A 55921-nucleotide genomic window follows, 5' to 3' on the forward strand; every position below is an offset into this window, starting at 1 on the left:
CGTAGGAGTCGCGGATCGACGCCGGGCTTTCCACCAGCACGCCGCCGGTGGGGAAATCGGGGCCGGGAATCACCGCCACCAGGTCGTCGATGGTGGCCGCCGGGTTGTCGAGCAGCAGCGTCAGGCCGTCCACCAGTTCGCCGACATTGTGCGGCGGCACCGAGGTCGCCATGCCCACCGCGATGCCGGCGGCGCCATTGGCCAGCAGGTTGGGGAAGCCGCCGGGGAACACCTCCGGCTCTTCCTCCTCGCCATCATAGGTCGGGCGGAACGCAACACATTCCTCGTCCAGCCCGGCCATCATCTCGGCGGCGAAGGCGGTCAGCCGGGCCTCGGTGTAGCGCATGGCGGCGGCGTTATCGCCGTCGACGTTGCCGAAATTGCCCTGGCCGTCGATCAGCGGGTAGCGCACCGAGAAGGTCTGCGCCAGCCGCACCAGCGCGTCATAGACCGACTGGTCGCCGTGCGGGTGGTATTTACCGATGACGTCGCCGACAACGCGGGCACACTTCTTGTAGCCGGTGTTGGGGTCAAGCTTGAGCAGCCGCATCGCCCACAGCAGCCGCCGGTGCACGGGTTTGAGGCCGTCGCGCACATCCGGCAGCGAGCGGGCCATGATGGTGGACAGGGCATAGGTGAGGTAGCGCGTCGACAGCGCGTCGCCAAACGGCGCGTCGTGGATGCGGTCGGTCTCGGGCGGGGGGGCGGTCTCGGTCATGGCGCGACTTATAGCGTGCCCCCTGACGCTGCGCCACAGGGTCTAGTGGGCCACAGGGTCTAGTGGGCCACGGGGTCTAGTGGGCCACGGGGTCTAGTGGGTCGGTGGCGGCGTCAGCGGGTTTCCGCCTCGATCCAGCGCAGCAGCCGCTGGCGCGCCTCCAGCGACTCGGCGACGCGGCCGTGCAGGATGTCGCGTTCGATGAAGTGGCCGGTCAGCCGCAGGCCGTCGGCGATCTCGGGCCACGGCGCGATGTGGGTGCCCGCCCGGGCCAGGAAGCCGGGCAGCGGCAGCATCCGGTCGGCCCAGGGCAGGCCGGCCGCCCGGCTGACCGCCTGCGACGACTTGGGGCTGACGAAGGCCAGATCGTCGGTGGCGCCGGTCGCCACGCAGCAGCTGAGATCGAGCCCGAAGCCCAGCTCGCTCATCAGGATCAGCTCGTAGCGCACCAGCGCCGCGCACCAGGCGCGTGGATCCTCGGTGGCGCCCATCACCGTCAGCAGACCGGCCAGCGCGTCGTACAGCGCCGGGTAGGGGTGGCGCTCGGGCAGGGCGTGGGCCGTCAGCGCCGTCGACCACGCCAGCACGGCGGTGGACAGCCGCGAGCCCAGCATCAGCGGGCCGGCCGACTGGTCCAGCTCCAGGGTGACGTGGCCGAGCTGCGATTCGACCCGGGCGTGCCAGCGGGCGGAGATGCGGTTGCCGGGAATCAGCGCCGGTCGGGTCCGCCTGCCGCCGCCACCGCGCACATAGCCGGCCAGCAGGCCGGCGTCGGGGGTGAGCAGGCGCACGATGGCGCCCGCCTCGCCATGGGGCAGGGTCGCGCAGACGATCGCCGGGCCGGACCAGTGCATGGCGCCTGTTGTGACGCCGATGCCCCGCGGCGGCAAGTCCGCAACCCGCCGTGGCGGGGGCGTCAGTGAACCCGGAATTCGCCGCCGACGTAGCGCAGCTCGGCGGGCTGGATCAGGCTCGAATGCGCCAGCCGTACCGAATGCAGTGTCGCTTCGATGTGCTGCACCCAATGATCAAGGAAACGGTGAATGCGCGGAAAACGCGGCGCAAGATCAAGTGTCTGCCAGGTGAAGGACTGGAGAAAGTCAGGGTGGTCCGGCATCCAGTAGAGAATTTCCGCTGTAGCCAATGAATACCCACGCAAACGCAGTTCCAGATCGGAAAGTTCAGTTGCACGCGAAGCCATGACCATACTCCCTGCTCGATGACTAGTAATCCCTCCCCGGGTTCGGCCTGATTGGTCACCATGACCACCATCAGACTTGCCTGTATTTGTGATGTTGGCAAGAGTTTATGGATATTTTCTTAATCTTTTCATGGGTATTCGCACTCCCTTTTGCCGAGTGCTGACAGGGGATTCGTCACGGGTGGCTGGTCGGGCCGCGCCGTCGGGTCGTGCGCTTGACCGCCGAAGGCGAGCGTGGGAGGAAACGCGCCTGTTCGTCATTCCTGTCCGGGGACGGTTTTCATGCGTGCTGCTTGTCTCGCCACCTTCTGTCTGTCGCTGTTCGTCGTGCCGCCGGTGCTCGCGGCCGACGCGCCCGTCATCACGCCCGCCGGGATTGCCCGCCATGTCGAGGTGCTGGCCTCCGACGCCTTCGAGGGGCGCGCGCCGGCGACCCCGGGCGAGGACAAGACGGTGGCCTATCTCGCCGAGCAGTTCGCCAGGGCCGGTGCCAAACCCGGCGCCAGCGGCGGCTGGTTCCAGGATGTGCCGATGGTCACCCAGACCGTCGACCCCAGGGTGGCGCTGACGATCTCTGGTGCTGCCGCGCCGATCACGCTCGCCTACGGGACCGACATGGTGGTGTGGTCGAAGCGGGTGCGGCCCAAGGTCACGGTCGAGAACGCCGGACTGGTGTTCGTCGGCTACGGCATCAGCGCACCGGAGTGGGGCTGGGATGACTATGCCGGGGTGGACGTGCGCGGCAAGACGGTGGTCATCCTGGTCAACGATCCCGGCTACGCCACCGGTGACACCGGGCTCTTCAACGGCAAGGCGATGACCTATTACGGCCGCTGGACCTACAAGTTCGAGGAAGCCGCCCGCCGCGGTGCCGCCGCCGCGCTGATTGTCCACCAGACCGCGCCGGCGGCCTACCCGTGGGGCGTGGTGACGACGAGCTGGACCGGACCGCAGCGCGATGTCGCCCGCGCCGACGATGGCATGGACCGGGTAGCGGCCGAGGGATGGCTGACCGAGGCGGCCAGCCGCCGGCTGTTCCAGGCGGCGGGGCTTGACTTCGACGCCCTGACAAAAGCTGCCGCAACGCGCGGCTTCAAGGCGGTGCCGATGGCGTCGCTGGCGCTGTCGACGACGCTCGACAACCAGATTGCCCGCGCCAACTCGCGCAACGTCGTGGCGCTGGTGCCGGGCCGCAAACACGCTGACGAGTATGTGCTCTATACCGCGCACTGGGATCATCTCGGCCGTTGCACGCCGGACGCGACCGGTGATGATATCTGCAATGGCGCCGTCGACAACGCGACCGGCACCGCGGCGCTGATTGAGCTGGCGGCAGCGTTCACGAAGGCGAAGCCGGAGCGGTCGGTGGTGCTGCTGGCGGTCACCGGCGAGGAATCCGGCCTGCTGGGCTCGACCTACTATGCCGCCAACCCGATCTACCCGCTGGCGCGTACGGTGGCCGGCATCAACATGGATGCCCTGAGTACCATCGGCCGGACCCATGATGTCGTCGTGGTGGGCCACGGCAAGTCGGAGCTTGAGAACATCCTGCAGCAGTGGGCGGCCCGTCAGGGCCGCGTGGTGGTGCCGGAAGCGACGCCGGAGAACGGGGCCTTCTACCGCTCCGACCACTTCCCGTTCGCCAAGGCGGGGGTGCCGATGCTTTATGCGGAAGGCGGCATCGATGTGGTTGGCAAGGGTATCGAGTGGGGCAAGGCGCAGGTCGACCGCTATGTCGCCGACCATTACCACCAGCCTTCGGACGAATATTCGCCTGACATGGACCTCAGCGGCGCCGCCGAGGATGTCCAGTTGCTGTTCAATGTCGGAGCCGCCATCGCCAGCTCGCGGGACTGGCCGACGTGGCTGCCTTCGGCGGAGTTCGCCGCCGCCCGCGCCGCCTCACGCGCCGCCGCCGCCGGGGAGCGGAAGCAATGATGCTACGCCAGCCCGCCGAATGGATGCGCCACGGTGCCCTATGGTCGGCCTGGCCGAGTGCCGCCGACCTCTGGCAGGAGGACCTCGACGCCGCGCGCGCGGAGGTGGCGGCACTGTATGCCGCCATTGCCGACGTCGACCCGGCGACCGGCCAGCCGCGTGGCGAGGCGCTGAACATCCTGGTCCATGGCGACGAGGCGCGCGACAGTGCCGCGGTGGCGCTGGCGGGGCTGGGCGCGACGCTGATCGACATTCCCTTCGGTGACATCTGGCTGCGGGACACGGCGCCGATTTTCGTCGTCGATGACGCGCACCGGCTGGCGGCGGCGAGCTTCGGCTTCAACGGCTGGGGCGGCAAGTACGACCTGCCGCACGACGCCGGTGTGTCGCGGGCGATCGCCGCCGCCTCGGGGTTGCCGACCCATCGCTTCGACTGGGTGCTGGAGGGCGGCTCGATTGACGTCGACGGCGCCGGGCGGGGGCTCACCACCGAACAGTGCCTGCTCAACCGCAACCGCAACCCCGACCTCGACCGGGCGACCATCGAACGGTACCTCGCCGAGCAGCTGGGCGTCAGCGTGCCGGTATGGCTGGGCGAGGGGCTCGCCAACGACCATACCGACGGCCACATCGACAACCTCGCCCGCTTCGTGGCGCCGGGCGTCGCGGTGGTGCCGGAAGCCCGCGACAGTGACGATCCCAACACCGAGGTTTATCGGGACGCCCGCCAGCGCCTGCGGGCGGCGGGCCTTGAGGTGGTGACGGTGCCGTCGGTCGGCCGGCTGGAGAACGAGGACGGCGACGTGGTGCCGGCCTCCTACATGAACTTCTACATCGCCAACACCACGGTGGTGGTGCCAACCTATGGCAGCCGCTGGGACGACGCGGCGGTCGAGGCGATCGGCCGGCTCTTCCCCGGCAGGCGCGCGGTGGGCTGCCGGGCCAACGCCATCCTCACCGGCGGCGGCTCCTTCCATTGCATCACCCAGCAGGTACCGAGCCTGCCGCTGGAGGAAATCTGACCATGACCCGGACCATCAACGTCGCCGCGCTTCAGCTCGCCTTGAGTGACGACATGGACGCCAACATCAAGGCCGTCAGCCATCTGGTGCGCGAGGCGGCGGCGCGCGGCGCCCAGGTGATCCTGCCGCCTGAGCTGTTCCAGGGTCATTATTTCTGCAAGGACCAGCGCGAGGAGTTTTTCGCCCGCGCCTACCCGATCGCCGAACATCCGGCGGTGCGCGCCATGCAGGCGCTGGCACATGAACTGAAGGTCTATATCCCGACCTCGGTCTATGAGCGCGACGGTCATCACTACTACAACTCGCTGGCGATGATCGGCGACGAGGGCGAGCTGATGGGCGTCTATCGCAAGAGCCACATTCCCGACGGGCCGGGGTATCAGGAGAAATTCTATTTCCGCCCCGGCAACACCGGCTTCAAGGTGTGGCCGACCCGCCATGGCGTGATCGGCGTCGGCGTCTGCTGGGACCAGTGGTACCCCGAATGTGCCCGCGCGATGATGCTGATGGGGGCGGAAGTCCTGCTCTACCCGACCGCCATCGGCGCCGAGCCGCACGACCCGACCCTCGACACCCGCGACCTGTGGCAGCGGGCGCAGATCGGCCATGCGGTGTCCAACGTGGTGCCGGTGATCGCCGCCAACCGCATCGGCACCGAGGACGGTCAGCGCTTCTACGGCTGCTCGTTCATCGCCAGCCATCGCGGCGACAAGGTGGCCGAGTTCGGCGACAGCGAGACCGGCGTCTTGTCGGCCAGCTTCGATCTCGACCTGATCCAGCGCCACCGCTTCGCCTTCGGCTTCTTCCGTGACCGGCGGCCGGACCTCTACGGCCGGCTGGCCGAGGATATCTGACAAGCGGCCGGAGAGCCGGCGCGACCGGCGGTGGGCTGGCGGCGGGGCGGCTGCGACATCGTGTCGGTGTCGTAAAAAATTCACACGCATGAGGCGAGCGGCCGCTGGTCGCAAACGCGCTGTTAACCCTTGTGCCGATAGGGTTCCCGCGCCGGTCGCAAAGCGTGGAGTCGATAATGCTGCTCAGGGTCAATCTGCAAATCCGACTGATCGTCTCGTTTGCCATTTTCGCCTTGAGCACCGTGCTCGTTGGCGCCATTGCCCACTTCCATCTGGCGGGTGATTCGCTGGCGGCGCATGCGCCATCGCTGCTCGCTCGCCTGCTGACCTCCGGCGTGCTGGGGGATGCCAGGACGCAGGTGCTGGTGGCGAGCCTGGGGTCGATCGTGCTCGCGGTGGTCGGCAGTTTCTGGTGCACCTGGTATATCACCCGACCGCTCAACCGGATCAGCAAGCAGCTGGTCGAGCTGGGCGCCGGCAACTACGCCATCGAGCCCGACGGCCTCGACCGGCATGACGAGATCGGCCACCTCGCGCAGGCCTTCCAGATGTTCAAGCGCAAGTTGCTGGAGCAGCAGGCGATGGAAGCCGAGCAGCGCCGGCTGACCGAGGAGCGGCTGGAGATGGAGCGTCGCGCCGCGGAGCATGAGGCGGCACTGGCCGCCGAGCGGCTGCGCCAGCAGGACGCCGACCTTGAGGCCGCACGTGCCAGCGAGGCCCGGGCCGCGCGACTGGCCGACCTGGTGGCGGATTTCGAAATCCATGTCGGTTCGGTGCTTGATGCGCTGCACGCCTCCGGTGGCACGCTCAAGCAGACCGCCGACACCATGAGCAGCACCGTCGATGCCACGCACGAACGGGCGTCGGCGGTATCGGCGGCGTCGCTGCAGGCGACCAACAATGTCCAGGCGGTCGCGGCCGCCGCGGAAGAGATGACGGCCTCGATCGGCGAAATCCACCGGCAGATTCTCACCTCCAAGACCATTGCCGACGAAGCGGCGGTGGAAGCCGGCGAGACCAACGCCCGCATGGGCGAACTGGCCCGTGTGGCCGCCCAGGTCGGCGAGATCGTCGAGCTGATCAATGCCATCGCCGAGCAGACCAACCTGCTGGCGCTCAACGCCACCATCGAGGCGGCGCGGGCCGGCGAGGCCGGCAAGGGCTTCGCGGTGGTTGCCAGCGAGGTCAAGGCGCTCGCCAACCAGACGGCGCATGCCACCGATCAGATTGGCGAGAAGATCGGCGCCATGCAGAGCGAGACCCAGGCGGCGGCGGCGACCATTGCCCGCGTCGTCGACACCATCCAGCGGATGACCGAGATCGCCAGCGACATCGCCGGCGCGATGGAGGAGCAGGACGCCACCACCCGCGAGATCGCGGCGTCGGTTTCACAGGCTGCCCAAGGCACCAACGAGGTGGCGACCAACATCGAGGGCGTCACCGACGCCGCGGTGCAGACCGCCATGGCGTCCGCCGATGTCGGCCAGGCGTCCGACACCGTGATCCGCCAGGCCGAGGACTTGCGCCAGAAGGTGGAAAGCTTCCTTGGTGGTGTCCGCGCCGCCTGAGCGCCGTCAGCCGCATTTGAATGTCTTGCGGCTCAGCCGCGGTCAAACTTTCGGCTGAGGATGATCGACGACATGGTTTCCCGCACGCCCTCGATGGCGCGCACCTGGTCCAGCGCGGCATCGAGATCCCGCGTCGTGGCGGCGGCCATCTCGGCGATCAGGTCGTAGGGGCCGCTGACCGACAGCAGCGAGGCCACGGCGTCGATCTTCTTCAGCCGGGCTTCCACCGCCGCCTGCGCCTGTGGCGCGATGCCGATCAGCACATGCGCGCGCACCCGGTTGTCGCTGGCGCCGACGCGCGCCGAATAGCCGGTGATGACGCCGCTCTGCTCCAGCCGTTCGAGGCGGGCCTGGACGGTGGACCGGGCGACACCCAGCTTGCGGGCGAGCTGGGCGGTGGGTGCCCGGGCGTTCTGCACCAGCAACTGGATCAGGCGGGCATCGAGGCTGTCTTCACTCATATCGCCGAAACACTGGTCAAAATGACTGGCAATGTCGAGCATTTTGTGCAGCATTCCACTCCACATCGGCCAGAAATTTCGGGAGATTGCAGGTCCATTCAGATTTTCGGAGAAGACCATGCGTGACATTCTGGTTGTGGGTGCCGGCAACATCGGCGACATGATCGCCGCCCTGCTGCTGCCGACCGGCGACTACCGGGTGACCATTGCCGATCGCGCCGAGGCGGCGCTGGATCGCATGACGCCACAGGAAGGCCTGAGCAAGCTGGTGCTGGACGCCACCGACCCGGTGGCGCTGGCCGCCGCGCTGAAGGACAAGTTCGCGGTCATTTCCGCTGCCCCCTACCACATCACGGCGCACATCGCCCGCGCGGCCTACGCGGCGGGCATCCACTACCTCGACCCCACCGAGGACGTTGCCTCGACCAAGATCGTCAAGGAACTGTCGGCCACCGCCAGGGCGGCGCTGATCCCGCAATGTGGCCTGGCGCCGGGCTTCATCGCCATTGTCGGCAAGCACCTCGCCGACACCTTCTCGGAGCTGGACACGCTGCGCCTGCGGGTCGGCGCGCTGCCGCGCTTCCCGACCAACAGCCTGACCTACAACCTCACCTGGTCGACAGAGGGTGTGATCAACGAATATTGCGAGCCGTGCGAGGCGATCGTCGAGGGGCGGCACATGCTGGTGCCGGCGCTGGAGAACATGGACCATTTCTCGCTCGACGGCGTGAACTTCGAGGCATTCAACACCTCCGGCGGCCTTGGTACGCTGGGCGAGACGCTGGACGGCAAGGTGCGCAACCTCAGCTACCAGACCATCCGCTACCCCGGCCACCGCGACATCATGAAGACGCTGATCCAGGATCTGCGGCTGGGCCAGAACCGCGCCCTGTTCAAGCAGGTGCTGGAAAACGCGGTGCCGGTGACCGAACAGGACGTGGTGGTGATCTTCGTCACCGCGACCGGCAAGCGGGCCGGCAAGCTGATGCAGGAAAGCTACGCCAACCGCATCTACCCGCGCACCATCGGCGGCAAGACCTGGGCGGCGATCCAGGTGACCACCGCCAGCGCCATCTGCGCGGTGCTCGACATGCTGGCCGACGGCGCGCTGCCGCAGAAGGGCTTTGTCCGCCAGGAGCAGATTCCGCTTGATGCCTTCCTCGCCAACCGCTTCGGCAAGGCATACGCCGCTTGAACGGCAATCTGCCCGGCGCCGCTTGAACGGCAATCTGCCCGGCGCCGCGTGAGCGGCAATCTTCCAGGCGCTGCCTGATCGATCTCCGTCCGGAAAACTGAAACGCCGGCGTCAGCGACGCCGGCGTTTTTTTACGCGGTCTCTGGCCCGGGCCGGTTACTTCAGGCCGAGCGCATCGACCACCGCCTGCCAGGAGACCAGCTTGAAGTTCTGCGGCTGGGGCGCGTTGTCGCCATCCTGGGCAACGAACAGGCCGCCGGGGAAGTCGGGGCCAAAATCGCCGGCCATCAGCGCGATGCCGTCGGTCTCGGACGTGCCATCGACGCCAGCGCCGTTGTCGACAATGCGGAAGCGGCCGACATAGGCGCCATCGGCAAGGCCGTAAAGGGTGTAGGCGTTGTCGCCCTGGCTGGAGACCACCAGATAGCCGCGGCCGTCGCTGCCGGGCGCCAGCGCCAGACCCTCGACATCGGCGACCAGTTGCGCGCCGTCGGCCTTGGCGAACAGACGGCCTTCGGTGGGAGCGTCGGCGCCGGTGCTGAACGCCCACACACCGACATTTTCCTCGCCAACGTAAAGCGTGCCTGACGCGGTGTCGACGACGCAGCCCTCCACCTGCGAGGGCACTTTCATGCTGCGGACGACCCGGCCCGTTGGCGTGGCGCCCCCGAGATCCAGCGCGATCTGGTTGATGGTGCCGTCCTTGATGGCGGCGAAGGCATGGACGGTGTCGCTGCCCGGCAGCTGCGCGAGGCACAGGCCGTAGGACTCGCCGTCACCGGCGGCGACGATCCCCAGCGGCGTCAATGCGGCGGTGGCGGGATCAAGCGTGTAGAGCGCCAGCTTGGCGTTCTTCTCGTCGTTGCGGTCGGACGCGACCACCAGGATGGCGCTCTGGCCCTTCACCATCACGCCATCGAGCAGGTCGACGTTGTTGACCCGCCCGGCCTGGATGAAGAACTTGTCGGCGCCATCAAGGCCATAGACATGCAGCCCGGCCTTCTTGTCGGTGGCGACGATCAGGCTGGCGGCGGGATTGGCGGCGTTGCGCCAGATCGCCGGATCATCGGCGGCGTCGTCCCTGGTGGCGACAGCGGCGGTCTCGCGCACCGCCTTGACCTCGGCGGTCGGCACGCTGGCGGCCGGCGTCGGGTTGCCGGAGCAGCCCGCCAGCAGCAGTGCCCCCAGGGCGGATGCCAGCAGCGTCGGGGCCAGTGGTGTCGAGGGGTGGCGGGGGGCAAGATGCGTCATGATCGGTTCCTGTCTGTTACGCCTGCGCTGCTAGCAATGGCGCATGACACTTACGTTGCATCACGATGACGAAATGGCGACAGGGGGAGTGTCCGCAGGAGGTTGCCCGGCGAGGAGCCCGGCCAGCATGTGTCTCGCCGTGGCCGCGACGATGGCTCGGCGTTGCCCGCTGAGGGCGTTCCACTCCAGGAAGGCCAGCGAGATCGGCGCTTCACGGGTGAACGCCGACAGCGCCGCCACCAGCATCAGCGCCCCGGTGCGCTCGTCCTCGCCGCCGGCCGGGGTGCCGCGCGCCACCGCCAGCAGGTCGGCGACCAGCCCGAGGCCCGGCCGCCACAGTTCATCGTAGAGCAGGGTGTAGCCCGGTCCCTGTTCGCTCATTTCGCGCAGTACGAAATCAGTGCTCAGTCGCTGCCCCGCATCGGCGGTGATCGCGCCAAGGAGGGCGTCGATGATGCGCTCCAGCCAGGCGCGGGCGTCATCCGGTGTCAGCGTCCCGGCATCGGCGGCGATACGGGCCCTGGCGACCAGCGGCAGCAGCAGGCGGCGATGCTGCTCGACGATTTCCCGGGCGCAGGCGCGGTGCAGCCCGTCCTTGTTGCCGAAATGATAGGCGATGACCGGCAGGGTGACCCCCGCCTCGGCCGCGATCATCCGCGTGGTGGCGCCGGTGAAGCCCTCGCGCGCGAAGCAGCGCATGCCGGCCTCCAGGATGCGGCCGGCGGTGGATTCGGGAGCAGTGGACTCGAGAGTCTTGAACTCGCGGGTCGTGGCTTCATGGGCCCTGTGAGGCGTGACAGGTTCGGCGGTCATGGCATCGCCATAGCAGCAAAGTCGGTTGCGGCGTACCCTATCACATGATAGCCACCCTATATCAAGCGATAGGGGGGTGCCGTCATGAACGTGCAGGTGGGCGACGCTGGCTCGGGTGAAGCAGGTTCGCCGCATGGCGGCTCGGGCGATGAAGGCCTGCGACAGGCCGCGCGCCGCGCCGCCGCGAAGGAGTGGATCGTCGATTATCGCCATCCGACGGGCGAGCCGGCGCTGCTGGCACCCGATTCCGTGCAGTGGCGGGTATTCCGCAACCCCATCGCCATGGCCGTGGGCGGGGTCGCCGCCGTGCTGCTGGAGTTCGCCGATGCTCGCATACGCTCGGGCGTGTGGGAGCACTCGGTCTATCCGGTCGACCCGATCGGCCGCTCGCGCCGCACCGGCATCGCCGCGATGGTGGGCGTTTATGGCCCGGAGTCGATGGCCCGCAAGGTGATCGCCGGCGTCACCCGGATGCACGCCAAGGTGGCCGGACGAACGCCCAGCGGCACGGCCTACCAGGCGCTTGACCCGGTGCTGCTCAACTGGGTCCATGCCACGGCGGCCTATGGCTTCCTCAAGGCCTATCACACCTTCGTCAAGCCGGTGTCGGCGGTGGACCAGCAGCGCTTCTTCGCCGAGGGCGAGCCGGTGGGGCGCCTTTACGGCGTCACCCGGTCGGCGCGCTCCGAGGCCGATTTCCTCGACATGATGAACGAACTGCTGCCCGACTTCGAGCCGCACCCGATCAATCTGGAATTTCTCGATATCATCGCCTCCGGCAAGGCGGCGCCCACCGTGCCGCGTTTCCTGCACCGGGCGCTGGCGCGCGGCGCGGTGTCGATCCTGCCGCCGGTTGTGCGCGCGCGGCTGGAACTGGGGCCGGAATGGTCACTGACCACGCTCGATCGGATCGCGCTCAAGGCGGCGGGCTGGCTGGCGGAGACTCGTCGTGACCGGCAGTCGCCGGCGTGGGCGGCGGCGGAACGGCTGGGCTTGCCGGGCGAGTTCTCCTGGCTGTCGCCGGCGGAGCAGGCGCGGGTGCTGAAAGCGCGTCGTCCGGTGCCGGCGGCGGCACAGGCGGCCTGAGCCCAGCGGGAATCGGGACAGGCCGGAACCGGCACAGGCGGGAAGGCGCGCGGATCAGTAGTGTTCGGGGACGTAATCGTCCTCGATCAGGTCCATGAACTTGGTGGTTTCCTTGCGGAACAGCACGTTGACGGTGCCGGTGGCGCCGTGGCGCTGCTTGGCCACCAGCACTTCGGCGCGGCCCCTGATGCGTTCGCCCTTTTCCATCCACTTGATGAACTTTTCCGAGCCTTCCTCCGGCTTCTTCTGGGCGTGGTAATATTCCTCGCGGAACACGAACAGCACGATGTCGGCGTCCTGCTCGATGGAGCCCGATTCACGCAGGTCGGAAAGCTGCGGCCGCTTGTCCTCGCGGGATTCGACGGCGCGGGACAGCTGGGACAGCGCGATCACCGGCACTTCCAGTTCTTTCGCCAGCATTTTCAGGCCACGGGTGATCTCCGAGAGCTCCTGCACGCGGTTGGCTTCCCCACCCTTGCCGGAGCCGGCGAGCAGCTGGAGATAGTCCACCACCACCATGCCGATCTGCTTCTGGCGTTTGAGCCGGCGGGCGCGGGTGCGCAGCGCGGCGATGGTCAGGCCGGCGGTGTCGTCGATGTACAGCGGCAGATCTTCCAGGTCCTGGGCGGCGCGGGCGAGCTTGAGGAACTCGTCATGGCTGATCTTGCCCATGCGCAGCAGTTCGCCGGAGATGCCGCTTTCCTCGGCCAGCAGACGGGTGGCGAGCTGGTCGGCCGACATTTCAAGGCTGAAGAAGGCCACCGCCGCGCCGGTCGACTGCTCCAGCGGGATGCCGGCGTCGCGGTCCTGCTTTGCCCGCAGCGCCGCCGCGAACGCGATGTTGGTGGCCAGCGCGGTCTTGCCCATGCCGGGGCGGCCGGCGAGGATGATGAGGTCGGACTTGTGCAGGCCACCCATCTTCTCGTTGAGGCTGGTGAGGCCGGTGGTGACGCCCGACAGCGAGCCGCCGGACTTGCGGGCGCGCTCGGCCATCTCCACCGCCAGCTGGGCGGCGCGGGCGAAATCCTTGACGCCGGACGACACCTCGCCCTGCTCGGCGACACGGTAAAGAGCGATTTCGGCTTCCTGGATTTGCCCTTGCGGGTCGATCTCCTGGCTGGTGTCGGTGGCCTGCTCGACCATGGTGCGGCCGACCCGGATCAGCTCGCGCAGGATGGCGAGGTCATAGATCTGGGTGGCGAAGTCGCGCGCGCCGAACAGGGCGGCGGTGTTGGCGGCGAGCTGGCCGAGATAGGCCGGGCCGCCCAGCTCCGCCATCGCCTCGTCGGCGGTGAACAGGGGTTTGAGCGTCACCGGGTTGGCGACCAGGTTGCGATCCACCGTGCGCAGGATGGCGGTGTAGATGCGCCCGTGCAGCGCCTCGTGGAAATGCTCCGGCCGCAGCTTGATCTGCACGTCCTCGACCAGCCGGTTGTCGATCAGCAGGGCGCCGAGCAGCGCCTGCTCGGCCTCCAGGTTGTGGGGCAGGGCGGTCGCCTCGATCGGCGATGATGACAGGGCAGGGACGGGTGCAAGGGCCATAGGGGGAGGGAGAATGATCGAGCCGGCCGCCGCGCGCAACGGCCCTTAGACGGCGCGGGGCACATCAGCGGGGGATGACCATGTGGATGGGGTGTGGATAAGTCGGCGCGTACCGGGCCGTCACGAGGGGGGTGGCGCCCGCAACGGAAAACGCCGCCCGAGTGGTCCCGGGCGGCGCTTTTCGTCGGTGCGACGGCTGTGGCTCACGCCTCGCTGTCGGCAGCCTCTTCGGCCTCGTCGGAAGCCTCGGCGGCGGGCGCCGCTTCCTCTTCTTCCTCGTCCTCGTCGACCAGCTTGGTGACGTCGACGCCCTTGGCCTGCAGCGCGGCCTCCTCATTGGAGCGGGCGACGTTGACGGTCACCGTCTCGGCGACTTCCGGGTGCAGGACAACGCGCACGGCGTGCAGCCCCAGCACCTTGATCGGCTTGTCGAGCACCACCTGCGACTTCACCACGGTGACGCCCTCGGTGGACAGCGCCTCGGCGATGTCGCGGCTGGCGACCGAACCGTACAGCTGGCCGCTGTCGCCGGCCTGGCGGATCAGAACGACGGTCTTGCCGGCGATCTTGCCCGCGTTGGCGCTGGCGGCCTCGCGCTTTTTCTGGTTGTCGGCCTCGATCTGCGCGCGCTGTGCCTCGAACAGCTTCTTGTTCTCCGCGCTGGCCCGCAGCGCCTTGCGCTTGGGCAGCAGGAAGTTGCGGGCATAGCCGGCCTTCACGGAGACGACGTCGCCGATGTTGCCGAGCTTCTCGACACGTTCCAGCAGGATGATATCCATGGGATGCTCTCCTTACTGCACGAGGTAGGGCAGGAGGCCGATGTGGCGCGCCCGCTTGATCGCCTGCGACAGCTCACGCTGCTTCTTGGCGGAGACGGCGGTGATGCGGCTCGGCACGATCTTGCCACGCTCGGAAATGAAGCCCTGGAGCAGGCGCACGTCCTTGTAGTCGATCTTCGGCGCATTCTTGGCCGAGAACGGGCAGCTCTTGCGGCGACGGAAAAATGGTTTGGCCATCGTTGAAGCCCTCCTTAGTGACGCGGGCCACGGCGTTCGCCGCGGTCACCACGATCTCCGCGATCCCCGCGCTCGCCCCGTTCCGGGCGATCGCCACGCTCGCCACGCTCACCGCGCTCGCCACGATCATGCTTGCGCATCATCGCCGACGGACCGGCGTCGAGTTCCTCCACGCGCACGGTCAGGAAACGCAGGATGTCCTCGCTCAGCGACACGTTGCGCTCCAGCTCGGCGACGGCCGGTGCCGGGGCGTCCACGTTCAGCATGACGTAGTGGGCCTTGCGGTTCTTCTTGATGCGGTAGGCGATCGACTTCAGACCCCAGTATTCGGTCTTGGTCACCTTGCCGCCCTGGGCTTCGATGATCTTGGTGAACTGGTCGGCAAGACCATCGACCTGGGCGGTCGCGAGATCCTGGCGTGCCAGAAACACATGCTCGTACAACGGCATGGGCTTATTTCTCCTCCATGGCCGATCGCTGACGACGGGCAATCCGTCGCCCCTCCGGCTTTGTGCGGGATGTTGCGCTTTACAAAAGCACGTGGCGGGAAACCGGCTGGTTCCCCGCCACGCGGCGCTTCCATGCCTCAGGCGAGGCGAAATTGCAAGCCGATTAGCGCTTGGTGCTGGCGTACAGCGACCACAGACCGGCGAGGTCCGCATAGGCGGTGCCGGCCGGAATCTTCTTGAAGGTCTCGCGGGCCGCCGGGGTGTTGCCGGCGCGAACCTGGGCGATGCCGAGGTTGATCAGCGCTTCCGGCTTGGTGCCGGCCTTGGCGAAGGCGCTGGCGGCGGCCTGGTGATTGGCCAGGCTGGTGTAGACCATGCCTGCCTTCATCAGGTCGGTCGGGTTGGCGGAGCTGGCCAGCTTGGTGACGCTGGTGGCGTTGGTCTGCGCCATGCCGGACATCCGGGTCATCAGGCTCTGGACGCGGGCGTCGTTGGGCAGGGCCTTGGCGGCGATGCCCTGTTCCAGCACCTTCTTGCCGAGACCCGGCGCGCCATTGATGGTGGCCAGCTGGGAGAACTCGTCATAGTCAGGGCCGGACTTGAGGTTGCCGGTTTCCATCATCAGCTGGAACAGCGCCAGCTTGGCCTGGCCGCCCATCGGTTCGTTCTTCAGGTTGTAGAGCAGCGAGCTCCAGTTGGCCGGCGACGGGTCGGCCTTGATCAGCCGCTCCAGCGTCTTCATGTACTCGTCCTTCTGGCCCATCTTGTACTGGGCGGCGGCGAGGCCTTCCAGCCACTCCTTGCGGGTGCCCTTGGCCAGCAGTTTCTTGTAGGCGTCGGCGGCCTTGGCCGGCTGGTTCATCTTCACATAGGACTGGGCGACGATCAGCTGCATGTCCGGGCTGCCGCTCTTGCTGGCGGCCTTGATCGCTGCCTGATAGTTGCCGGCCTGGTAATAGAGCGGCGCGACCTGGTTCGGGCCGGCGCCGATGCTTTCCAGTTCCTTGGCGGCGGCCCCGTAGTTGCGGCCGACGGTGTAGACATAGGCCGCGGCCTCGGCGACCTTCTTCTTCTCGAAGTCGCTCTTCACGGCGGCGCGGGCGGCCTGGATCTTGGCGCCAGCGGCGGCGGCATTCCCCTTCTTCGCCAGTGCAACCGCTTCCTGCAGCGGCTTGCCGACGGCCTGGCTCACGGTCTGTGCCGCGGCCGGGGCGGCGGAGAAGGCCAGGGGCGTCGCGGCGGCCAGGGCCAGGGACAGAACAAAACTGGAAACTCGGGACATTCAAACCTCGTCAGTCAGGCGGTTGTTCGCAGCAGAACCGATCAGCGATGCGCGCGGCTCCACCAGGCGGCTGGAATCGGGGACGAAACATAGCAGCAGAGCAAGCAAGGCAAAGTGAAATCTTCGATAAGCCGTGGCTTGTGCGGGGCCGGCCGACCATCATTTCGCGCCGGTTCCCACGGAGTGACATGCCGATGCCGCCTTGCGGGGCGGTGACTCGGCGCTATAACCCGCCGGGAGTTTTTCAAGGAGGCGGTTGATGGCGCGCGCATTCGTGTTTCCGGGGCAGGGCAGTCAGGCGGTGGGCATGGGCAAGGCCCTCCACGACGCCAGCGGTACGGCCCGCGAGGTGTTCCAGGAGGTCGATGACGCCCTGGGCTTCGCGCTGTCGCGGCTGATGTTCGAGGGGCCGGCCGAGACCCTGACGCTGACCGAGAACGCCCAGCCGGCGATCATGGCGGTGTCGGTCGCTGTTGTCCGGGTGCTGGAGATCGATGGCGGCATCAGGCTCGCCGACAAGGCTGATTATGTCGCTGGTCACAGCCTGGGCGAATATTCCGCCCTGTGCGCCGCCGGCAGCCTGCAGCTGGCGGACACCGCGCGGCTGCTGAAACTGCGCGGCCAGGCGATGCAGGCGGCGGTGCCGGTGGGCGAGGGCGCCATGGCGGCGCTGCTGGGCCTCGACCTCGCCGACGCCCGGGCGGTCGCCGCGGCAGCGGCACAGGGAGATGTCTGCGCCTGCGCCAATGACAACGCGCCCGGCCAGGTGGTGGTCTCGGGCGCCAGGGCGGCGGTCGAGCGGGCGATCGAGCTGGCCAAGGAAAAGGGTGCCAAGCGCTCGATCCTGCTGCCGGTGTCGGCCCCCTTCCATTGCCCGCTGATGCAGCCGGCGGCCGACAAGATGGCCGAGGCGCTGGCGACGGCGGCCATCCGCGCGCCGTTCGTGCCGGTGATCGCCAATGTCACCGCCGGGCCGGTGACGGCGCCGGACGACATCCGCCGACTGCTGGTGGAACAGGTGACCGGCATGGTGCGCTGGCGTGAAAGCGTCGAGGCGATGGTGGCGCTGGGCGTCGACAGCTTCGTCGAGTGCGGCGCCGGCAAGGTGCTGGCCGGCCTCATCAAGCGCATCAACCGCGACGCGACCACGCTTAACGCCGAGACGCTGGACGACATCGAGGCGCTCGCCAAGGTGCTCTGAGGTCGCGGCGCTCGGCCACCCCCGCCGGCCCCTGCCGGTGACCCGTCGCCCCGGTGCTGAATCGCCGCCGCTTGCCGCGCGGTGGCGGCTGGTCTATGGCCCGGCACAACGACGCGGTCTTGCCAGAACGTCCGCGACCCCTCGGGAATAATGGAGGAACCATGTTCGATCTCAGCGGTATGAAGGCACTGGTCACCGGTGCATCCGGCGGCCTGGGCAGCGCCATTGCCAGGGCTCTCGCGGCGCAGGGCGCGCGGGTCGCGGTGTCCGGCACCCGCATGGATGCCTTGACCGGCATTGCCGCCGAACTGGGCAACGAGCCGGTTATCCTGCCGTGCAATCTTGCCGACGCGGCGTCGGTGGAGGCGCTGGTGCCGGCGGCGGTCGAGCAGCTGGGTGGCCTCGACATTCTGGTCAACAACGCCGGCATCACCCGCGACACCCTGGCGCTGCGGATGAAGGACGAGGACTGGGCGACCGTGGTGCAGGTCAATCTGGAAGCGGCGTTCCGGCTGAGTCGGGCGGCGCTGAAGCCGATGATGAAGGCGCGCTTCGGGCGGATCATTTCGATCACCTCGATCGTCGGCGTCACCGGCAACCCCGGTCAGGCCAACTATGCCGCGTCCAAGGCCGGTCTGATCGGCATGTCGAAGAGCCTGGCGGCGGAAGTCGCCAGCCGGGGCGTGACGGTCAACTGCGTGGCGCCCGGTTTCATCGCCTCGCCCATGACCGACGTGCTGTCGGATGACCAGAAGGGCAAGCTGCTGGACAAGATTCCCGCCGGCAAACTGGGCGAGGGCGCCGACATCGGCGCGGCGGTGGCCTATCTCGCCAGCCGCGAGGCCGCCTACGTCACCGGACAGACCCTGCACGTCAATGGCGGCATGGCGATGATCTGAGCCCGCAGCCGCCGTTTCGGGCGATCGTCGCTGAACGGTGAGGCGCGCAGGCGGGACATCTCGCAGTTTTTGGACTTGTCAGGGCTCACGGGGCAGATTAGTGCGAGCCTTCGAAGGTCGTGGGATCATTCCCCGCCAACGGAACAACACGGATAAAGGGACGAGCGAGATGAGCGATATCGCTGAACGCGTTAAGAAGATCGTTGTGGAGCACCTGGGCGTCGATGCCGCCAAGGTGACCGAGACCGCAAGCTTCATCGACGATCTGGGCGCGGACAGCCTGGATACCGTGGAGCTGGTCATGGCTTTCGAGGAAGAGTTCGGCGTGGAAATCCCGGACGATGCCGCTGAAAAGATCCTGACGGTGAAGGACGCCATCGACTTCATCCAGGCCAACGGCAACTGATCTCGCTGGTCACGGGCTTCGTGGCCTAGCCGATACGACGGCCCTCCAGGACCAATGGGGGGCCGTTCTTGTATAGCGTCCACAGTCCGGCACGGTATCGTGTCCGGACCGATGATATGAGGGAGGCGGAGAGATGCGTCGTGTAGTCGTCACCGGATTGGGCATGGTGACTCCGCTGGGCGCCGACGTGGCGACCACCTGGTCGAACCTGATCGCCGGCAAGTCCGGCGCCGGGCCCATCACGCACTTCGATGCCAGCAATTACGCCTGCCGTATTGCCTGCGAGGTCAAGCGCGGCGATGGCTCCGATGGAACCTTCGACCCTGGCAAGCGCGTTGATCACAAGATCCAGCGCCAGGTCGATCCGTTCATCGTGTTCGGCATCGACGCCGCCGGTCAGGCGATCGAGGATGCCGGCATCGAGGACCTCGACGAGGAGACCCGCCTGCGCGCCGGTGTGCTGATTGGCTCCGGCATCGGTGGCCTGCCGGGCATCGAGAAGGAATCGGTGAACCTGTTCCAGAATGGCCCGCGCCGGGTCAGCCCGCACTTCGTCCATGGCCGGCTGATCAACCTGGTCTCCGGCCAGGTGTCGATCAAATATGGCCTGAAGGGCCCCAACCACGCTGTCGTCACCGCCTGTTCGACCGGCGCGCACGCCATCGGCGACGCCGCTCGCCTGATCATGTGGGACGATGCCGACATCATGGTGGCCGGCGGCGCGGAAGCGACCATCTGTCCGATCGGCATCGCCGGCTTCAGCCAGGCCAAGGCGCTGTCCACCGCCTTCAACGACGAACCGACCCGCGCCTCGCGCCCCTACGATGTCGCCCGCGACGGTTTCGTGATGGGCGAGGGCGCCGGCTGCGTCGTGCTGGAGGAGTATGAACACGCCAAGAGGCGCGGCGCCAAGATCTACGCCGAGGTTATCGGCTACGGCCTGTCGGGCGACGCCTACCATGTGACGGCGCCGGCCTCCGACGGCAATGGCGGCTTCCGCTCGATGCAGATGGCGCTCAAGCGGGCCGGCCTCAATCCCGAGGACATCGACTATGTCAACGCCCACGGCACCTCGACGCCGCTGGGCGACGAGATCGAACTGGGCGCGGTGAAGCGGCTGTTCGGGTCGGCGATCGAGACGGTGTCGATGTCGTCGACCAAGTCGGCGGTCGGGCATCTGCTGGGCGCCGCCGGCGCGGTGGAGGCGATCTTCTCCATTCTCGCCATGCGTGACCAGATCGTGCCACCGACGCTGAACCTTGAAAACCCGTCCGAATCCTGCCTCGGTGTCGACCTGGTGCCGCTCAAGGCCAAGGAACGCAAGGTGCGCGCCGTGCTGTCCAACAGCTTCGGCTTCGGTGGCACCAACGCCACGGTCATCCTCAGGGCGCTCTGACGGTCGTGACGCCGAGCCCGCGCCGGGTCGCGCTGATCATCGCTGCCGCTGGCCTCCTGCTGGCGGCGGCGGTCACCGGCTGGTTCGGCTGGCAACGCTACCAATGGTCGGCGGCCGGGCCCGCGCCGGCCGAGATCACCGTCTTCGTCGAACCGGGGTCGTCGCTGACCGCCGCTGCCCGCGCGCTGGAGAAATCGGGCGTGATCGCCTCGACCACCCGGTTCCTGCGGCTGGCGCGCCGGTTTGGCGGCGACAGGTCGATCCAGGCCGGTGAATACGCGTTCCCGGCCCATGCCAGCATGGCCGAAGTGCTCGACCTGATGCAGCAGGGCCGCGTGCTGCTGCACAAGGTGACACTGGTCGAGGGCATGAGCGCGCTGCAGCTTTACGAACGGCTGCTGGCGGAGCCTCTGCTGACCGGCGATGTCGCCATCCCCGAGGAAGGCACGCTGCTGCCCGATACCTACACCTTCAGCCGGGGCGAGAGCCGGGCGGCGGTGCTGGCCCGGATGCAGTCGGCGATGGAAGCGACACTGGCGGAGCTGTGGGGCAGGCGGGCCCCTGGCCTGCCGTTCGCCACGCCACGGGAGGCGGTGACGTTGGCCTCCATCGTCGAGAAGGAAACCTCGAAGAAGGAAGAACTGACTGAAGTCGCCGGGGTTTATATCAATCGGCTGCGGCTGGGCATGAAGTTGCAGGCCGACCCGACGGTGATCTACCCGATCACCCGGGGCAAGCCGCTGGGGCGTCGGATCCGGCTGTCCGAGTTGCGGGCGGACAACGACTACAACACCTATGTCATCACCGGCCTGCCGGCGGGGCCGATCGCCAATCCCAGCCGGCGCTCGCTGGCCGCCGTGCTCAATCCCGCCAAGACCGACAACCTGTATTTCGTCGCCGACGGTTCCGGCGGCCATGTGTTCGCGCCCGATCTGGACACGCACAACCGCAATGTCGCGCGCTGGCGCCAGTTCCGCGCCGAGCAGGGCATCTAGGGACGTGCTCAAGCGCTCGGTGACCATCGCCGGCCATCGCACCAGCCTCAGTCTGGAACCGGTGTTCTGGGACGCCCTGGTGGCCGCTGCCAGCACCGAGGGCAAATCGCTCAACCAGCTTGTCGGCGAGATCGACGAGGCACGGACCACCAACCTGTCGAGCGCGATACGGGTGTGGCTCTACGAGCGGGCACGCTCTGGCCGATAGACCGCGGGCACGCTCTGGCCGATAGACCGCGGGCACGCTCTGGCCGATAGACCGCGGGCACGCTCTGGCCGACAGACCGCGGGTATGACTGATCAACCGGTGGCGCGCGGGCGATCCATGATCGTGACCAGCAGCAGTCCGCCGATGGTCAGCATGGTGCCGACGACCACGCGCCCGGTGATCGGCTCGCCCAGCAACACGACGCCGGCGCCGATGGTGACGATGGGTGCCGCCAGCATCAGGGGGGTGACCTGATTGACCGGGTGTCGCTGCACCAGCCAGAACATCAGGCCGTTGCCGATGATGCCGGCGGACAGCGCCGAGAACAGGCACAAGGCCAGGAATGGGGTCCAGCCATAGTCGGCGGCCGCGCTCGTGGCGGCGGGCTCGGTGATGACCGAGGCCAGCAGCAGCGGCGGCCATACCAGATTGGCGACCCAGGCTTGCAGGGGAATGGCCGGCAGGCCGCCGATCCGTCGGGACAGCACGGCGCTCAGGCCCCAGCAGAAGGTGGCGGCCAGGCACAGGCTGACGCCGTCAACATCCTCCAGCAGGCGCGGGTCGAAGGTCATGACGCCCAGTCCGAGGAAGGCAAGGCCGAGTCCCGCCCACACCGCGACGGTCGGCCGTTCGCCCAGCAGCGGCATGGCAAGCAGGGTGGCGAACGGGATCCACATCTGCAGGGTGATCGCCAGCGGCGCGATATGCTCGGCATGTGCCAGCCCCGAGTAAAGCAGGGCGAAGTGGATGGGGCCGCTGATCAGGCCCACCAGCAGCAGCTGGCGCCAGCGATGGCGGCTTTGCAGCAGCCACGGCGCCAGCATCAGTCCCTGCATGGCGAAACGGCTGCTCGCCGAGAACAGGGGCGGCACATGGTCGACGACCACCTTGGCGACCGTGTTGTTGAGCCCCCAAAGGGACGCCACCAGCAGGGCGAGCCCGAGGTGGCGCAGCGGCAGGGTGGTCATCAGTCGCGCTGCACGTAGGTGACGTGGCCCATTTTGCGGCCCGGCCGGGCATCGGCCTTGCCGTACAGATGCAGGCGGGCCTGCGGATCGCTCAGCAGGTCATGCCAGCGCAGCGCGTCCTCGCCGATGAGATTGCGCATCTCGACCCGGCCGACGGTATCGGTGCAGCCCAGCGGCAGACCGCAGATGGCACGGATGTGGTTCTCGAACTGCGACACCACCGCGCCCTCGGTCGTCCAGTGGCCGGAGTTGTGTACCCGTGGCGCCATTTCATTGAACAGCACCGTGTCACCGACGACGAACATCTCGACGCCCAGCACGCCGACATAGTCGAGCGCCCCGGCGATCCGGCGGGCCAGCGCCACCGCCTGCTCGGTGACGGCCGGCGACACCGTTGCCGGTACCCGCGAGACGCTGAGAATGCCGTCGTCGTGGCTGTTCTCCACCGGGCCGTAATGCGCCATGTCGCCATTCCAGCCGCGCACCACCAGCACCGAGACCTCGCGCTCGAACGGCACGAAGCCTTCGAGGATCGCCGGCACGCCGCGCAGGGCGGCCCAGGCCTCGGCACAGTCGGCGGCGGTCTTGAGCCGGGCCTGGCCCTTGCCGTCATAGCCCATGCGGCGGGTCTTCAGGATCGCCGGTGCGCCGATCTCGGCCACCGCCGCTTCCAGTTCCGCCAGCGAGGCGACGGCCCGATAGGGCGGGACACTGCCGGGCAGGGCGGCGACAAAGTCCTTCTCGCGCACCCGGTCCTGGGCGACGCCCAGGACCGTCGCCGAGGGCGCCACCAATGTCAGGCCGGCCAGCAGCGCGGCGGTGGCCGCCGGCACATTCTCGAACTCGTAGGTGACGATGTCGACGCTGGTGGCGAAGCCGGTCAGCGCCGTTTCGTCCTCGTAGGCGGCGATGGTGGTGGCGGCGGCGACGTGCGAGGCCGGCGAGTCATGCTCTGGCGTATAGATGTGGCAGCGATAGCCCAGTTCGGCGGCGGCGAGCGCCAGCATCCGGCCGAGCTGGCCGCCACCGAGTATGCCGATGGTGGAGCCGGGAGGCAGCGGTGTCATTGCGGCTGCTCGGCGACGCTATCCGTCTGGGCCTGGCGCCAGGCTGTCAGGCGCGCGTCGAGCGCCGGATCATGCAGCGCCAGGATGCCGGCGGCGAGCAGCGCGGCGTTGATGGCGCCGGCCTTGCCGATCGCCAGCGTGCCCACCGGCACCCCGCCGGGCATCTGGACGATGGACAGCAGGCTGTCCTGGCCCTTGAGCGCCTGTGATTCCACCGGCACGCCCAACACCGGCAGGGTGGTCATGCTGGCGGCCATGCCGGGCAGGTGCGCGGCCCCGCCGGCGCCGGCGATGATGACATGCAGGCCACGTTCCCTGGCTGACTTGGCATAGGTGTACAGCCGGTCCGGCGTGCGGTGGGCCGAGACGATGCGGGTTTCGTGCGCGACATCCAGTTCGGTGAGGATGCGGGCGGCATGTTCCATCGTTGCCCAGTCGGACTGGCTGCCCATGATGATACCGACCAGCGGCTGCGAGGAAGTCATTGTCGTCCTGTGCGAAGTCAAGCAAGGCGCGCACTATAACGGTGGCGTGGGCCTTGGCAACAAAACGGTAGTCAGGTGGTGAAATCAGGCGTGGGCGGCCAGTACCATCGAGGCCCGGCGTGCCAGCAGGGCCCACAGGTCGGCACGGATGGCCAGCGCCTGGGTGGCGCCGAACAGCAGGCCGCGGCGGATGGTGATGCTGTCGGCGATGGCCCCCAGATAATCGACGAGCCTCGACGACCCGGCGGGGTGAGGGGTATCGGCGCTCATCAGTGGCAGATCGCTTTTGCCGTCGCGGTCCCGGCACAGCCGGATGATGCCGTTGATCGTGTGGGCTGTCGGCTGCCAGGCCAGCGCCATGGCGATCACGGTGCCGAGCGCGCAGCCACGCCGCTCCGACAGCAGCAGGGTCTGAAGCTGCATGTGGTTGGCGCGGGCGGCGGTTTCGGCGTTCGTGAGACCGCCGATCAGGGATGGCGAGCCGACGGCGATGGCCAGGCCGTGCATGGCCTTGACGTCTGCCAGCGCCGCGCCGAGGACGGCTTCATGGTCGCTCTCGCCGGTCAGGCCGATATCGCGGCTGATAATGCCAAGGGCCGAGGCGGGCCAGCCATGGTGGGCAATCTCGAAGAAATGGGCGAAATCGGCGATCAGCGCGGTCAGCACCGGCCATGAGAGATCGCCGAGCCGGGCAAGATAGCTGGGTGCGGCCGCCGGGTCGGCGTGGATGCCGTCGACGAAGCAGCGCGCGAAGCCCTGCGCCGACTCTTCCGTCCGCGCCGCCTCGATCCAGTGCACAACGCTGGCGCGTGTGTGCCTGTCCGTGTTGGCGGGCCCAGCCATCGCCCTTAGATCCCTGATTCCCATCGTTCCCCTCATCCGGGCAACGGTAGTGCGGGAGTATTTAAAACGGGTTTAACGAGCGCGGCCACGCCGGCGCATCAGGCCGGCGCCAACCAGGCCCGCGCCCAGCAACGACAGGCTCGCCGGTTCGGGAATCTCGTCCGTCACCACGGTGATATGGCCGGCATAGACCGGCAGGTGGACCTCGCCGTTCTGCAGGAAGGTGTTGACCACCACGCTGCCGTTGAGGGCGTTGTTGTTGGTCACCGTGGCGTTGGGTGCCAGCACCGAGCCCCAGAACTCGGTGTTGAAGGTGAGCGAGGTGGCGTCGTAGAAGTTCCAGATGACGTTGGCCGCCGCCGCTTTGAGCGCCGCGCTGCCGCCGAGGAAATTCTCGTTCTCCGTGATCGTGCTGCCGCCGACATTGATGACAACCGTGGTGGCGCCATCGAGGGCGAAGCTGATCTCGTTGATCGCATTGAAGAAGCTCTGGCCGTCGGCGATGTTGAACACCGTCAGGCCGTCTACCGCCGAGGCCGACGAGAAGGTCGCCTTGCCGCTGGCGATGGTCGCGGTCGAGGTGGCGGCGATGCCTGCCAGCTGGCTGGTGAACTCCAGCATCGTCGGTGCGTGGTTCTCGATCACCGGAATGCTGACCAGCGCGCCGGTGGTGACACTGCCGCCCTGGACATGGTAGCCGGGCGCAATGGCGCCGCCGATGACCGCCGAGCTGCCACTGTTGAGGTTGACGTGGGTGGCGACGTTGCCGCCGACCGTCAGCACGCCGCCGCCCATGTTGGTCTGCGAGCCCGTCATGCTGCCGCCGATGGTGACGTTGCCGCCGGTGCCGTTCATGTTGAAATTGGCGGCCGACGAGCCCCCCACCAGCACTGAACCGCCGTTGTTGATCTGGTAGTTGCCCGAGCCGACCGAGCCGGCCACGGTCAGTGCCGGCAGGGCCAGGCCGTCGCTGACCTGGTTGCCCCGGATGTAGAAATTCTCGGCGCTGCCCGAAATGTTGCCGCCGACATAGGTGCGCCCCTCCACCTCATGACCGGTGGTCAGGTCGCCCAGCACGATGAGGTTGTACGCCCGCATCAGGTCCTGGGCGTCGATGGCGCCGGCGTGGGCTGTGCCGGGCAGGGTGGCGCCCGACAGGGCGGTGAGGGTCAGCAGACCTGCCAGCAACGGCTTCATGCGCGACATTGGCGACCTCGTGAGTGGGCAAATGCGATCAGCGCCCGGCCGCAGAAATGAGCGGGGCTCGAAAGTCATAACGGATATGTATTAATATCGCGTGAATAAAATGACGCGCCTGAACTCAACTCGTCGCATTTGTCTTCCGGCCAGGAGCGTACCGCCGGTTGTCCCGGTGCCCCGCCACGGTCCGGCCGCGGCGGGGCGCGCGTCAAACGCCGGCCGTCAGGTGTCGAGGAAACTGCGCATCTTGCGCGAGCGGCTGGGGTGCTTGAGCTTGCGCAGCGCCTTGGCCTCGATCTGGCGGATACGTTCGCGGGTCACCGAGAACTGCTGGCCGACTTCCTCCAGCGTGTGATCGGTGTTCATGCCAATGCCGAAGCGCATGCGCAGCACGCGCTCCTCGCGCGGGGTCAGGCTGGCCAGCACCCGCGTCACCGTTTCCTTCAGGTTGGAGTGGATGGCGGCATCGACCGGGATGACCGCGTTCTTGTCCTCGATGAAGTCTCCCAGGTGCGAATCCTCCTCGTCGCCGATCGGCGTTTCCAGGCTGATCGGCTCCTTGGCGATCTTCATCACCTTGCGGACCTTCTCCAGCGGCATGGACAGGCGCTCGGCCAGTTCCTCCGGCGTCGGCTCGCGGCCGATTTCGTGCAGGATCTGCCGGCTGGTGCGCACCAGCTTGTTGATGGTCTCGATCATGTGCACCGGAATGCGGATGGTGCGGGCCTGGTCGGCGATCGAGCGGGTGATGGCCTGCCGGATCCACCAGGTGGCGTAGGTCGAGAACTTGTAGCCGCGCCGATACTCGAACTTGTCGACCGCCTTCATCAGGCCGATGTTGCCTTCCTGAATAAGATCAAGGAATTGCAGGCCACGGTTGGTGTATTTCTTGGCGATCGAGATCACCAGGCGCAGGTTGGCTTCCACCATTTCCTTCTTGGCGATGCGCGCCTCGCGCTCGCCCTTCTGGACCATGGTGACGATGCGGCGGAATTCCTCCAGATCGACGCCGGCTTCCGAGGCCAGCTCGGCGATCTGCAGGCGGATGTTCTCGACCGCCGTGCGTTCGGCGCGGGCGAAGGATTCCCAGTGCTTGCCGAGCCCGCCAACGCGCTCCAGCCAGCCTTCCTCCAGTTCGTTGCCCATATACTCGTCGAGGAACGCCTTGCGATTGATCTTGTGGCGTTCCGCCAGACGCAGCACCTGGCCACCCAGCGACAGCACCCGCCGGTTGAGGCTGTAGAGCTGGTCGACGAGGAACTCGATCTTGTTGTTGTTGAAGTGGACGCTTTCCACCAGCGCGGTCAGCTCCTCGCGCAGCTTCTGGTACTTGCGCTCGTTGGCCTGGCCGAAGTCCTCGCCCTTGTGCATCGCTTCCAGCCGCTGTTCCTGCAGCTTGGCGAACTTGCGGTGGGAGGTGGTGATGAGGGCGAACTTCTCCAGCGCCTGGGGCTTGAGCACCTCTTCCATCGCGGCGAGCGAGAGGGTGTTGTCCTCTTCCTCCTCCTCGAAGGTCTGGCGTGGCGCCCGGCGCTCGGTGTAGTTGTCCTCGTCCTCGTCGGCGGGCTGTTCTTCTTCCTCTTCCTCGTCTTCCTTGTAGGCGACGGTCGGCAGGTCGGAATCAGTGCCTTCACCGCCTTCCACCTGCGCCTCTGTCGGCTCCTTGCCGAGCATGGCGTCGAGGTCGAGGATTTCACGCAGCAGCATGCGGCCGTTGTTCAGCGCTTCCGACCACTCGATGATGGCCTTGAAGGTCAGCGGGCTTTCGCACAGGCCGGCGATCATGGTGTCGCGGCCGGCCTCGATGCGCTTGGCGATGGCGATTTCGCCCTCGCGGGACAGCAGTTCCACCGCGCCCATCTCGCGCAGGTACATGCGCACCGGATCATCGGTGCGGTCGAGCGCGGTTTCCTTCTTCGGCGCGGCAACGAATTCCTGAGCCTCGTCGCCTTCGGCCGGGGTGTCGATCTCGGCGACCGGCTCCTCGGCCTCGGCATCTTCCGGGTCGTCGCCGTCGATGACGTTGATGCCCATCTCGGAGAGCAGGGACATGATGTCCTCGATCTGCTCGGACGACATGCTTTCCTGGGGCAGGTTGGCGTTCAGTTCGTCGTAGGTGATGTAGCCGCGTTCCTTGGCCCGCGCGATCATGCGCTTGACCGAGGCTTCGTTCATGTCAATGAGCGGGGCGTCGCTGTTTTCTTCGGTCGCTTCTTCCGACACTTCCGCTTCCTGACGTTTCACCATTGCTGCCTTGTCCTTATGTTGGCCGGGGCCTCAGGCATCGAGCGCATTCGCCAGGTCCGCCAGCTCGCGCCTGGCCAGTTCGCGGTCCTGGGTGATTCGCTGCAACCGATACCAATCGTCCTCGTTCTGATTCGCACGGTAGGTCGCCGCCGCCTCGCCGCACTCGGTATCCAGTGCGTTGATGCGAGTAACGCTCTGAAGAACAAGCGAAAAATCGCGCTCGCACCGGGCGGGGTCAAGGCCCGTCCGGGTGAACGTGAATTTAGGCTTGGGACGTGCGCGTATCGTGGCGACCAACCGTTCAAATCCCTCGCTCGCTAATGTGTTGTCGAGTCGGGCCTTGTCAAGGCATGGGTCGTGAATTGATTCGTCGAGCATGCGTGCCCACAGCCGGGCCAGCTCGGGATCGTCGATGGTCAGTCGCTCCAGTTCCTCGTGATGGCGGTCCAGCCAGTCAGGGTGTTCGAGCAGGCCGACCACCAGCGCGTCGACGATGGCCGGCGGCAGGGCCGGCGTGAGGTTGCGCTCCACCAGCAGCTTGGTGCCGGCGAGCACCCGGGGCTGGCTGGCGCGATAGCCGCCACGCGGGCCGCTACCCCATTGGCCGCCAGCGCGCGGGTTGCGCGCGCCGTTGCGGCCGACCAGCTGGTCGAAGCGTTCCAGCAGTTCCTGGCGGTAGAGCGACTGCACGGTGCCGTGGGCGATATCGCCGGTGCGGTTGAGCAGGGTCTGGCGCAGGGCGGCGCGGCCCTCGGGCGTCGCCAGACTGGCGGCCTGGACCTCGGACTGCCACAGCAGGTCCACCAGTGGCTGGGCGCCCTCCAGCAGCCGTTCCAGCGCCGGCGCGCCACTGCTTTTCACCAGGTCGTCGGGGTCCTGGCCCGCGGGCAGGGTGACGAAGCGCAGGCTCTTGCCCGGCTCCAGCAGCGGCAGCGCGCGCAGGGCCGCGCGCAGCGCGGCGCGCTGGCCGGCGGCGTCGCCGTCGAAGCAGAGCAGGGGCTCCGGCACCAGCCGCCACAGCCGCTGGATATGGTCCTCCGTCAGCGCGGTGCCCAGTGGCGCCACCGCCGCCTCGAAGCCGGCCTGGGCGAGCGCGATGACGTCCATGTAGCCCTCGACCACCAGCAGCCGCTCGCTCTTGCGGGCCGGCCCCGAGGCCAGGTCGATATTGTAGAGCGTGCGCCCCTTGTCGAACAGCGGCGTGTCCGGCGAGTTGAGGTACTTTGGCTGACCGTCACCGAGGATGCGGCCACCGAAGGCAATGACCCGGCCGCGACCATCGCGGATCGGGAACATCAGCCGGCCGCGGAAGCGATCATAGGGCGTCTTGTCGTCCACCGCGATCAGCAGGCCGGCCTCGATCAGCAGCGCCTCCGAGGCGCCCTTGGCCAGCAGCGCGGTCTTGAGGCCGTCCCGGCGGTCCGGCGCGAAGCCCAGGCCGAAGCGGCGCACCGTTTCAGGTCTGAGGCCCCGGCGCTCGACATAACTTCGGGCTTCACCACCGGCGATGCCCTGCAGCTGCTCGGCGAACCAGGCCTGGGCCGCCGTCATGACCTCCACCAGGCCGCCCAGCCGCTCGGCGCGCACACGGTCCTCAGGGCTTTCGCGCGGCATCTCCAGTCCGGCCTCGGCGGCCAGCTGCTCCACCGCCTCGCGGAACGAGCGCCCCTCGGCCTCGCACAGGAAGCGGATGACGTCGCCATGGGCGCCGCAGCCGAAGCAATGATAGAAGGCCTTCTCGTCGTTGACGTAGAAGCTCGGGCTCTTCTCGTTGTGGAACGGGCAGCAGGCCTTGAACTCGCGGCCGGCCCGCACCAGCCGCACCTTGCGACCGACCACGGTGCTCAGCGGCACCCGGGCCCGGATTTCGTCAAGGAAGACGGGGCTGATGGTCATCGTCGCGCGGTCAGGCCCCCAGTGCCGCCTTCACCAGCGCGCCGGCGCGGCCCATATCGATCTGGCCGGCGAACCTGGTCTTGAGCGCGCCCATGACGCGGCCCATGTCCTTGGCCGAAGTGGCGCCCAGCTCGGCGACCAGGCCGGCGATCGCGGCCTTGGCCTCGTCCTCGCTCATCATCGCCGGCAGGAAGCGTTCAATAATGGCGATCTCCGCCTTCTCGCCGTCCGCCAGTTCCTGACGGCCGCCCTTCTCGTACATCTCCACCGATTCGCGGCGCTGCTTCACCATCTTGGTCAGCACCTCGATGACCATCTGGTCGTCGTCCACCGGCGCCGTCGCCGTGCGCAGTTCGATGTCGCGGTTCTTGATGGCGGCCTGGGCCATGCGCAGGGTGGAGACGGTCTTTTCGTCCTTGGCCTTCATGGCATCGACCAGCGCCTGCTTGATCGCGTCGCGGATCATGCGGGGAAGCTCCTTTTGAGCCGTGTTGCGGGGAAGCCTTTAGCATAGCCGCGCGGGCGCCGGTTTTCAATCGAAATAAAAATACCAACCCATTGAAATAAAAGGGGAATTTATATATCTTTCTTTTCTTGACAGGGGGCGGGCGCCTCACTAGAAGCGCCGCAATTTGCCCGGCCCCAAGCGTTCGGGTAAACCCCGACAACGCCAAACCTGAGGAGGTGCACGGTGCCCCAAACGCCCGCCGACACCAAGCCCCTGAGCGCGACCACCGGCGCGAGTGCCAGCGCGACCGATCTCACACCGCCGCCGGGCGCGACCGCCGTCCTGGTGCTGGCCGATGGCACCCTGTTCTGGGGTCGCGGCGCCGGCGCCACGGGCGAGAAGGTGGGCGAGGTCTGCTTCAATACCGCGATGACCGGCTATCAGGAGATCATGACCGATCCGTCCTATGCCGGTCAGATCATCACTTTCACTTTTCCCCATATCGGCAATGTCGGCGCCAACGCCCAAGACATCGAGGCGCTGACGCCCTATGCCCTGGGCTGCGTGCTGCGCCAGGACATCACCGCGCCGGCCAACTTCCGGGCCGAGCGCGGCTTCGATGACTGGCTGAAAAGCCATGGCCTGATCGGCATCTCCGGCGTCGACACCCGTCGGCTGACCCGGCTGATCCGCCAGCAAGGCGCCCCCAACGGCGTGCTGGCGCACCATCCCGACGGCGTGTTCGACGTGCCGGCGCTGATCGCCCGGGCGCGTGCCTGGCCGGGGCTTGAAGGCATGGACCTCGCCAAGGAGGTCTGGACCCGTCAGACCACGAGCTGGGACGAGACGCTGTGGGCGCTGGGCGCCGGCTATGGCCGGCAGGCCGCGCCGACCCGGCACATTGTCGCCATCGACTACGGCATCAAGCGCAACATCCTGCGCAACCTGGCCTCGGCGGGTGCGCGGGTGACGGTGGTGCCCGGCGACTCCTCGTTCGCGGACATCATGGCGCACAACCCGGATGGCATCTTTCTCTCCAACGGCCCCGGCGATCCGGCGGCGACCGGCGAATATGCCATTCCGGTGATCCGCCAGCTGATCGAGACCGGCAAGCCGGTGTTCGGTATCTGCCTTGGCCACCAGATGCTCGGTCTGGCCGCCGGCGCGCGGACCTACAAGATGCACCAGGGCCATCGTGGCGCCAACCACCCGGTCAAGGACCTGGAGACCGGCAAGGTCGAGATCACCTCGATGAACCACGGCTTCGCGGTGGACGCCGAGACGCTGCCGGCCAACGTCAAGGCGACGCACGTGTCGCTGTTCGACGGCACGCTGTGCGGCCTGCGCTACCTCGACCGGCCGGTGTTCTCGGTGCAGCACCACCCGGAGGCATCGCCCGGGCCGCAGGACAGCTTCTATCTGTTCCGTCGTTTCATGGATGCCGTGGAGGCCGGACAATGAGCAGTGTGATCGTCCCGCAGGACATGCTGGAGCAGGAATGGGAAGCCGATGACGAGGTGCTGGAAAACCTCGCCAACAACGGCGACCGGCCGTCGGCGATCCGCTGGGTCGATGTGATCTTCCGGGGCGACCCGGCGGCGCTGGACGCGCTGGCCGAGACGCTGCTCGATGACGGCTGGCAAGTCGCCGAGACGGAAGAGGACACCGACGGCGAGTGGACCATGGAGGCCCGGCGGCGCCAGAGCGCCGAGCGCGCGGCGATTCATGATCTCACCCGCACCTGCCTGGGGTTCGCGATCGCCCACGGCGTCGAATACGACGGCTGGGGCACCGTGGCCACCGACGAGGATGACGCGTGACGCGCAGGCTCACCAACGATCCGGCGGAGATGGTCGCCATCGGTCTGGAACGCCTCGGCGTGCTGGCGACCGACGGCAACGATCTGACGCGCCCGCGCCTGACCACCCACAGCTTCTCCGGCCATGCCGACGCCATCGACCAGGTGGCGGTGGCGTTGCGCCATGCCGGCTTCGCCACCGAGATCGACGACGACGACGCCCGTGACGTCAGCGCCCAGGCGATGACCGTGACCGACGAACCCTGGCTGCGCGAGGCGATGGTGATCCTCTGCCGCGTCGCCGACCGCTTCGGCGTGACCTATGAAGGCTGGGAGGCACTCGCCGACCAGTCGCATACCTGATGAACGAGAACAGCCCCCATGCCCAAACGCACTGACATTTCCTCGATCCTCATCATTGGCGCCGGCCCGATCATCATCGGCCAGGCCTGCGAGTTCGACTATTCGGGCACCCAGGCCTGCAAGGCGCTGAAGGCGGAGGGCTACCGGATCATCCTGGTCAACTCCAACCCGGCCACCATCATGACCGACCCGGAGCTGGCCGACGCGACCTACATCGAGCCGATCACGCCCGAGATCGTCGCGCGCATCATCGAGAAGGAGCGCCCCGACGCGGTGCTGCCGACCATGGGCGGGCAGACCGCGCTCAACACCGCGCTGGCGCTGGCGCAGGACGGCACGCTCGACAAGTTCGGCGTCCAGCTGATCGGCGCCAACGCGGAAGCCATCGACAAGGCCGAGGACCGGCTGAAGTTCCGCGAGGCGATGGACAAGATCGGGCTGGAAAGCGCCCGCAGCCGGGTCGCCCACTCCCTGGCCGAGGCGCTGGACGCACTCGATCATGTCGGCCTGCCGGCGATCATCCGTCCGAGCTTCACCATGGGTGGCACCGGCGGGGGCGTGGCCTACAACAAGGAAGACTTCATCCGCATCGTAGAGGGTGGTCTCGACGCCTCGCCGACCACCGAGGTGCTGATCGAGGAGTCCCTGCTGGGCTGGAAGGAATATGAGATGGAGGTGGTCCGCGACCGCGCGGACAACGCCATCATCATCTGCTCGATCGAGAATATCGACCCGATGGGCGTCCATACCGGCGACTCCATCACCGTCGCGCCGGCGCTGACGCTGACCGACAAGGAATACCAGATCATGCGCAACGCGAGCATCGCGGTGTTGCGCGAAATCGGTGTGGAAACAGGTGGTTCCAACGTTCAGTTCGCGGTTAACCCGAAGGATGGCCGACTGATCGTCATCGAAATGAACCCGCGCGTCAGCCGCTCGTCGGCGCTCGCCTCGAAGGCCACCGGCTTCCCGATCGCCAAGGTCGCGGCCAAGCTGGCGGTCGGCTACACGCTGGACGAGATCATGAACGACATCACCGGCGTGACCCCGGCGTCGTTCGAGCCGACCATCGATTATGTCGTCACCAAGATCCCGCGCTTCGCCTTCGAGAAGTTCAAGGGCGCCGAGCCGCTGCTCACCACCGCGATGAAGTCGGTGGGCGAGGTGATGGCCATCGGCCGCTCGTTCCAGGAATCGGTGCAGAAGGCGCTGCGCGGCCTGGAGACCGGACTGACCGGCTTCGACGAGGTGGCGCTGGCGGACGACAGTCTCGACACCCTGGAGGCGGAACTGGCCCGGCCGACGCCGGACCGGCTGCTGGTCATCGCCCAGGCGCTGCGCGCCGGGCTCAGCGTCGAGCGGGTGCACCAGATCACCAGCTACGAACCGTGGTTCCTGCGCCAGATCGAGGAGGTCATACAGGCGGAAAAATCCATCAAGGACAATGGGCTGCCGGGCGATGCTCAAGCCCTGCGCCAGCTCAAGGCGATGGGCTTCTCCGACAAGCGGCTGGCCGCGCTCGCCGGCCTCGACGAGGCGGCGGTGGCGGCCGCCCGGCGCGCCCGGGGCGTGACGCCGGTGTTCAAGCGCATTGACACCTGCGCTGCCGAGTTCGAGGCCCGCACGCCTTACATGTACTCGACCTACGAGGCGCCGGTGTTCGGCGAGGCCGAATGCGAAAGCCAGCCGACGGGCGCCACCAAGGTCGCCATCCTCGGTGGCGGCCCCAACCGCATCGGCCAGGGCATCGAGTTCGACTACTGCTGCTGCCATGCCTGCTTCGCGCTGACCGACGCCGGCTACGAGACCATCATGGTCAACTGCAATCCGGAAACAGTCTCGACCGACTACGACACCTCCGACCGGCTTTATTTCGAGCCGCTGACCCAGGAGGACGTGATCGAGCTGCTGCGGGTGGAGCAGCGCCGCGGCACGCTCAAGGGTGCCATCGTCCAGTTCGGGGGGCAGACGCCGCTCAAGCTCGCCCAGGCGCTGGAGGATGCCGGCATTCCGATCCTCGGCACCTCGCCGGACGCCATCGACCTCGCCGAGGACCGCGAGCGCTTCGCGGCGCTGGTCGAGGAACTCGGCCTGCGCCAGCCGGCCAACGGCATCGCCCGCTCGCGGGAAGAGGCGATCGCCGTGGCCGAACGGATCGGCTATCCGGTGCTGATCCGCCCGTCCTATGTGCTGGGCGGCCGCGCCATGGAGATCGTCGAGACCACGGCTCAGCTGGAAACTTATATCAGGGAAGCCGTGCAAGTCTCTGGCACATCACCGGTTTTGATCGATCAGTATCTGCGCGACGCGATCGAGTGCGACGTTGACGCGCTGGCCGACGGCACGGACGTGTTCGTCGCCGGCGTGATGCAGCACATCGAGGAGGCCGGCGTGCATTCCGGCGACTCCGCCTGTTCGCTGCCGCCCTACAGCCTGCCGGCCGCGGTGATCGCCGAGCTGAAGGCACAGACCGTCAAGCTGGCGCTGGCGCTTCAGGTGCGCGGCCTGATGAACGTGCAGTATGCCGTGAAGGATGGCGTGGTCTACCTCATCGAGGTCAACCCGCGCGCTTCGCGCACCGTGCCGTTCGTCGCCAAGACGGTGGGCATTCCGATTGCCAAGATCGCGGCCCGCATCATGGCCGGCGAGAGCCTGGCGAGCTTCAATCTGGTCGAGGCGACCCCCAGGCATATCGCGGTGAAGGAGGCTGTGTTCCCGTTCGCCCGCTTCCCCGGCGTTGATCCGGTGCTTGGGCCGGAGATGAAGTCCACCGGCGAAGTCATGGGCCTGGATACGGATTTCGCCCACGCGTTCGCCAAGAGCCAGCTCGGCGCCGGCACCCGTCTGCCGGCCGATGGCACCGTGTTCGTCTCGGTGAAGGATCATGACAAGCCGGTCATCATCGAGCCGGTGCGCAACCTGCTGGCGATGGGTTTCCGGGTGGTGGCGACCGGCGGCACCGCCGATTACCTGGCGGAACAGGGGCTGGCGGTGGAGCGCGTCAACAAGGTGGCGCAGGGCCGGCCGCACATCGTCGACCTGATGAAGGACGGCAAGATCCAGCTGGTGTTCAACACCACCGAGGGCGCCCAGGCGCTCAAGGACAGCTATTCGATCCGTTCGACCGCGCTCTATGGCAAGGTGCCCTACTTCACCACCGCCGCGGCGTCGGTGGCGGCGGTGGAGGCGATTCAGGCTTTGCGGCAGCGCACTCTTGATGTGCGGTCCCTGCAAGCCTACAATTTGTGAACCGAAGACTGGACTCCCCGGCGTGCCCGGTTCCCAGACGACGTCATCCCGCCGTGGACGGCCCTTGGCCGCCCGCCGGTGGATTATTCTGTGTGTGAGCCATCAGGAGCGTGAATATGGCCACCCTTGAGAAGCTGCCGATGCTGGCCGAAGGTTTCGAGGCCCTGCAGGCGGAGCTGTACAAGTTGAAAGCCGTCGAGCGACCGGCGATTGTCGAGGCGATCGAGGAAGCCCGGGCCCATGGCGATCTCTCGGAGAACGCCGAATATCATGCGGCCAAGGAACGGCAGGGCCAGATTGAAGCGCATATCGCCGAGCTGGAGGATCGCCTCAGCCGTGCCCAGGTGATCGACCCCAAGCGCCTGTCGGGCGACAAGGTGGTGTTCGGCGCGACCGTCACCCTGCTCGACGAGGACGACCGCGAGGTGGTTTACCAGATCGTCGGTCCGTATGAGGCCGATGCCAAATCGGGCCGCATTTCCTATTCGTCGCCGCTGGGCAAGGCGCTCATCGGCCGCAAGGTCAGCGACGAGGTGGAAGTGGTGACTCCCTCGGGCGATAAATATTACGAGATCGCCAAGCTTGAGTTCAAATGAGGCGCGATCGTGCTGATCGCCGCCTCCGGCGACCATAGCGCGGCGTTGTGAACGTCGCCCTCAGGCCGGAGGACATGCCGCCCGCGCCGGTGACACGATTCATCGTGTCGTCCTGCGCGCTGGTGGCGATTGGCCAGGTGTTCCTGCCAATGCCGCTGGAGGCCCTGGTTATCCGTGCGCTGGCACTGGTGCCGGCTCATCTGTCGGCCTCGCCGCTGTCCATGTCGCCGACCCTGCTCACCTCGCTGTTCGTGCATGGCGGCTGGTTTCATCTGCTGGTCAACATGATGTTCCTGTGGCTGATCGGCCGGCCGGTGGAGTGGGTGCTGGGTTCCCGTCGCTACCTGTTGCTTTATCTGGTCACCGGCATTGCCGGCGGCGCGCTCCAGGTCGCCCTGGAGCCGGCGTCGACCTTGCCGGTGGTGGGAGCCAGCGGCGCGATATCCGGCGTACTGGCGGTCTATGCGGTGCTGTTCTCGCGCAGCCGGGTGGCGGGCGCCGAGGTGCTGGGGATGCGGCTGCCCGGCCGCTATCTGCAACTGCTGTGGTTCGCGGCGAGCTGGATCGGCATTCAGGTGATGGCCGGCATGGCCTTCAACAGCGAGACCGGCGGCATCGCCATTGGCGCGCACATCGGCGGCTTTCTCGCCGGATTGCTGCTGATCGCGCCATTGCTGCGGCCGAGGGCCGACGACTAGGCCGCCATCGGCATGGTAAAGGCTCCTTAACCACAGGGGCTTATAGCGAGGCCAACCGGTGAACGGTCACGGCCACGACTGACACACGCATGTCATCGCCCGCGGCTAGGGTTCACCACCACTGGAGTGAACCATGCGCTTTGCCAATTCCATCGCCCAGCCGGGCCTGACCCGGGTCGCCGGCAAGCTGCTCAAGGACATCGGCGCCGTTGACCGGGACTCCGCCCGCGTCGCGCTCGCCGGGCGTCTGGGCGCCTACGCGATGACCGCGAACGCCATCGAGACCGCGCTCGATCGCCATTTCCCGCGCGTCTGAGGCGCTCTGACGGCTTTCAGGGCCGGCCGATGCCGACCACGGCCTTCAGGGCCGCCGGTACTGGATGAAGCCGGCGCGCCGGCCGATACGGTCGTACAGCGCCTGTGCGGTGGCATTGCTTTCTTCCGTCAGCCAGTAGACCCGCTCGGCGCCGGCCGCGTCCGCCGCGGCATACACGCCCGCGATCAGCCGCCGGCCGATGCCGCCGCCGCGTACGTCGGGGTCGACGAACAGATCCTCCAGATAGCAGTAGCTGTGCAGCGACCAGGTGGACGGGTGGAACAGGTAGTTCACCAGCCCGACCAGCCGGCCGTCGCGTTCGGCGACCAGGCCATGCAGGCCGTCGCCGGCGACCAGGCGCGCCCAGGTGAAGGCGGTGACTGGCTCTGGCAGCTCGCAGCGGTAGAAGCGGCAGTAGCCGTGCCACAGCGGCAGCCATTGCGCGTGGTCACGGGCGGTGACGGGGCGGATGAGGGGCTCGGTCATCGGTCGGGCTCGTCCGAAGGGGGCGGGGAGAGGGGCTCAAAAACAAACCCCCGGACGGTGAGGTCCGGGGGCTCATGGGTCCGTGCGGTCAAGACCGGCGCTCGGTCAGCGCTTTTCAACCGGCACATAGTCGCGCTGGGCGGCGCCGGTGTAGAGCTGGCGCGGACGGCCGATCTTCTGGTTGGGGTCCTCGATCATCTCGTTCCACTGGGCGATCCAGCCGACCGTGCGGGCCAGCGCGAACAGCACCGTGAACATGGTGGTCGGGAAGCCGATCGCCGAGAGGATGATGCCCGAATAGAAGTCGACGTTCGGGTACAGCTTCTTCTCGACGAAATAGTCGTCGGACAGCGCGATCTGCTCCAGCTCGCGGGCGACGTCGAAGATCGGATCCTTGACGTTCAGGCGCTCCAGCACCTCGGCGGCGGTCTTCTGCATCACCTTGGCGCGCGGATCGTAGTTCTTGTAGACGCGGTGGCCGAAGCCCATCAGACGGAACGGATCGTTCTTGTCCTTGGCCTTGGCGACATATTCCTTGATCCGCTCCGGCCGGCCGATCTCGCGCAGCATGTTGAGCGCGGCCTCGTTGGCGCCGCCATGGGCCGGGCCCCACAGGCAGGCGATGCCGGCGGCGATGCAGGCGAACGGATTGGCGCCCGACGAACCGGCCAGACGGACGGTCGAGGTCGAGGCGTTCTGCTCGTGGTCGGCATGCAGGATGAAGATGCGGTCCATCGCCTTCTCGACGATCGGGTCGACCACATAGGGTTCCGCCGGCACGCCGAAGGTCATGCGCATGAAGTTGCCGGTGTAGGACAGCGAGTTGTCCGGGTAGAGGAACGGCTGGCCGACCGAATATTTGTACGCCATGGCGGCGATGGTCGGGATCTTGGCGATCATCCGGTGGCTGGCCACCATCCGCTGGTACGGATCGTTGATGTCGGTGGAGTCATGATAGAAGGCCGACAGGGCGCCCACCACGCCGCACATGATCGCCATCGGATGGGCGTCACGGCGGAAGCCGCGGTAGAACATCGCCAGCTGTTCATGCACCATGGTGTGGCGGCTGATGGTGTGGACGAACTTTTCGTACTCGTCCTTGCTCGGCAGTTCACCGCGCAGCAGCAGGTAGGCGACTTCCATGAAGTTGGAATGCTCGGCCAGCTGCTCGATCGGATAGCCGCGATGCAGCAGCACGCCCTGGTCGCCGTCGATGTAGGTGATCTTGGACTCGCAGCTCGCCGTCGAGGTGAAGCCGGGGTCGTAGGTGAACATGTCGGTGGCGCCGTAGAGCTTGCGGATGTCGATGACGTCCGGGCCGACGGTGCCGCTGTGCACGGGCAGTTCGAGATTGCCCTTGCTGGTGGTGATAGTCGCCGATGTGCTCATACGCCGTCCTTCCCTGGTTACTGCTACTGCGAGCGCCCCCGATGTCGACCCGTGCTCTCTAACAACCCGTTACCGCCGCGACACCATCGTCGATACGAGCCAGACTTTCCTCCCGGCCCAGGACGTCGAGGACGTCGAAGATGCCGGGTGACATGTTCGATCCGGTCAGTGCCGCGCGCAATGGCTGGGCCACCTTGCCGAGGCCGAGCCCCAGCCGTTCTGCAACGACGCGGACCGAAGCCTCCAGCAGGTCCGCCCGCCACTCTGGCACGTCGGCCAGGGCCTTGCGAGCCTCCCGCAGGATCTCGGGCGCGGGTTGTAGCAGCTTAAGCGCTGCTTCGTCGAGCGGAATTGGGCGGGCGCGAAAGTAGAAAAGCGCGCTGTGTGCCAGTTCCCGCAAGGTCTTGGCCCGCACCTTGAGGTCTTTCATGCTGCGTTGCAGTAACAATATTTCGCGATCAAGCAACGGACGTTCAAGCGCCTCGCCAATGAGCGGCAGGACCAGCCGGACCAGCCGCTCGTCGTCCGCTTCGCGCATATAGTGGCCGTTGAGATTCTCCAGCTTCTTGATGTCGAAGCGCGATGCCGAGCGGCCGACGGCCCCGATGTCGAACCACTCGACGGCCTGGGCGCGGCTGATGATTTCCGCGTCGCCATGGCCCCAGCCGAGCCGCAGCAGGTAGTTCTCGACCGCTTCCGCCAGAAAGCCCATTTCGCGGTATTCGGTGACCCCCAGCGCGCCGTGGCGCTTGGACAGCTTGGCGCCGTCGGCGCCGTGAATCAGCGGAATGTGGGCGTAGTGCGGTTCAGGCCAGCCCATGGCGCGGATCAGCGCCAGCTGGCGGAAGGCGTTGTTGAGGTGGTCGTCGCCACGGATGACGTGGGTGACGCCCATGTCGTGGTCGTCCACCACCACCGCCAGCATGTAGGTCGGCGTGCCGTCGGCGCGCAGCAGGATCATGTCATCGAGCTGCTCGTTGGAGACGGTCACCGGGCCCTGGACCAGGTCATGGATGGTGACCTCGCCCTCGCGCGGCGCTTTCAGGCGAATCACCGGCTTGACGCCGGCGGGCGCCTCCGAGGGGTCGCGGTCGCGCCAGCGACCGTCGTAGCGCATCGGCCGGCCTTCGCGCTTGGCGGTCTCGCGCATTTCCTCCAGCTCGGCGGGGGTGGCGTAGCAGTAATAGGCGTGGCCCTTGTCCAGCAGCTCGCGGGCGACCTCGGCGTGGCGCTGCTGACGGGCGAACTGGTAGACCACCTCGCCATCCCAGGTGAAATCGAGCCAGCGCATGCCATCCAGAATGGCATCGATCGCCGGCTGGGTCGACCGCTCGCGGTCGGTGTCCTCGATGCGCAGCAGGAACTGGCCGCCATGGTGGCGGGCGAACAGGAAATTGAACAGCGCCGTGCGGGCGCCCCCAATGTGCAGGAAGCCGGTGGGCGACGGTGCGAATCGCGTGACGACCTGGGACGGACTTGAACCCATCATGTACCTGATTGAAAAGTGGTGGGCGAAACGTGGGGCGGCTCTAGCACAGCGGGACAGGGGGTTCAAATCTCGCAGGTGGCATCCATGGGCGATCGGATTGCCGACGTCGCGGCCGGCGCGGCGGCGGCATCGCGGCGCCTGGAGGCCTGGCTGCTGGCGGAACGGGATCAGTGGGTACTGTGGGTGCCGGTGTGCATGGGAACCGGCATTGGCGCCTATTTCGCGCTCGCCCGGCCGGCGCAGTGGCTGGCGGTGGCGATCGCCTGCCTGGGACTGGTGCTGCTGGCGCGCTGGCGCACCGCGCTCGGCCGGGTGACGGGCGTTGCCGCGCTACTGGTGGTCGCCGGATTGCTGCTTGCCTGGGTTCGTGTGGAGACGGCGCGGGCGCCGGTGCTGGCGCGGCCGCTGTGGGGCGCGGTGGTTACGGGCGCGGTAGTGGAACAGGGTGTGTCGGCGCGCGGCGTGCACCGCATTGTCGTCGCGCCGGCGTCGATCGCCGGGGTGGCACCCGCGATGATGCCGGTGCGTGTGCGCCTGAGCTTGCGCGCGCCGCCGCCCGCCGACGTCGCCGTTGGTGCCCGGGTGGCGCTGCGGGCGTCACTGCGGCCACCGGGCGGCCCGAGCGCACCAGGGGGCTATGACTTCGGCCGGGTCGCGTGGTTCCACCAGATCGGTGCGACCGGGTTCGTGCTGGGGCCGGTTACGGTGACCGCGATCGCGCCGCCGCCGCTCGGCTGGACGCGGCGGCTTGAGGCTGCCCGTGCCGGCCTGACCGCCCGGCTGCGTGGCGGCGTGGGGGGCGAGGCCGGCGGCGTGGCGGCGGCCCTGGTCACGGGGGATCGCAGCGGCGTCGCGCCGGACGTGACCGCGGCCATGCGCGACAGCGGGCTGGCGCATCTGCTGGCGATATCGGGTCTGCACATCGCCATTGTCAGTGGCGGCGTGTTCCTGCTCCTGCGCCGGTTGCTGTGCCTGAGCCCGTGGATCGCCCTGCACTGGCCGGTGAAGGCGATCGCGGCGACGATGGCCGCGTCCGCCGCCGTGGGCTATACGCTGATTGCCGGTGCCAGCCTGCCCACCGTGCGCAGCTGCATCGCCACGCTGATCGTGCTGGCCGGCGTGCTGATGGGGCGCCAGGCGATCAGCCTGCGGCTGATCGCGGCGGCGGCGGTGCTTATCCTGGTGGTGCGCCCGGAAGGGCTGCTCAGCCCCAGCTTTCAACTCTCGTTCGCTGCCGTCACCGGGCTGGTGGCGCTGTATCAATCGGGATTCGCGGCGCGCTGGCTGGCCGGAGGGCCGGAGGATGGCCTCGTCACGCGGGGGTGGCGGTGGCTGGGCGGGCTGCTCGCCAGTGGCGCCGTCGCCGAGGTGGCGCTGGCGCCGTTCGCGCTGTTCCACTTCAACCAGACCGGTGTCTATGGGCTGGTCGCCAACCTGGTCGCCATCCCGCTCACCAGTTTCTGGATCATGCCGCTGCTGGTGCTTGTGGTGGTGCTGGAACCGTTCGGGCTGGCCGACCCCTTATACATGCTGCTTGGCTATGGCATCGACCTGTTGCTCGCCACCGCCCGCGAGGTTGCCGGTTGGCCGGGCGCGGTGGCACGCTGGCGGCTGCTGCCGCCTTGGGCGTTCGTGATGATGGTGCTGGGGCTGTTGTGGCTGGCGCTGTGGCGAACCCGCGCGCGGTGGCTGGGGTTGCTACTGCTGGCGTCCGGCGCGCTCGTCGCCTGGGCGGCGCCGGTGCCGGATCTGTACATCAGCGACGATGGCCGGCTGCTGGCGGTGCGCGGCGAGGACGGACGGCTGGCCTTCTCGACCCTGCGCGCCGGGCGCTTCGCGCGGATGAGCTGGCTGGAGGAGGAGGGGCAGGCGGAGGATGCGCCGGCGCAGCGGCTGGCTGACATCGCGGGTACCGCACGGGTGGATCAGGACTGCGGACCGGCGGTGTGCCGGGTGGCGTTGCACCGCGGCGACCGGGTGTGGCAGGTGGCGCAGATCAACGCCTGGCTGCCCTACCGCGAGCTGGGCTGGCTGTGCGCGCAATCGGATGTTGTGGTGGCTGCCCGCCGGCTGCCGGCGTGGTGCGCGCCACGTCTCTACCGCTTCGACCGCGCGGCGCTATCGCGCACCGGCGCGGTGACGTTGCGCTTCCTCGACGACGGATCGGTGCGGACACAAACCACGGCGGCCGGGCGCGGCCGGCATCCGTGGAACGTGGCGCCAGCGGGCGCGGGGACGAGTCTCAAGGCACCTCAGTAACGGCGCATCAGGCCGACCAGCTTGCCCTGCACCCGCACCCGTTTCGGTTCATAGACCTGGCTCTTGTGGGAGGGGTTGGCGGCCTCCAGCCGGACCTTGCCGTCCTTGCGGCGCAGGGTCTTCAGCGTGGCTTCCTGGCTGTCGACCAGGGCCACGACGATATCGCCGTCGAGCGCGGTGTCGGCCTTGCGGATGATGGCATAATCACCGTCGAAGATGCCGGCCTCGATCATCGAGTCGCCGGAGACTTCCAGCGCATAATGCTCGCCCGCGCCCACCAGCGCCGGCGGCACCGCCAGCAGCGTATCGCCCTCCAGCGCCTCGATCGGCGTGCCGGCGGCGATCTTGCCGTGCAGCGGGATCTCCAGGAACGTCGCGGCCGCCGGCGCGCTGGCCGGCGCCTTGGCCTTGCCGAAGCTGCCGCGCACCACGTTTTCGGCCGAGGCGATGGCGGCCTCGCGGTCGGTCGCCAGCGTCGGCTTGGGCGTGCCGCGCCTGGGCGCCGCCGCCTCCGGCAGCCGCAGCACTTCCAGCGCGCGGGCGCGGTTGGGCAGGCGGCGGATGAAATCGCGTTCCACCAGCGCGTTGATCAGCCGGTGGACGCCCGACTTGGACTTCAGCCCCAGCGCCTCCTTCATCTCCTCGAACGACGGCGAAATGCCGTCCGCTTCCAGGCGGTTGTGGATGAAGATCAGCAGATCATGTTGTTTGCGCGTCAGCATACGCTATTCCTTGTGGAACGAACAAGGAACGTTCTACTAAGGTTCTGCTGGCGCGTCAATCGTCGCCGAGGGGGAGAAAGCGGATTTCCGCACCCGCTGGCCGCCCCGGCGCGTGGGCCGGGTGCAGGGCCAGCGCGTTGGCGGCGGCAAGCGGCACCAGCAGACTGCTGTCCTGCTGGCCCAGCGGCGTCACCCGCCAGCCACCGCCATCCCGCTCCACCCGCGCGCGCATGAAATGATCGCGCTCGCCGTTGGGCTTCAGCGGCGCGTCCAGCCGGCCGGTCAGCCAGCGGTCCGCCGGGGCGTGCGGGCTCAGGAACCGCCGGACCAGCGGCAGCAGGAACAGCCGGGCGCAGACGAACGCCGACACCGGGTTGCCCGGCAGGCCGAGTACGACGGCGCGGCCGCGCTGGCCGAGCATCATCGGCTTGCCCGGCCGCATGGCGATCTTCCAGAAGTCAATGTCGGCGCCGGCGGCCAGCAAGGCCGCCTGCACATGGTCATGGTCGCCCACCGAGGCGCCGCCGACGGTGACCAGGATGTCGGCCTCGCTGCTGGCGGCGATGGCATCGCGGATGACCTCGGGCCGGTCGGGCAGGATGCCGGGGTCGCGCACTTCGGCGCCGGCCTGGCGCAGCAGGGCCGCCAGCATGATGCCGTTGGAGTTGACGATCTGGTCCGGCCCCGGCGTCTGGCCGGCCGGCACCAGCTCGTCACCGGTGGACAGCAGTGTTACCCGTGGGCGGCGGGCGACGGGGAGGGCGGCGTGCCCCCCGGCGGCGGCGAGGCCCAGCCGGGCCGGCGTCAGCCGGTCGCCGGCGCGGATCAGCGTGTCGCCGGCGCAAAAGTCGAGACCGGCGGCGCGGATGTGCCGGCCGGGGGCGCCGGGTCCGTCGCCGGTGAGAATGACCCGCGACCCGTCGGCGCGGGTATCTTCCTGCACCACCACGGTGTCGGCGCCGTCGGGCAGCGGCGCGCCGGTGAAAATGCGCACCGCCTCGCCAGGTCCGAGATGGCCGGGATAGCGCCGCCCGGCGGCGGACTCGCCGATCAGTCGCAGGGGGTGGTCAGGCGCGAGGTCGGCAAAGCGCACGGCATAACCGTCCATGGCGGCAGCGGCGAACGGCGGCTGGGTGAGCAGCGCCGTGACGTCGGCGGCGGCATGACGGTCCAGCGCGTCGGACAGCGGCACGGTCTCGCAGGCCAGTGGCTGCGGCGCCAGCGCCAGCACCCGCGCCAGCGCGTCCGGGACGCTCAGCACGGCGCCGTCCAGTCGCCGGACTTGCCGCCGGTCTTGGCGAGCAGGCGCACCCCCTCGATGCGCATGGCTTTGTCCACCGCCTTGGCCATGTCGTAGACGGTGAGCAGCGCGACGCTGGCGGCGGTGAGTGCTTCCATCTCGACGCCGGTCTGGCCCTGGGTCTTGGCGGTGGCGGTGACCTCGATCACCCAGTCGTCCGGGTGCAGCGTGAAGTCGATGCCGACCCTGGAGAGCGGCAGCGGGTGGCACAGCGGGATCAGCTCGGCGGTTTTCTTCGCCGCCATGATGCCGGCGACCCGCGCCACCGCCAGCACGTCGCCCTTGGCGATGGCGTTGTCGCGCACCGCCTCGAAGGCCGCCCGCGACATCAGGATCATGCCGGTAGCGACGGCGACGCGTTGCGTCACCGGCTTGCCCGACACATCGACCATGGCGGCCTGGCCGCCGGCGTCGACGTGGGAGAGGGTGCTCACGCCGCCAGACCGAGCAGGGCGCGGGTGGCGGCGGTGACGTCGGCCTGCGCCATCAGGGATTCGCCCACCAGGAAGGTGGTGACGCCGCGCGCCGCCAGCGTGTCGAGGTCGGCCTTGGTTTTCAGCCCGCTTTCGCCCACCAGCAGATAGCCCTGCGGCAGCAGGCCGGCGAGTTCGATGGTGGTGTTGATGTCGACCACCAGGGTTTTCAGGTTGCGGTTGTTGATGCCGAGCAGGCGGGTATTGAGCCGGGTGGCGCGCTCCAGCTCCCCGGCGTCGTGGACTTCCACCAGCACATCCATGCCCAGCTCGTGGGCGGCGGCCTCCAGCTCGGCGGCCTGGGCGTCGGCGAGGCCGGCCATGATGAGCAGGATGCAGTCGGCGCCGATCGCCCGCGCTTCGGTCACCTGATAGGGGTCGATGATGAAGTCCTTGCGCAGCACCGGCAGGGTGACGGCGCGGCGGGCGGCCATCAGATAGGCGTCGCTGCCCTGAAAATAGGGCTCGTCGGTCAGCACCGACAGGCAGGTGGCGCCGCCGTCGCGATAGGCCTGGGCCAGACTCGGCGGGTCGAAGTCGGCGCGGATCAGCCCCTTGGACGGGCTGGCCTTCTTGATCTCGGCGATCAGGCCGTAGCGGCCGTCGGCGCGGGCGGCCTCAAGGGCTGCCAGAAAACCGCGGGGCCGGCTCTGGGCGCGGGCGTCCGCCTCCAGCGCGGCGAGCGATTTCACCGCCTTGCGACCGGCAATGTGCTGGCGCTTGTCGGCCAGGATTTTCGCCAGCGTGTCCATGTCATGCCTCCTGCGTCAGGGCGACCCAGCGGTCGAGCAACGTGCCGGCCGCGCCATTGTCCAACACCCGGGCGGCCTGGGCCACGCCGTCGGTCAGGGTGGTTGCGCGGTCGCCGACGATCAGCGCGGCCGCGGCATTGTAGAGCACGGTGTCGCGGTAGGCGCCGGGCTCGCCGGCCAGCAGCCGGCGCAGCGCGGCGGCGTTGTGATCGACGTCACCGCCGCGGATCGCGTCCACCGGGGCTTCCGCCAGGCCGGCATCGGCCGGCGTCAGGGTGAAGCGGCGCACCGTGCCGTCCTTCAGTTCAGCGACGTGAGAGGGGCCGGCCAGCGACAGCTCGTCCATGCCGCCGGCGCCATGCACCACCCAGGCGTGGCGGGTGCCAAGCTGGGCCAGCGCCTCGGCCATGCGGTCAAGCCAAGGCTCGCCGAACACGCCGACGACCTGGCGGCGGATCGCCGCCGGGTTGGACAGCGGCCCGACCAGATTGAAGATGGTGGGAATGCCGAGCTGACGGCGCACGTCCGCCACCGCCCGCATCGCCGGGTGATGGGCGTTGGCCAGCATGAAGGTGATACCCAGTTCGTCAAGGCAGCGCTGCACCCGTGGTACCGGTGCGTCTACCCTGATGCCGAGTGCTTCCAGCACGCCGGCGGAGCTGGACTTCGACGTCGCCGAGCGGTTGCCGTGCTTGGCCACCGGCACGCCACAGGCGGCCACGACGATGGCGACGGCTGTCGAGACGTTGAGGGTCGACAGCCCGTCACCGCCGGTGCCGCAGGTATCGACCGCCGTGTCGGGGGCGTTCACCGGCACCACGCGGGCGCGCAGCGCGCGGGCCGCCGCCGCCAGATCGTCGGCGCCTTCGCCGTGCATCTTCAGGCCCATCAGGAAGGCGCCGATGATCGCCGGCGGCACCTCGCCACCCATGATGGTGGCGAAGGCGGTGTCCGCCTCGGCCGCGCTCAGCGCGTGGCCGGCGGCCAGCCGGCCGAGCAGGACGGGGAAGTCGGCGAGGTTCATGCGGCGGCTCGTGTCGTCGTGGTGGGGATGCCGGCGAGTGTCAGGAAATTGGCCAGCAGCTGGTGGCCGCCCTCGGTGGCGATGCTCTCGGGGTGGAACTGCACGCCGTGGATCGGCAGGCTTTCGTGCGCCAGCCCCATGATCAGGCCATCCTCGGTCCAGGCGTTGACGCGCAGGCAGCCGGGCAGGCTCGACCGCTCGACGATCAGCGAGTGATAGCGGGTGGCCTGGAACGGGTCGGGCAGGCCCCTGAACACGCCGGTGTCGTCGTGGTGGATGGCGGAAACCTTGCCATGCATCAGATAGGGTGCGCGGATCACCTTGCCGCCGAAGGCCTGGCCGATCGACTGGTGACCGAGGCAGACGCCCAGCAACGGCAGCCGGCGCTCGGCGGCGGCGGCGATCAGGTCGAGGCAGATGCCCGCCTCGTTGGGCGTGCAGGGCCCCGGCGACAGCAGAATCGCCTGCGGGTTGAGCGCCAGCACGTCGGCGACGCCGATCTGGTCGTTGCGATGGATGGCAAGCTCGGCCCCCAGCTCGCCCAGATAGTGGACGAGGTTGTAGGTGAAGCTGTCATAGTTATCGATGACGACGATCATGCTGTTCCAGTCCCGCGTTGCCCGGCGATGGTGTGCCGGGGCCGGGGCGTTATCCAAAATTTCGCGTTTGACCGCCATCTTTTTCACGCACTAAACCGTGAGACGATGGTGAACGACCCCGACGAGCGACAGGCAGAGACAGGCGCGGCCGCCGGCGATACCGCCAGCGGGCGGGGCTGGAGCCGCCGGGCGGTCGCTTTCGGTCTTGGCGCCGCCGGCGCTTCCGCCTGGCTCGGGTTCGTGCGCCGGCAGGTGCTGGGTGATGCCCCCCTCCTGCCGGGCGCCGCTGTCGTGCCCCGGGCATCCCCCGACATCGCTCTGTCGCTGCCGCCGGGGCTGATCGATGCCGACGACGGTCTGGTCGAACTGGCCTCACTGGATGTGCCGCTGACGGTGCCGCGGGCCTTGCCGCCGGCACCATCGCTGGCGCCGGCCGATCCGGGGCCGCGGGTGCCGCGCGTCCTGCCGCCGCTGGCCCGGCCGGCCTCGGGGCTGGCGCAGGTGGCGGTGGTGATCGACGATCTGGGCCTGAAGCAGGCGGAGACGCTGGCCGCCACCCGGTTGCCGGCCGGCATGACGCTGGCGTTCCTGCCTTATGGCGACAATCTGGAGCAGCATCTGGCGCGTGCCCGCGACAACGGCCACGAACGATTGGTGCATCTGCCGATGGAGGCCGGGCCGGGCGGCGACCCTGGCCCGCAGGCGCTGCTCACTCGGCTGGGTCAGGCGGACCTCGAACAGCGGCTGGCGTGGAACATGGAGCGCATCCATCTGTTCGACGGCGTCAACAATCACATGGGCAGCGTGTTCACCCAGTGGGATGACGGCATGGCGCTGGTGCTGGCCGAACTGAAGGCGCGCGGCGTCTACTTCCTTGATTCCCGGACCACCGCCCGGTCGGTGGCGCGGGACGTCGCGGCGACACGGGGCGTGCCCTACGCCGAGCGTGACGTGTTTCTCGACAACCACCGCGACGCGCGCTACCTCGGTCAGCAGCTGGCGCAGACTGAGGCGCTGGCGCGCCGCTTCGGCTCGGCCATCGCCATCGGCCACCCGCATGGCGAGACATTGGCGGCGCTGGCGCGCTGGGCACCGACACTGGCGGATCGTGGCATCGAACTGGTGCCGGTCAGTACCGTCATCGCCACCCGGGGCTCGCCCTACTGGCGGCTCGCACGGGGGTGAGCCCCGAAACCACCGATCCCTGAGGCAGGCGATTCTTGCGGCCGGCGGTCTTTGCGGCCGGGCCTCGGAACCATCCCGCACCCGGCCCGGATGCGCCGGTCACGCGCGACAGGCCCCGGCGTGGCCGGGGCCTGTGTCATGGGTGCGGTGAGCGGCTTACTTGTAGACGAATTCCGGGCCGTCGAGGTCGATGGCGGGAATCTCCTCGCGCTCCTTCCAGTAGTCCTGATTGTGCTGCCATTCCGGCTTGTCGCCACGCTTGGGCAGCAGGTGCAGGTCGCGCATCAGGTAGCCGGGGTTGAAGTTCTCGGCGGCGATCCAGGGCAGCAGCGGCATGTCCTTGTCTTCCGGCCGCAAGGCGACCTCCACCCGGTGCGCGCCCCTGGTGTCCATGTGTTTGAGCAGGCGGCAGACGAAATCGCCGAGCATGTCGACCCGCAGGGTCCAGCTGGCGCGGAAATAGCCGAAGATCCACAGCAGGTTGGGGACGCCGGTGAACATCATGCCGCGGTAGGTGACACTGTCGGCGAGGTTGAGCGGCTTGCCGTCGATGTCGAAGGCGATGTTGCCAAGGACGCTGAGGCTGAAGCCGGTCGCGGTGATGATGATGTCGGCGTCGAGATGCTCGCCGGATTTCAGCTGGATGCCCGTGGCGTCGAAGCGCTCGATCTCGTCGGTGACCACCGAGGCCTTGCCCGAGGCGATGCCCTTGAACATGTCGCCTTCGGGAATGAACGCCAGGCGCTGCTGCCAGGGGCGGTAGCGCGGCGTGAAGTGCTTCTCGATGTCATAGTCCTGGCCGAGATAGGCCTTGACGCCAGCCAGCAGCTCGGCCTTGACCGCGTCCGGCTCCTCCAGCGAGCGGCGCGACAGTTCCTTGAGGTCGAACAGCGCCTTGCGGCGTACGATGTCGTGCACCGTTTCTTCCGCGACGTCGAGCTGACGCAGCATGTCGGCCAGTTCGTTGACGTTGGGAGCGGCGTAGAAATAGGTCGGTGAGCGCTGCAGCATGGTCACGTGCGCGCAGTCGCCGGCGATGGCAGGCACCAGGGTGGCGGCCGTGGCGCCGGAGCCGATCACCACCACCTTCTTGCCCTTGAGGTCGATGTCCTCGGGCCAGGTCTGCGGGTGGACGATGCGGCCCTTGAAGTCGGCCATGCCGGGCCATTCGGGGGTGTAGCCCTTGTCGTGATGGTAATAGCCCTGGCACATCCACAGGAAATTGGTGGTGAACGTGCGAGTCTCGCCGGTCGCCAGATCGGTGACGTCGAGCGTCCACAGGTTGTCGGCGCTCGACCAGTGGCCGGCGGCGATCTTGTGGCGGTAGCGGATGTGGCGGCCGAGGTCGTTCTCCTCGATCACCTCGCCCATGTACTTCAGGATCTCCGCGGCACTGGCGATCGGCGCACTGGTCCACGGCTTGAAGCGGTAGCCGAAGGTGTAGAGGTCGCTGTCGGAGCGGATGCCGGGATATTTGTGGGTGAGCCAGGTGCCGCCGAAGCTTTCCAGCGAGTCGAGGATGACGAAGCTCTTGCCCGGGCACTGGGTGGACAGATGATAGGCGGCGCCGATGCCGGAGATGCCGGCGCCGACGATCAGGACGTCGAAATGCTCGACCGCGCCGCTGGCGGCCTTCCGCTCAAGGGTCATGGTTTCAGTCACAGGCACGCTCCCCACGCCATCATTGTGCTAATGACCCACTGTCCTTCAGGGAGGGGGAGGGGCGCAACGGAGATGACGGGGGGCCACCCTGTCATCGCTGTCAGCTTGCCACGCCGGACTGGCGCTACTGGCCGTAACGGCCTTCGCGGGCCAGCCGCACCGCCTCGCGCGCGGCGGAGACCAGCGCCCCGGATTTCGCCTCGCATTCGCGCTGCTCGGCGACCGGATCACTGTCGGCGACAATGCCGGCGCCAGCCTGCACATGCATCATGCCGTCCTTGACGATGGCGGTGCGCAGCACGATGCAGCTGTCCATCGAGCCGTCGGCGGAGAAATAGCCGACGCCGCCGGCATAGGGGCCGCGCTTTTCCGGCTCCAGCTCGTTGATGATCTCCATCGCCCGCACCTTCGGCGCGCCGGAGACGGTACCGGCGGGGAAGCCCGCCATCAGCGCGTCGACCGCGTCGTGGTCGGGGCTGAGCCGGCCGCGCACGTTGGAGACGATGTGCATGACGTGGCTGTACATCTCGATGGTGAATTTCTCGGTCACCTTGACGGTGCCGGTGGCGGCGACCCTGCCGACGTCGTTGCGGCCAAGGTCGAGCAGCATCAGATGTTCGGCCAGTTCCTTGGGGTCGGCGAGCAGGCTCTCGCGGTTGGCCTCGTCCTCCTCCGCCGTGGCGCCGCGCGGGCGGGTGCCGGCGATCGGCCGGACGGTGACGTCACCATCCCGCACCCGCACCAGAATTTCCGGGCTTGAGCCGATGACCGCGAAGCCGGGCAGATTGAGGAAATAGAGGAATGGCGAGGGGTTGATCCGCCGCAGCGCCCGATAGAGCTCGATCGGCGGCAGGGTGAAGGGGGTGGAGAAGCGCTGGGCCAGCACCACCTGGAAGATGTCGCCGGCGGCGATGTATTCCTTGGCGCGGGCCACCATCTCGCCATAGCGGCCGGGCGCAAGCTGCGGCGTGACCGCCACATCCGGCACCGCCCCCGCGTCGAGGCGGGACGGCGGCATCGGCCGGTCCAGCCGGGCGGCGACAGCGTGCAGGCGGTCGCGCGCCTGGTCGTAGGCGGCGCGGGCGTCGGTGGCCGCCGAGTCAGGGTAGACCGGCGCGATCAGGAACAGCTCGTCCTTGAGACGATCGAACACCAGCAGCACGGTCGGGCGGATGAAAAACAGGTCGGGCAGGCCCAGCGGGTCGGCCCTGGGCGATGGCAGGCGCTCGACGAGATTGATGGTCTCGTAGCTCATGTAGCCGACCAGCATGGCCAGCGCCCTGGGCAGGGCGTCGGGCACGTCCATGCGGCAGGCGGCGATCAGCGCCCGCAACTCGTCCAGCGGCGCGCCGGGCAGCGGCGTGAAAGCCTCTGGTGCGTTGAGCGCGTCACGGGCGACTTCACAGCGGGTGCCCTGAGCACGCCAGATCAGGTCAGGCGCCAGGCCGATCAGTGAGTAGCGCCCGCGCACCGCGCCACCTTCCACCGATTCCAGCAGGAAGGAGGGTGGCCCGTCGAGGCCGATCTTGAGCATCGCCGAGACCGGCGTCTCGGTGTCGGCGACCCGGCGCAGCCACAGACACTGGGCCTGGCCAGCCTCGAAGGTGCGGGCGAAGGCGTCGAACGAGGGGCTGGCGTCCACGGCGGTCTGCTATTCCTGACCGGACCCGAGGAGCTGCTTGCGCACCTGCTCGATGACGGCATGGTTGTATTTCACGCCGATGTGATCGCGGACCGCCTGCGCGAACGATGTGGCCAGCTCAAGGTTCGCCGACTGGCTGATCTCGGCGCGGGTGGCGGCCTCCAGCATCGCGGTGTCGGCGCCGGCCACGGTCTCGATGGCCTCGGTGGCGACAACGAAGAAGCCCTCCCCGGTGGGCAGCGCCAGCGCGCGGGCTTCTCCCCGGGGCACGCTGAACAGCATGCGGATGGGCGGCGGCACCTGGGCGCCTTCGCGCATGATGCTGGCGCGACGCACCTTCACCGGACTGGTCGGCGGCAGGCCGGTCGCGCGGGCGGCGTCGGCGAGCGGCTTGCCGGCCTTGACGGCGGCAACCAGTTCTCTGGCGACCGCCTCCGCTTTCTTCATCCGCTCGACCATCCGCCATTCGGCGACGACGCGGGGACGAACGGTCGCCAGCGGCTGGGCGGCGGCGGGGGTCACGCCGGTGACTTCCAGGGCGTAGAATACATCCTTGCCGAGTTCCTGCATCGAGGGCTCGTCATCGGGCTTCTGGCTGAACACCACGCCCAGCATCTGGCGGGCCTCCGGTGCGAGCGGCACCGGCTGGCCGCTGCTGTCGAGGCCGTTGGCGGTGACGCGCGGGGCGGTCACGACCTCCAGTTTGCGCGCCCGGGCCAGGTCGGTCAGCGACTTGCCACCGGCCAGTTCGTCCTCCATCGCGCGGCTCATGTCGTAAAGACGATCGAGCGCCCGTTCGGCCCTGATCTTGGCGGTGATTTCGCCACGCACGCTCTCCAGCGCCTTGCCGGCCTGCTGCGAGATCGCCGTGGTGCGCAGCAACAGCCAGCCGAGGTCGCTCTTGACCGGCGCGCTGACCTTGCCCGGCGGGGTCGAGAAGGCGGCGCGGGCGATGTCGGCACCTGCGTCCTTCGTGAGTTCGGCTTCGCTCAGGGTGCCCAGCGCGACATCCCCGGCGGCAAAACCGGCCGAGCGGGCGACCGCCAGAAAGTCCTCGCCCTTGGCGATCCGCTCGTAGGCCTGGCGGGCCGCCTGTTCGTCGGTCAGCAGCAGCTGCTCCAGCGTGCGCTTCTCGGCACCCGCGTAGATGTCGGCGTTGTCCTCGTAATATTGCCGCACATCCTCGTCCGACACGCTGATGCCCGGTTCGATGACGGCCGGCGTCAGCAGCACGTAGCGGAAGGTACGCTGCTCGGGCACCGTGTAGGCCTTGATGTTCTTCTCGTAAAAGGCCTGCAGCGTCTTGTCGTCCGGGGTGCCGACGCCGGCGGCATAGCGCTCGGCCGGGACCACGGCGACGGTGCCGGTGCGGGTCTCCTGCAACAAGGTGACGTAGGTGCGGCTGAGATCATCGGGCACCACCGGATTGAGGGTGAGCGCCTTGGTGAACTGCTCGCGCGCCAGCTCGCTGCCCAGCAGGGTCTGGAACTGCTCGCGCGACATGTTGTTCTGGCTCAGCACTTCCTGATAGCGGGTGACATCGAACTGCCCGCCGAGCTGGAATGCCGGATTGGAGCGGATGGCGCGCGAGATGTTCTCCGCGCCGGCGGTGACGCCGATCTTCTCGGCGAAGGCATCGAATCCGGCGGTGGTCACCAGCAGCGCCAGCACCTCGGTATCGGCGCCGGCCTTCAGCACCGCCTCGCGGGTGATCTCTGGCCGTTCACGCTGCTGCATCCGGAAAATGCGGTCGAACTGCTGCATGAAATCGCCGGCATTGACCTTGCGGTCGCCGACCTTGACCAGGGTGGCGTTGCTTCCGCCGGCGCTGCCGAACGGGTCGTTGACGCTGGTGATGATGAAGGCCGCCACCAGAAGGGAGAGGAGGAGGACCACCACCCAGGACGAAAGCGCCTTGCGAATGCCTGCGAGCATGAAGATCTGCCTAACCGAGGACCAAACGGGCGCGGATCATAGGGAGGGGGCGGCTGCCGGGCAAGCGCCATTGGCGCTTGTCGGGCCGCGATCGCCGGGACCGGCGCCGGCGGCTCTTTACGCCGGCTGCCCCCGACGTGTATCAGCCGGGCCAGCGACAGGAACAACGTTGAGAGGGAGTGACGCGGATGCGCAGGCCATTGATCGCCGGTAACTGGAAGATGAACGGCCTGGCAGCCTCGGTGGCCGAACTCGACGCCCTGCTGGCGGCCCAGCCGACCATCGCCAGCCACATCGACATGGCCCTGTGTCCGCCGTTCACGCTGGTGACCGCCTTCGCGGCGCGGGCCGCCGGCAGCCGGGTGATGATCGGCGGGCAGGACTGCCACGCCAGGGCCAGCGGCGCTCACACCGGCGACACCGCCGCCGAGATGCTGGCGGATGCCGGCGCCGGCTGCGTCATCGTCGGGCACTCGGAGCGCCGGGCCGACCATGGCGAGACCGACGTCATGGTGCGGGCCAAGGCGGAAGCGGCGCATCGGGCCGGCCTCGTCGCCATCGTTTGCGTCGGCGAGACCGAGGCCCAGCGCGACGCCGGCCAGACGCTGGCGCTGGTCTCCAGCCAGATCGGCGGCTCGCTGCCCGACGGTGCCACCGCCGCCAACACCGTGGTCGCCTATGAGCCGGTGTGGGCGATCGGCACCGGCCGCACCCCGACCACGGCGGAGGTAGGCGAGGTGCACGCCGCCATCCGCGCCGACCTCGTGGCGCGCTTCGGCGTCGAGGGCGAGGGGATGCGCATTCTCTACGGCGGGTCGGTGAAGCCGTCGAACGCCGTCGAGCTGCTGGCGGTCACCGACGTCGACGGCGCCCTGGTCGGGGGCGCCAGCCTGAAGGCCAGCGACTTCCTCGGCATTATCGCCGGGGTGCCGGCAAACGGATGAAGCCGGGGCGGTCGGCCGGAGCCTCGCCCGTCGTCGGGCGGTGCCGGCTAGGTTTGGCGTGCCTTGGCGGGGTTGCTTTTTGGCGGGTGACTCGCTAACTGCCCCAGCAACGGTTCGAGGCGCGCCGGGCGTGCCAGCAAGAGAGTTGCCCTACCCATGTTCATGACCCTGCTTCTGGTCTTCCACAGCATCATTGCCGTGGCGCTGGTCACGGTGATCCTGCTGCAGCGCTCCGAGGGTGGCGCGCTGGGCATCGGTGGTGGCGGCGGTGGCGGCCTGATGACGGCGCGCGGCGCCGCCAACCTGCTGACCCGCACGACGGCGATTCTGGCGGCGACCTTCATCGGCACCTCGATCGCGCTGGCGATCGTCGCCAAGGTGGAGC

Annotated in this window: 54 protein-coding genes (2 of these 54 cut by a window edge); 23 read left to right on the forward strand and 31 right to left on the reverse strand. The window is 68.0% G+C overall.

Features of this window, described 5'->3' with window-relative positions; genetic code table 11:
• From parC to ABU113_RS03395, 3 genes are all read right to left on the reverse strand, one after another.
• Positions 1-718 carry the start of a DNA topoisomerase IV subunit A gene (gene parC / locus ABU113_RS03385; RefSeq protein ID WP_454558071.1) on the reverse strand. 1526 nt of this gene lie to the left of the window's left edge, so the window shows 718 of its 2244 coding nt (coding positions 1-718); its start codon is at positions 716-718; its stop codon lies beyond the left edge, outside the window.
• 113 nt (positions 719-831) lie between these two features.
• On the reverse strand, positions 832-1572 hold the full coding sequence (gene recO, locus ABU113_RS03390; protein ID WP_454558072.1) for a DNA repair protein RecO: 741 nt from the start codon (positions 1570-1572) through the stop codon (positions 832-834).
• A gap of 62 nt (positions 1573-1634) precedes the next feature.
• Positions 1635-1919: an usg protein gene (locus tag ABU113_RS03395; RefSeq protein ID WP_454558073.1), complete on the reverse strand. Its 285-nt coding sequence runs from the start codon at positions 1917-1919 to the stop codon at positions 1635-1637.
• A 282-nt stretch (positions 1920-2201) separates the two neighbouring features.
• Here ABU113_RS03395 and ABU113_RS03400 point away from each other — a divergent pair, with 282 nt between their 5' ends.
• The 4 genes from ABU113_RS03400 (at position 2202) to ABU113_RS03415 (ending at position 7301) form a co-directional block, all read left to right on the forward strand.
• Positions 2202-3857 (forward strand): M28 family metallopeptidase, encoded by a 1656-nt coding sequence (locus ABU113_RS03400; protein WP_454558074.1) that lies wholly within the window; start codon positions 2202-2204, stop codon positions 3855-3857.
• Positions 3854-4879 (forward strand): agmatine deiminase family protein, encoded by a 1026-nt coding sequence (locus ABU113_RS03405; RefSeq protein ID WP_454558075.1) that lies wholly within the window; start codon positions 3854-3856, stop codon positions 4877-4879. Before ABU113_RS03400 ends, ABU113_RS03405 begins: the two co-directional genes overlap by 4 nt.
• 2 nt (positions 4880-4881) lie before the next feature.
• On the forward strand, positions 4882-5733 hold the full coding sequence (gene aguB, locus ABU113_RS03410; RefSeq protein WP_454558076.1) for an N-carbamoylputrescine amidase: 852 nt from the start codon (positions 4882-4884) through the stop codon (positions 5731-5733).
• A gap of 176 nt (positions 5734-5909) precedes the next feature.
• Positions 5910-7301 carry a methyl-accepting chemotaxis protein gene (locus tag ABU113_RS03415; RefSeq protein ID WP_454558077.1) on the forward strand — a complete coding sequence of 464 codons (1392 nt, stop codon included), beginning with the start codon at positions 5910-5912 and terminating at the stop codon, positions 7299-7301.
• Between the two features lie 32 nt (positions 7302-7333).
• On the opposite strand, the gene ABU113_RS03420 is transcribed toward ABU113_RS03415, so the two are convergent.
• Positions 7334-7762 carry an Lrp/AsnC family transcriptional regulator gene (locus tag ABU113_RS03420; RefSeq protein ID WP_454558078.1) on the reverse strand — a complete coding sequence of 143 codons (429 nt, stop codon included), beginning with the start codon at positions 7760-7762 and terminating at the stop codon, positions 7334-7336.
• 118 nt (positions 7763-7880) lie between these two features.
• Between ABU113_RS03420 and ABU113_RS03425 the strand changes: the two genes are divergently transcribed.
• Positions 7881-8957 (forward strand): saccharopine dehydrogenase family protein, encoded by a 1077-nt coding sequence (locus ABU113_RS03425; RefSeq protein WP_454558079.1) that lies wholly within the window; start codon positions 7881-7883, stop codon positions 8955-8957.
• 156 nt (positions 8958-9113) lie between these two features.
• Here ABU113_RS03425 and ABU113_RS03430 read toward each other — a convergent pair whose 3' ends face one another.
• Positions 9114-10208, reverse strand: coding sequence for a phytase (locus ABU113_RS03430; protein ID WP_454558080.1), 1095 nt, complete (start codon positions 10206-10208; stop codon positions 9114-9116).
• A 60-nt stretch (positions 10209-10268) separates the two neighbouring features.
• A complete protein-coding gene (locus ABU113_RS03435; RefSeq protein WP_454558081.1) occupies positions 10269-11021 on the reverse strand; it encodes a TetR/AcrR family transcriptional regulator in 753 nt (250 codons plus the stop codon).
• 84 nt (positions 11022-11105) lie between these two features.
• Here ABU113_RS03435 and ABU113_RS03440 point away from each other — a divergent pair, with 84 nt between their 5' ends.
• A complete protein-coding gene (locus ABU113_RS03440) occupies positions 11106-12107 on the forward strand; it encodes an oxygenase MpaB family protein (protein ID WP_454558082.1) in 1002 nt (333 codons plus the stop codon).
• Positions 12108-12161: 54 nt separating this feature from the next.
• On the opposite strand, the gene ABU113_RS03445 is transcribed toward ABU113_RS03440, so the two are convergent.
• From ABU113_RS03445 to ABU113_RS03465, 5 genes are all read right to left on the reverse strand, one after another.
• Positions 12162-13649 carry a replicative DNA helicase gene (locus tag ABU113_RS03445; RefSeq protein WP_454558083.1) on the reverse strand — a complete coding sequence of 496 codons (1488 nt, stop codon included), beginning with the start codon at positions 13647-13649 and terminating at the stop codon, positions 12162-12164.
• A gap of 203 nt (positions 13650-13852) precedes the next feature.
• Positions 13853-14428, reverse strand: coding sequence for a 50S ribosomal protein L9 (gene rplI / locus ABU113_RS03450; protein ID WP_454558084.1), 576 nt, complete (start codon positions 14426-14428; stop codon positions 13853-13855).
• A 12-nt stretch (positions 14429-14440) separates the two neighbouring features.
• Positions 14441-14665 (reverse strand): 30S ribosomal protein S18, encoded by a 225-nt coding sequence (gene rpsR, locus ABU113_RS03455; protein ID WP_454558085.1) that lies wholly within the window; start codon positions 14663-14665, stop codon positions 14441-14443.
• 14 nt (positions 14666-14679) lie between these two features.
• Complete coding sequence (gene rpsF, locus ABU113_RS03460) at positions 14680-15114, reverse strand: 30S ribosomal protein S6 (RefSeq protein WP_454558086.1); 435 nt, start codon at positions 15112-15114, stop codon at positions 14680-14682.
• 163 nt (positions 15115-15277) lie between these two features.
• Positions 15278-16396, reverse strand: coding sequence for a tetratricopeptide repeat protein (locus tag ABU113_RS03465; protein WP_454558087.1), 1119 nt, complete (start codon positions 16394-16396; stop codon positions 15278-15280).
• Positions 16397-16655: 259 nt separating this feature from the next.
• Between ABU113_RS03465 and fabD the strand changes: the two genes are divergently transcribed.
• From fabD to ABU113_RS03495, 6 genes are all read left to right on the forward strand, one after another.
• Positions 16656-17597 carry an ACP S-malonyltransferase gene (gene fabD, locus ABU113_RS03470; protein WP_454558088.1) on the forward strand — a complete coding sequence of 314 codons (942 nt, stop codon included), beginning with the start codon at positions 16656-16658 and terminating at the stop codon, positions 17595-17597.
• Positions 17598-17758: 161 nt separating this feature from the next.
• Positions 17759-18496 (forward strand): 3-oxoacyl-[acyl-carrier-protein] reductase, encoded by a 738-nt coding sequence (gene fabG / locus ABU113_RS03475; protein WP_454558089.1) that lies wholly within the window; start codon positions 17759-17761, stop codon positions 18494-18496.
• A 169-nt stretch (positions 18497-18665) separates the two neighbouring features.
• Complete coding sequence (locus ABU113_RS03480) at positions 18666-18902, forward strand: acyl carrier protein (RefSeq protein WP_454558090.1); 237 nt, start codon at positions 18666-18668, stop codon at positions 18900-18902.
• Between the two features lie 133 nt (positions 18903-19035).
• Positions 19036-20298 (forward strand): beta-ketoacyl-ACP synthase II, encoded by a 1263-nt coding sequence (gene fabF / locus ABU113_RS03485; RefSeq protein ID WP_454558091.1) that lies wholly within the window; start codon positions 19036-19038, stop codon positions 20296-20298.
• 5 nt (positions 20299-20303) lie between these two features.
• Positions 20304-21293, forward strand: a complete 990-nt coding sequence (gene mltG, locus ABU113_RS03490; protein ID WP_454558092.1) for an endolytic transglycosylase MltG — start codon at positions 20304-20306, stop codon at positions 21291-21293.
• Positions 21250-21501: a ribbon-helix-helix domain-containing protein gene (locus tag ABU113_RS03495; protein WP_454558093.1), complete on the forward strand. Its 252-nt coding sequence runs from the start codon at positions 21250-21252 to the stop codon at positions 21499-21501. Before mltG ends, ABU113_RS03495 begins: the two co-directional genes overlap by 44 nt.
• Before the next feature lie 92 nt (positions 21502-21593).
• Here the strand turns inward: ABU113_RS03495 and ABU113_RS03500 are convergent, their stop codons facing one another.
• The 8 genes from ABU113_RS03500 to ABU113_RS03535 all read right to left on the reverse strand — a co-directional run bounded on the left by ABU113_RS03500 (position 21594) and on the right by ABU113_RS03535 (position 30673).
• Entirely contained in the window at positions 21594-22469 is an 876-nt protein-coding gene (locus ABU113_RS03500) for a DMT family transporter (protein WP_454558094.1), read from the reverse strand.
• A complete protein-coding gene (locus ABU113_RS03505) occupies positions 22469-23536 on the reverse strand; it encodes a 5-(carboxyamino)imidazole ribonucleotide synthase (RefSeq protein ID WP_454558095.1) in 1068 nt (355 codons plus the stop codon). The genes ABU113_RS03500 and ABU113_RS03505 overlap by 1 nt, the downstream gene beginning before the upstream one ends.
• Positions 23533-24021, reverse strand: coding sequence for a 5-(carboxyamino)imidazole ribonucleotide mutase (gene purE, locus ABU113_RS03510; RefSeq protein ID WP_454558096.1), 489 nt, complete (start codon positions 24019-24021; stop codon positions 23533-23535). The genes ABU113_RS03505 and purE overlap by 4 nt, the downstream gene beginning before the upstream one ends.
• An 84-nt stretch (positions 24022-24105) precedes the next feature.
• Positions 24106-24864 carry a DUF6975 family protein gene (locus ABU113_RS03515; RefSeq protein WP_454558097.1) on the reverse strand — a complete coding sequence of 253 codons (759 nt, stop codon included), beginning with the start codon at positions 24862-24864 and terminating at the stop codon, positions 24106-24108.
• Positions 24865-24936: 72 nt separating this feature from the next.
• Positions 24937-26061 carry a collagen-binding domain-containing protein gene (locus tag ABU113_RS03520; RefSeq protein ID WP_454558098.1) on the reverse strand — a complete coding sequence of 375 codons (1125 nt, stop codon included), beginning with the start codon at positions 26059-26061 and terminating at the stop codon, positions 24937-24939.
• Positions 26062-26286: 225 nt separating this feature from the next.
• Positions 26287-28311 carry an RNA polymerase sigma factor RpoD gene (gene rpoD / locus ABU113_RS03525; protein WP_454558099.1) on the reverse strand — a complete coding sequence of 675 codons (2025 nt, stop codon included), beginning with the start codon at positions 28309-28311 and terminating at the stop codon, positions 26287-26289.
• Positions 28312-28341: 30 nt separating this feature from the next.
• Positions 28342-30207 (reverse strand): DNA primase, encoded by a 1866-nt coding sequence (dnaG, locus tag ABU113_RS03530; RefSeq protein ID WP_454558100.1) that lies wholly within the window; start codon positions 30205-30207, stop codon positions 28342-28344.
• 10 nt (positions 30208-30217) lie between these two features.
• A complete protein-coding gene (locus ABU113_RS03535) occupies positions 30218-30673 on the reverse strand; it encodes a GatB/YqeY domain-containing protein (RefSeq protein WP_454558101.1) in 456 nt (151 codons plus the stop codon).
• Positions 30674-30928: 255 nt separating this feature from the next.
• Here ABU113_RS03535 and carA point away from each other — a divergent pair, with 255 nt between their 5' ends.
• The 7 genes from carA (at position 30929) to ABU113_RS03570 (ending at position 37675) form a co-directional block, all read left to right on the forward strand.
• The gene (gene carA, locus ABU113_RS03540) at positions 30929-32116 is read left to right on the forward strand and encodes a glutamine-hydrolyzing carbamoyl-phosphate synthase small subunit (protein WP_454558220.1); all 1188 of its coding nucleotides are present in this window, start codon (positions 30929-30931) and stop codon (positions 32114-32116) included.
• The gene (locus ABU113_RS03545) at positions 32113-32475 is read left to right on the forward strand and encodes a ribonuclease E inhibitor RraB (RefSeq protein WP_454558102.1); all 363 of its coding nucleotides are present in this window, start codon (positions 32113-32115) and stop codon (positions 32473-32475) included. The genes carA and ABU113_RS03545 overlap by 4 nt, the downstream gene beginning before the upstream one ends.
• Entirely contained in the window at positions 32472-32816 is a 345-nt protein-coding gene (locus ABU113_RS03550; protein ID WP_454558103.1) for a ribonuclease E inhibitor RraB, read from the forward strand. The genes ABU113_RS03545 and ABU113_RS03550 overlap by 4 nt, the downstream gene beginning before the upstream one ends.
• Before the next feature lie 18 nt (positions 32817-32834).
• Positions 32835-36065, forward strand: a complete 3231-nt coding sequence (gene carB, locus ABU113_RS03555; RefSeq protein ID WP_454558104.1) for a carbamoyl-phosphate synthase large subunit — start codon at positions 32835-32837, stop codon at positions 36063-36065.
• Positions 36066-36181: 116 nt separating this feature from the next.
• On the forward strand, positions 36182-36661 hold the full coding sequence (gene greA / locus ABU113_RS03560) for a transcription elongation factor GreA (protein WP_454558105.1): 480 nt from the start codon (positions 36182-36184) through the stop codon (positions 36659-36661).
• Between the two features lie 47 nt (positions 36662-36708).
• The gene (locus tag ABU113_RS03565; RefSeq protein ID WP_454558106.1) at positions 36709-37359 is read left to right on the forward strand and encodes a rhomboid family intramembrane serine protease; all 651 of its coding nucleotides are present in this window, start codon (positions 36709-36711) and stop codon (positions 37357-37359) included.
• Between the two features lie 133 nt (positions 37360-37492).
• Positions 37493-37675 carry a hypothetical protein gene (locus tag ABU113_RS03570; protein ID WP_454558107.1) on the forward strand — a complete coding sequence of 61 codons (183 nt, stop codon included), beginning with the start codon at positions 37493-37495 and terminating at the stop codon, positions 37673-37675.
• Between the two features lie 45 nt (positions 37676-37720).
• Here the strand turns inward: ABU113_RS03570 and ABU113_RS03575 are convergent, their stop codons facing one another.
• The 3 genes from ABU113_RS03575 to gltX all read right to left on the reverse strand — a co-directional run bounded on the left by ABU113_RS03575 (position 37721) and on the right by gltX (position 41036).
• Positions 37721-38161 carry an N-acetyltransferase family protein gene (locus tag ABU113_RS03575; protein ID WP_454558108.1) on the reverse strand — a complete coding sequence of 147 codons (441 nt, stop codon included), beginning with the start codon at positions 38159-38161 and terminating at the stop codon, positions 37721-37723.
• Between the two features lie 105 nt (positions 38162-38266).
• Positions 38267-39550: a citrate synthase gene (locus ABU113_RS03580; RefSeq protein ID WP_454558109.1), complete on the reverse strand. Its 1284-nt coding sequence runs from the start codon at positions 39548-39550 to the stop codon at positions 38267-38269.
• 58 nt (positions 39551-39608) lie between these two features.
• Positions 39609-41036 carry a glutamate--tRNA ligase gene (gene gltX / locus ABU113_RS03585; RefSeq protein ID WP_454558221.1) on the reverse strand — a complete coding sequence of 476 codons (1428 nt, stop codon included), beginning with the start codon at positions 41034-41036 and terminating at the stop codon, positions 39609-39611.
• An 87-nt stretch (positions 41037-41123) separates the two neighbouring features.
• Between gltX and ABU113_RS03590 the strand changes: the two genes are divergently transcribed.
• Positions 41124-43298 carry a ComEC/Rec2 family competence protein gene (locus tag ABU113_RS03590; RefSeq protein ID WP_454558110.1) on the forward strand — a complete coding sequence of 725 codons (2175 nt, stop codon included), beginning with the start codon at positions 41124-41126 and terminating at the stop codon, positions 43296-43298.
• Here ABU113_RS03590 and lexA read toward each other — a convergent pair.
• The 6 genes from lexA to ABU113_RS03620 are packed head-to-tail and all read right to left on the reverse strand — an operon-like array spanning position 43292 to position 48168.
• On the reverse strand, positions 43292-44020 hold the full coding sequence (lexA, locus tag ABU113_RS03595) for a transcriptional repressor LexA (protein ID WP_454558111.1): 729 nt from the start codon (positions 44018-44020) through the stop codon (positions 43292-43294). The genes ABU113_RS03590 and lexA overlap by 7 nt on opposite strands.
• A 55-nt stretch (positions 44021-44075) precedes the next feature.
• Entirely contained in the window at positions 44076-45281 is a 1206-nt protein-coding gene (locus ABU113_RS03600; RefSeq protein WP_454558112.1) for a molybdopterin molybdotransferase MoeA, read from the reverse strand.
• A complete protein-coding gene (gene moaC, locus ABU113_RS03605; RefSeq protein WP_454558113.1) occupies positions 45275-45754 on the reverse strand; it encodes a cyclic pyranopterin monophosphate synthase MoaC in 480 nt (159 codons plus the stop codon). The genes ABU113_RS03600 and moaC overlap by 7 nt, the downstream gene beginning before the upstream one ends.
• The gene (gene trpC, locus ABU113_RS03610) at positions 45751-46545 is read right to left on the reverse strand and encodes an indole-3-glycerol phosphate synthase TrpC (RefSeq protein ID WP_454558114.1); all 795 of its coding nucleotides are present in this window, start codon (positions 46543-46545) and stop codon (positions 45751-45753) included. The genes moaC and trpC overlap by 4 nt, the downstream gene beginning before the upstream one ends.
• A gap of 1 nt (position 46546) precedes the next feature.
• Positions 46547-47569 (reverse strand): anthranilate phosphoribosyltransferase, encoded by a 1023-nt coding sequence (gene trpD, locus ABU113_RS03615; protein ID WP_454558115.1) that lies wholly within the window; start codon positions 47567-47569, stop codon positions 46547-46549.
• Positions 47566-48168, reverse strand: coding sequence for an anthranilate synthase component II (locus ABU113_RS03620; protein WP_454558116.1), 603 nt, complete (start codon positions 48166-48168; stop codon positions 47566-47568). The genes trpD and ABU113_RS03620 overlap by 4 nt, the downstream gene beginning before the upstream one ends.
• Before the next feature lie 108 nt (positions 48169-48276).
• On the opposite strand from ABU113_RS03620, the gene ABU113_RS03625 reads away from it, so the two are divergent.
• Positions 48277-49353 (forward strand): divergent polysaccharide deacetylase family protein, encoded by a 1077-nt coding sequence (locus ABU113_RS03625; protein ID WP_454558117.1) that lies wholly within the window; start codon positions 48277-48279, stop codon positions 49351-49353.
• 156 nt (positions 49354-49509) lie between these two features.
• On the opposite strand, the gene ABU113_RS03630 is transcribed toward ABU113_RS03625, so the two are convergent.
• The 3 genes from ABU113_RS03630 to ABU113_RS03640 all read right to left on the reverse strand — a co-directional run bounded on the left by ABU113_RS03630 (position 49510) and on the right by ABU113_RS03640 (position 54592).
• A complete protein-coding gene (locus ABU113_RS03630) occupies positions 49510-51003 on the reverse strand; it encodes a flavin-containing monooxygenase (protein ID WP_454558118.1) in 1494 nt (497 codons plus the stop codon).
• Positions 51004-51139: 136 nt separating this feature from the next.
• Positions 51140-52657 (reverse strand): anthranilate synthase component I, encoded by a 1518-nt coding sequence (gene trpE / locus ABU113_RS03635; protein ID WP_454558119.1) that lies wholly within the window; start codon positions 52655-52657, stop codon positions 51140-51142.
• Between the two features lie 9 nt (positions 52658-52666).
• Positions 52667-54592, reverse strand: coding sequence for a SurA N-terminal domain-containing protein (locus ABU113_RS03640; RefSeq protein ID WP_454558120.1), 1926 nt, complete (start codon positions 54590-54592; stop codon positions 52667-52669).
• A gap of 188 nt (positions 54593-54780) precedes the next feature.
• Between ABU113_RS03640 and tpiA the strand changes: the two genes are divergently transcribed.
• On the forward strand, positions 54781-55536 hold the full coding sequence (gene tpiA, locus ABU113_RS03645; protein WP_454558121.1) for a triose-phosphate isomerase: 756 nt from the start codon (positions 54781-54783) through the stop codon (positions 55534-55536).
• A gap of 162 nt (positions 55537-55698) precedes the next feature.
• A protein-coding gene (secG, locus tag ABU113_RS03650) for a preprotein translocase subunit SecG (protein ID WP_454558122.1) crosses the window boundary here: on the forward strand, positions 55699-55921 show its 5' portion. 104 nt of this gene lie beyond the right edge of the window; the window shows 223 of its 327 coding nt (coding positions 1-223); it begins with the start codon at positions 55699-55701; its stop codon lies off the right edge, out of view.

Origin of the sequence: Parapedomonas caeni, from assembly GCF_041060555.1 — a bacterium.
GTDB lineage: Bacteria > Pseudomonadota > Alphaproteobacteria > Sphingomonadales > Sphingomonadaceae > CAUJIW01.

Bases quoted from the DNA above. Each gene is read 5' to 3' on its own strand.
- ABU113_RS03535 (WP_454558101.1), bottom strand. From the start codon at position 30,673: ATGATCCGCGACGCGATCAAGCAGGCGCTGGTCGATGCCATGAAGGCC.
- ABU113_RS03415 (WP_454558077.1), top strand. From the start codon at position 5,910: ATGCTGCTCAGGGTCAATCTGCAAATCCGACTGATCGTCTCGTTTGCC.
- ABU113_RS03545 (WP_454558102.1), top strand. From the start codon at position 32,113: ATGAGCAGTGTGATCGTCCCGCAGGACATGCTGGAGCAGGAATGGGAA.
- trpC (WP_454558114.1), bottom strand. From the start codon at position 46,545: ATGGACACGCTGGCGAAAATCCTGGCCGACAAGCGCCAGCACATTGCC.
- aguB (WP_454558076.1), top strand. From the start codon at position 4,882: ATGACCCGGACCATCAACGTCGCCGCGCTTCAGCTCGCCTTGAGTGAC.
- fabG (WP_454558089.1), top strand. From the start codon at position 17,759: ATGTTCGATCTCAGCGGTATGAAGGCACTGGTCACCGGTGCATCCGGC.
- carB (WP_454558104.1), top strand. From the start codon at position 32,835: ATGCCCAAACGCACTGACATTTCCTCGATCCTCATCATTGGCGCCGGC.
- recO (WP_454558072.1), bottom strand. From the start codon at position 1,572: ATGCACTGGTCCGGCCCGGCGATCGTCTGCGCGACCCTGCCCCATGGC.
- ABU113_RS03515 (WP_454558097.1), bottom strand. From the start codon at position 24,864: ATGGCTGGGCCCGCCAACACGGACAGGCACACACGCGCCAGCGTTGTG.
- ABU113_RS03395 (WP_454558073.1), bottom strand. From the start codon at position 1,919: ATGGCTTCGCGTGCAACTGAACTTTCCGATCTGGAACTGCGTTTGCGT.
- ABU113_RS03405 (WP_454558075.1), top strand. From the start codon at position 3,854: ATGATGCTACGCCAGCCCGCCGAATGGATGCGCCACGGTGCCCTATGG.
- ABU113_RS03495 (WP_454558093.1), top strand. From the start codon at position 21,250: ATGTCGCGCGCTGGCGCCAGTTCCGCGCCGAGCAGGGCATCTAGGGAC.
- fabD (WP_454558088.1), top strand. From the start codon at position 16,656: ATGGCGCGCGCATTCGTGTTTCCGGGGCAGGGCAGTCAGGCGGTGGGC.
- ABU113_RS03570 (WP_454558107.1), top strand. From the start codon at position 37,493: ATGCGCTTTGCCAATTCCATCGCCCAGCCGGGCCTGACCCGGGTCGCC.
- tpiA (WP_454558121.1), top strand. From the start codon at position 54,781: ATGCGCAGGCCATTGATCGCCGGTAACTGGAAGATGAACGGCCTGGCA.
- rpsF (WP_454558086.1), bottom strand. From the start codon at position 15,114: ATGCCGTTGTACGAGCATGTGTTTCTGGCACGCCAGGATCTCGCGACC.
- ABU113_RS03640 (WP_454558120.1), bottom strand. From the start codon at position 54,592: ATGCTCGCAGGCATTCGCAAGGCGCTTTCGTCCTGGGTGGTGGTCCTC.
- rpoD (WP_454558099.1), bottom strand. From the start codon at position 28,311: ATGGTGAAACGTCAGGAAGCGGAAGTGTCGGAAGAAGCGACCGAAGAA.
- ABU113_RS03440 (WP_454558082.1), top strand. From the start codon at position 11,106: ATGAACGTGCAGGTGGGCGACGCTGGCTCGGGTGAAGCAGGTTCGCCG.
- gltX (WP_454558221.1), bottom strand. From the start codon at position 41,036: ATGGGTTCAAGTCCGTCCCAGGTCGTCACGCGATTCGCACCGTCGCCC.
- trpD (WP_454558115.1), bottom strand. From the start codon at position 47,569: ATGAACCTCGCCGACTTCCCCGTCCTGCTCGGCCGGCTGGCCGCCGGC.
- ABU113_RS03425 (WP_454558079.1), top strand. From the start codon at position 7,881: ATGCGTGACATTCTGGTTGTGGGTGCCGGCAACATCGGCGACATGATC.
- ABU113_RS03400 (WP_454558074.1), top strand. From the start codon at position 2,202: ATGCGTGCTGCTTGTCTCGCCACCTTCTGTCTGTCGCTGTTCGTCGTG.
- greA (WP_454558105.1), top strand. From the start codon at position 36,182: ATGGCCACCCTTGAGAAGCTGCCGATGCTGGCCGAAGGTTTCGAGGCC.
- ABU113_RS03430 (WP_454558080.1), bottom strand. From the start codon at position 10,208: ATGACGCATCTTGCCCCCCGCCACCCCTCGACACCACTGGCCCCGACG.
- ABU113_RS03505 (WP_454558095.1), bottom strand. From the start codon at position 23,536: ATGACACCGCTGCCTCCCGGCTCCACCATCGGCATACTCGGTGGCGGC.
- ABU113_RS03520 (WP_454558098.1), bottom strand. From the start codon at position 26,061: ATGAAGCCGTTGCTGGCAGGTCTGCTGACCCTCACCGCCCTGTCGGGC.
- ABU113_RS03580 (WP_454558109.1), bottom strand. From the start codon at position 39,550: ATGAGCACATCGGCGACTATCACCACCAGCAAGGGCAATCTCGAACTG.
- rplI (WP_454558084.1), bottom strand. From the start codon at position 14,428: ATGGATATCATCCTGCTGGAACGTGTCGAGAAGCTCGGCAACATCGGC.
- fabF (WP_454558091.1), top strand. From the start codon at position 19,036: ATGCGTCGTGTAGTCGTCACCGGATTGGGCATGGTGACTCCGCTGGGC.
- ABU113_RS03590 (WP_454558110.1), top strand. From the start codon at position 41,124: ATGGGCGATCGGATTGCCGACGTCGCGGCCGGCGCGGCGGCGGCATCG.
- ABU113_RS03630 (WP_454558118.1), bottom strand. From the start codon at position 51,003: ATGACCCTTGAGCGGAAGGCCGCCAGCGGCGCGGTCGAGCATTTCGAC.
- purE (WP_454558096.1), bottom strand. From the start codon at position 24,021: ATGACTTCCTCGCAGCCGCTGGTCGGTATCATCATGGGCAGCCAGTCC.
- ABU113_RS03435 (WP_454558081.1), bottom strand. From the start codon at position 11,021: ATGACCGCCGAACCTGTCACGCCTCACAGGGCCCATGAAGCCACGACC.
- ABU113_RS03500 (WP_454558094.1), bottom strand. From the start codon at position 22,469: ATGACCACCCTGCCGCTGCGCCACCTCGGGCTCGCCCTGCTGGTGGCG.
- ABU113_RS03480 (WP_454558090.1), top strand. From the start codon at position 18,666: ATGAGCGATATCGCTGAACGCGTTAAGAAGATCGTTGTGGAGCACCTG.
- lexA (WP_454558111.1), bottom strand. From the start codon at position 44,020: ATGCTGACGCGCAAACAACATGATCTGCTGATCTTCATCCACAACCGC.
- ABU113_RS03445 (WP_454558083.1), bottom strand. From the start codon at position 13,649: ATGGCCCTTGCACCCGTCCCTGCCCTGTCATCATCGCCGATCGAGGCG.
- ABU113_RS03420 (WP_454558078.1), bottom strand. From the start codon at position 7,762: ATGAGTGAAGACAGCCTCGATGCCCGCCTGATCCAGTTGCTGGTGCAG.
- ABU113_RS03575 (WP_454558108.1), bottom strand. From the start codon at position 38,161: ATGACCGAGCCCCTCATCCGCCCCGTCACCGCCCGTGACCACGCGCAA.
- ABU113_RS03620 (WP_454558116.1), bottom strand. From the start codon at position 48,168: ATGATCGTCGTCATCGATAACTATGACAGCTTCACCTACAACCTCGTC.
- rpsR (WP_454558085.1), bottom strand. From the start codon at position 14,665: ATGGCCAAACCATTTTTCCGTCGCCGCAAGAGCTGCCCGTTCTCGGCC.
- dnaG (WP_454558100.1), bottom strand. From the start codon at position 30,207: ATGACCATCAGCCCCGTCTTCCTTGACGAAATCCGGGCCCGGGTGCCG.
- ABU113_RS03465 (WP_454558087.1), bottom strand. From the start codon at position 16,396: ATGTCCCGAGTTTCCAGTTTTGTTCTGTCCCTGGCCCTGGCCGCCGCG.